Consider the following 57,671-nt stretch of genomic DNA (forward strand, 5'->3'; position numbering starts at 1 on the left):
AAGCTGGGACCGTCGGTGCAACGCTTGACCGCCTATTTCAAAATACCTTTTCAGTAGCAAAACGCATTCGAACTGAGACCGAAATTGGCAGTGCCGCAGTATCTGTAGCTTTTGCAGCTGTAAGTATGGCGAAACACATTTTTGCTGATATGCAAAAAACCAATGTATTGTTGATTGGTGCCGGTGAAACCATTGAACTTGTTGCCCGTCATTTAAAAGACAGCGGTGTTGAAGAGATGGTGGTAGCTAACCGCACACTTGAGCGCGCTAAAGGGATGTGTGAAGAATTTAATGCGAAAGCCGTGACGCTAGAAAGCATTCCTGATCACTTACCCCACGCTGATATTGTAATTTCATCGACCGCAAGCCCACTGCCTATTTTAGGTAAAGGCTTAGTCGAACGAGCACTAAAACAGCGTCGTCATCAACCTATGCTATTAGTCGATATTGCCGTACCTCGTGATATCGAATCAGAAGTTGGTGAACTGGATGATGCGTTTTTGTATACCGTCGATGACTTACACAGCATCATCGAACAAAATATTGAATCTCGAAAACAAGCGGCTGAAGAAGCTGAAATAATTGCTAATCAAGAAGCGGCTCAATTTATGGAGTGGCTGCGTTCTCTTGATAATGTTGATAGTATTCGAGCATACCGAACTCAAAGTTTAGCGGTAAAAGATGAACTTGTTGAAAAAGCCTTAAATAAGATTGCTCAAGGCGGCGATAACGAGCAAGTTCTTCTAGAATTAGCCAATAAGCTGACCAACCGACTTATCCATGCACCGACACAAGCGCTGACTAAAGCCAGTCGTCAAGGTGACATGAGTACACTAGAAACATTAAAGTCCGTACTCGGGCTTGATAAACACTAAGGTCGTATCCCAAATGAAGGAATCCGTTATTCGCAAGCTTGAAGGCTTGTTAGAACGTAATGATGAAGTTACCGCTCTATTGGGCGATGCCAGTGTGATCGCTGATCAAGATAAATTCCGTGCCCTTTCAAAAGAATTCGCACAGCTTGAAGATGTGGTAAAAAGTTTTAAAGCTTTCCAACAAGCACAGCAAGATCTAGAAACAGCAGAAGAAATGCTAGCTGAAGATGATCCAGATCTTAAAGAAATGGCACAAGAAGAGATCAAAGAAGCGAAATCCGCTTTGGAAGCATTAGAGGGTGAGTTACAAATCCTATTGCTACCTAAAGATCCTAATGATGATCACAATGCATTCATTGAAATTCGTGCGGGTGCTGGTGGTGATGAAGCAGCGATTTTTGCTGGTGATTTATTCCGAATGTACAGTCGCTTCTGTGAAGCCAACAAATGGCCTATGGAAGTCATGAACGCCAATGAGGGCGATCATGGTGGTTATAAAGAGATGATCGTGAAAGTTTCTGGTGATGGTGCTTACGGTACGCTTAAGTTCGAATCAGGTGGTCACCGTGTTCAGCGTGTACCAGAAACTGAATCACAGGGTCGTGTTCATACTTCAGCTTGTACGGTTGTTGTTATGCCTGAAATTCCAGAAGCAGAAGCCATTGAAGTTAACCCTGCCGATCTAAAAGTCGATACTTTCCGTGCTTCAGGTGCTGGTGGTCAGCACGTGAACAAAACCGATTCAGCCATTCGAATTACTCACATTCCATCAGGTATTGTCGTCGAATGTCAGGATCAACGTTCACAACATAAAAACCGTGCTCAAGCAATGAGTGTACTTTCCGCTCGCCTGCAAGCAGTTGAAGATGAAAAGCGCCGAAGTGAAGAAGAGTCAACACGCCGTAACCTTGTTGCTAGTGGTGATCGTTCTGAACGTATTCGTACCTATAACTTCCCGCAAGGCCGTGTAAGTGATCACCGTATTAACCTAACACTCTATAAGTTAGGTGATGTTATGGAAGGTGATTTGAATGCGATTTTAGAACCGATAATGCTAGAGCATCAAGCTGATCAACTTGCAGCATTAGCTGAGTAAAGCAGCTTAAGCCATATTCAAACTATGAATATGGCTTAAAATCACCTTCCCAAAAAGGACAAGGCAATGTCGTCACAGTCAACCATTTCGGCATCAATACAATGGGCTTATCAAGAATTAATGCAGACTTCTGAGTCGGCTCAACTTGATGCAGAAGTATGCTTACAGCATTGTCTAAATAAAAATCGTACCTATCTGTATACGTGGCCAGATAAAGCACTCAATCAAGAACAATGGCAGCAATTTAGCCTGATGATATCCAAACGCAAAACGGGCATTCCCGTGGCACATATTATCGGCGAACGTGAGTTTTGGTCTTTACCTTTCTTAGTGAATGACACGACATTAATCCCAAGACCTGACACTGAAATTTTAGTCGAAACTGCATTGAACTTAACCCTACCAGAAAATGCTAGAGTACTCGACTTAGGCACTGGTACTGGCGCAATCGCTCTCGCTTTGGGTTCTGAAAGGCCCAAATGGCAAATTACTGCTGTTGATAAGATTGAAGATGCGGTAGAACTGGCCAAACTCAATCGACAGAACCTAGCGCTACCTCACGTTGAAATTCTACAAAGTGATTGGTTTTCAGCCATTGCCGAACAACAATTTGACTTAATTGTATCTAACCCGCCTTATATCGATGAAGACGATCACCACTTGGGTGAGGGTGATGTTCGCTTTGAACCTCAAAGTGCACTTACTGCAGCTGATCATGGTTTTGCAGATTTATACTTTATTGCAGAACATGCATTAAACCATATAAACACTAACGGTTACTTGTTAATGGAACACGGCTACCAGCAAGGCATTCAATTAAGGAAAAAGCTTGAGAGTCTTGGTTACTGCAACGTAGGGACAGTAAGAGATTTTGGCAGTAATGAGCGCTGTACTATTGGTAAATTCAGCTAACTTTCACTTTGAAGCTTTACACTTAGCGATGTCAGCAAGTTTTCAACAACATCTGACACAAAACGATTAACGCTATCTCGATTTTTTGAGCTAATTTTTACCAGTAGTTGAATAACGCTAAACAGAGCCTAGAGGCCGTTCCCAATTAGTCATTTCGATTTTAGACGTAATCCGAAAGGCTGTTTAAATTTTCCTTTCTTCTGTATTGCCGAATGCTTATGTAGAACAACTACACCTCGCATTCGTCGTCTTGAATAAACAAAAAATCTACAACAGCAAATCGAAATCGTTAATTGGGAACGGCCTCTAATCAAAAGAATTCTTTTTTGCTATGTAGCTTTGCGTGTAAAAAATGTAGGCTTTGTAATATTTTATCATCAGCCGCACTTGAATTTATTTCTATGATTGTCACTCGCAATGCATACTTTATTAAAATAAAGAAATTTCAATGTCATTTAATCGTAGAACTCACATTACCAAAAGTATTATGAATAAGGTAAACTACTTCTTTCGTTAACCATTTATTGAGCTACCAAAAAATTATGACAAGCTTATACCCTGCGGTAAAACATCTGCACTTATTGCTAATTGCACTGAGTGTCGTTTTCTTCACCGTACGTTTTGTATTGCACCTACGTGGCAGCGCTATCTTAGAAAAAAAGTTTCTAAAAATTGCACCACATGTAATTGATACATTTTTGCTGCTTTCAGGCGTTGCTCTGTGCTTCATTATTAATCAATACCCATTTGAAAATACTTGGTTGACAGAAAAAATTGGTGCCGTTGCCGCTTATATCGTTTTAGGTATTATTGCGATGAAAATAGACCGCGGAGCCATTTTTAAAATTTTCGCCTACATTGGCGCAATTAGTTGGCTTGTTTATGCCGCGAGAATGGCCGTATTTAAACAACCCATAATGATAGTTTCATGAGTAAATATGCATTACCTGATTCAGTGAAATTACCTGAATCTCTATTAGAGCTGAGCGAACACCTCGGCTTTTCTCGTTTAGAAGACGCCAAATGGGCCTGGTTTGAATTATCAGGTTCAGTGTTAAGTCACTATCTCGTAAATCAACAAAAGCGCTTCAATGCTTTATTAAATTGGTTTTACCGAGATTTAGGCTTTCGACAGCGGGAAGATTACTTTAGCTCAGACGCAGCTGACTTAGGTACGTGCTTAATCAGTCGTCAGGGAAATAGCACTACATTAGCAACAGTATTTAAGCTGCTTGCTAAGCAACTTGATTTAGAGCTCGATCTCATCTTTTTACCTGGACATACTGTTTTACGCAGCAATGTTGAGGGAAGTAGCAAATTCATTGACCCACTCAATGGCAAAGAGCTGAACCGTAAAATGTTGCATGCTTTTGTTCGTGGCGAACTCGGTAATCATGCACCACTGAAAACCAGTTACTTCAAGCCAGCCTCTAACAAGCGCTTAATGTCTCGAATGATGCATGAACAGAAAGCCGGTTGCATCGTATCTCATCAATTTGAACAAGCATTAGAGTGCTGTAACTTGCTACTCGAATGGCACAGTGATGATGCTCATTTAAACCGTGAACGTGCTTTTGTTGCAGAGCAATTAGGCTGTATCAAGATGGCTAAAGAAGATTTAGAGCACTTTGTCGAACAAAGCCCTCACGACCCCGTGACCGAACTTGTAAAAATTCAATTGCAAGAGCTCAACGACACAACGGAAACCTATCACTAAATAGCACTCAAACCATAATGAGTGCAAATAATAATAACTGCAAAATTGCGCAAGGGAGACAAGTGACATGGCACATGATGTCTTGATTACTAACGATGCAACCGTTCTAGGTTTGCTCGCGGTCATATTAGGCTTTGTATTTTATACCAACAGTTCAAGCCACCCATTTTGGAAATCATTCTACAAGTACATACCAGCATTACTACTTTGTTACTTTTTACCGTCACTATTGAATACCTTTGGTATTGTTGATGGTCATGAATCAAAGATTTACTTTGTTGCGTCACGCTACTTATTACCAGCCTGTTTAGTACTTCTCATACTGAGTGTCGATCTAAAAGCCATTTTAAATCTTGGCCCTAAAGCATTAATCATGTTTTTAGTTGGTACTGCAGGTATCGTCATTGGAGCACCCGTTTCTTTATTAGTCGTATCGGCTATTGAGCCAAGTTTATTAGGCGGACATGGTCCTGACGCAGTATGGCGCGGCATGACAACACTTGCAGGCAGTTGGATTGGCGGTGGAGCCAACCAAGCCTCGATGAAGGAAATCTATGAAGTTGGCGGCGACATCTTCTCAGCAATGATCACCGTAGATGTTATTGTTGCGAACATATGGATGGCAGTATTGTTGTTTATGGCATCGAAACATAAACAAATTGACAAAAAGACCGGTGCCGATACCACTGCAATTGAGACCCTAAGACAGAAAGTAGAGAAATACCAAAAGGAAAATTCTCGTCAACCTAGCCTACGTGATTACATGCTCATTATCGCCATTGGTTTTGGTATCACTGGTTTAGCGCATTACATCGCCGACTTCTTAGGTCCTTTCTTTGCTGAACATTACCCTGAAACGAAGCGCTTTAGTTTAACCTCTAGCTTCTTTTGGTTGATTGTGACCGTTACAACAATTGGTATTGTACTGTCGTTCACACGAGTTAGAGAAGTTGAAGCCGCTGGTGCATCTAAAGTTGCCTCTGCATTTTTATACATTCTGGTCGCTTCTATCGGCCTGCATATGGATGTATTGAAAATTCTAGAAACACCTATTTATTTCTTATTAGGTATTAGCTGGATGATTGTTCACGCAGCCTTTATGTTAATTATCGCCAAGCTAATAAGAGCACCACTCTTTTATATGGCCGTGGGTAGCCAAGCCAACGTCGGCGGCGCAGCATCTGCACCAGTAGTTGCAGCAGCATTTCATCCTTCACTGGCGCCAGTCGGCGTATTACTAGCTGTATTTGGTTATGCCGTAGGTACTTATGCGGCTTGGTTCTGTGGTCAATTACTGCAAACCTTAACGAATTAATTATCACTTAGGCGCCTTAGGGCGCCATGTTAGAGGCACTCATAATGAGCCAAAAGAACATAAAACTTGGTAATATCGATATTGCCAATGATAAACCGTTCGTCCTTTTTGGTGGAATGAACGTACTTGAGTCACGCGATCTTGCAATGCAAATTGCAGAAACCTACGCTGAGGTTACTCAAAAACTAAACATTCCTTATGTGTTTAAAGCATCATTCGACAAGGCAAACCGTTCATCGGTTAACTCTTACCGTGGCCCTGGTATGGAGGAAGGTTTAAAGATATTTGAAGAAATCAAAAATACCTTCAACCTACCAATCATCACTGACGTTCATGAAGTTCATCAAGCGGCTCCGGTTGCTGAGGTTGTTGATATCATTCAATTGCCGGCTTTTTTAGCACGTCAAACAGATTTAGTGGTTGCCATGGCTAAAACAGGTGCAATCATTAACGTTAAAAAACCGCAGTTCTTAGCACCACATGAGATGCGCCACATAGTGAAAAAGTTTAACGAAGCAGGTAATGATGAAATCATGCTTTGTGAACGCGGCAGCAGCTTTGGTTACAACAACCTTGTCGTTGATATGCTGGGCATGGATGAAATGAAACAAACGGGTTACCCAGTCATTTTTGATGCTACGCATGCGCTTCAGCGTCCCGGAGGCCGAGCAGATTCTGCTGGAGGTCGTCGTGCACAAGCTACTGAATTAGCCCGCAGTGGAATGGCACTTGGCTTAGCGGGGTTATTCATTGAAGCACATCCAGATCCAGACAATGCCAAATGTGATGGCCCTTGCGCATTACCTCTTTCTAAGCTTGAAGGCTACTTATCTCAAATGAAATCTTTAGATGATTTAGTGAAATCCTTCCCTAAGTTGGACACGAGTATCTAAGTCAGTTTGTTAAGCCAATCGTTAAAGAATTAACGATTGGCTTAATTAGTTATATTATTTCGATCTAAACCTCAGATTACCTTTTCTTCATCTTCCTCGAATTTTCTTCATATTCCGACTATAAATTTAAAGTATAACTAGTGTTGTAGAGTAGCAATTATGTCATCAACAGCTCCCTGTTGCTCTCCGCCTAAAATCAGTTTTAAAGAAAATAATGGTTTTGAAGAAGTTGATTATCAAGGCGTAAAGTTCGACATTATAGGGCTAGGAATTATTCCTAAAACATATCGTTTAAAGCTCGACTCTCAAAGTCATGAGCTGCACCTTACTGTGTATTACTTTTTTGGTATTGTCCGTAGACGAGTAAATTTAAGTAATACACGTGTTAATAGTAATGATCATAAAGCATGGCAAGCTGTTATGAGTTGTCCGACTCTAACGCCTCTATATGCATCTAAAGCATTCATGAAAGATAAAGCCATAACCTTATTGGATAGCCTTGATTTAAATGAAAAGCGTAAGTCTCAAATTTCAGATTGGGTGCTAGTCAAAACGTGTGACTCAAAATCTGCGGATGCCGAAAAGAAAAAAAGAGTCATTCCGCCAAAAGGGATTGACAACGTCGTAGTACCGATTTCTCGCTTGAAAGCTTTATCACGCTTAATAGAGGCATCTCCAAAATCACTTGCAAACTATGTAATTTCAGAATACTCATTGAATGATGAGCATGCACTTAAGGCTAGAAAAGAATACGAATACTTTATTTGGTACTATCTTACTCATCCAGACGGCCAATACCAACATAGAATTCTTCAAGTTTGCCGTTTACTTTGCCTTCTTTCTCATGACAGTCAATTTGAGAGTAACGATCAGGTATATCAACTTATCTCTCACCTTTCTCCTGCAATTTTAAGAGATCTTATATTCAGCTGGAAAGTATTTAAATCATCTGAAGATGAATCACTATCTACTGATGAATCTCATGTTTCTACACTTTCAAATACAGAAGAGCCGTCGCCCGATATAACTCAGTCTTCATGTCCAACATCTGATAGTTTGGATGAGGAAAATAGTGAGTCACTCGAAATCATTGAAAGTATGCATTCCTCAACTTTTATTCAGGCCGTCTTATCAGGGCTACTTAACAATCGTCCAATAAAGTTTGCCGAATTTATAAACTTAATCAAAGAAGATACTGAGACCAAAGCCATACTCGACATCATGTGCCCCAAAACACCATCAAAAACAACTCAAGAGCACTTCATATTGGCTTGGAAGCTTATTCTCCATACCGAAAATTATCAAATGAATCAATGTAGAGATTATTTTCAATCTTATTGCCCTGAACATGAGCTATGTGAGTACCTTGTAAATAACTATGAATCGATGATGAGTGGTTTACTTTGTGATGACTTGAAAGCAAGGCTTCAAAATACCTTCTATCAATTCTTAAAGTTCAGCAAAGAGTCTCATCAACGAAAACTGGTTGAGTTATTTTATCGACCTCAATGCCAACATGGTAGAGAACTCATCTGCGTATATAGAGAGATCCATGGTTTATTCCCATTTGAAGCACGTGATGCTTTTGTTCTTGTTGATCCTGTTCAATCAAGCACTCAAGCCGAACCGAATGATGAATTTGAAGTAATTGAAAGTTCAGAAGCTTTAGAGCCTCGAAAACTTAGTGATATGGAGTCGGATTATGATGCAGACGAATCCGATACAGAAGATGAAATTGAAGTCATATCACTTGGAGCAGCAGTAGTTGTTCGTGTCGAAGAAACTTCAAAATCTGAAGATTCAGGTGAACTCAACCCACTTGAGGAAAATAAAGCAGAACAAGAATACGCAAGAGTTTCTCACTCCGTAACTTCGACACCCAATATCATTAGGAAACAACGAACGCTTACTTTCTAAATCACCATAAGTATATGGTTTACAAATATAATTACTCAATTTAACGAACTAAAAGCTCGTTAATACTGTATAAACATAAACACTATTTTAAATTGAAATTCATAGTTTATCTGTACTAAGTTACTTTAGTCCAAAGGGCGGGAACTTTATATTTGGGAGCAGCGCTTTCTCTCAATACAACCAGTGCCTCCAAGCATTCGTTTTTCTTTGAAGCCATAACTCCATTCTTTCTTAACTTAATTTGATGATCTAAAAATTCGACAACTTGAGTTTCAAAAGTGTGCCTCAAATTGGTTGCTCCTTTAGCTTCTGATATATATTCCTCAGCTCTCCAATCTAAAGGCTCATTTAATCGATCGATACGGCTTACAAGCTCATTAAAGGCTAGAATAGCGCCATTATAGCCCTTTACTCCCTCACTTTTATCTACATTATCAAATGCAGAACAAACTGTATCAAATGATCCTTTGATACTTTCTAACTCTTTTCTTTTAGCTTCAAGTTTTACTTTATTATCTAGAGTGACTTGCTCAATGCTAGGACGTTGCCCTGTACTATCTTCATCTGCTGCCGCTAATAAGCTTTTCACCTCTTCTTTTGTAAGAGGTTTATCTTCGATTTCAGTAGGAATGGTCGCTTTAATCACGTCTTTTAACCTATTGAGCCTATGAGTAAGCTGAACTTGCACCATTCCTTGGTACTTCTTGGACTCATCAGCTCGATAAGCAACGTTGCCATTCATAATGTCGGTAATATTTGATTGTAAGATATTCTGTAAACCTTCGTCTTTTTTTAATTCTAGGCCAGGCAAAGTTGAATGAAACCTCCTCACTACATCAGTTTCTTCTGTTCCTTCTGCACCTATTAAACTTTCAGTACACCACATACAATAAGTATAAGGGTGACCAGACTTTCGATTAATGAATATCACTTCAAAAATTTGATTAGGGTTTTGTTCCAAGGTGGTTTGTAATTTATTGAACGTTTGAATTTCAGGAGTTATTTGCTCCTCGCTCTCTGACCAATCTCTATCGAACAAACAAACAAGCTTAGATTGACTAGCTGCTACTTCAGACATAATTTGCACCCAGTTTTAGTAGGGAGCTACAGATTATCATGACTTATAACAGTTAAGAATTAAGGTTTAGTTTAAAAAAGTTAACCTTTTTAACGCAGGTTTATTGCAATGTTTTTATTTCAATATTCCTGAAACCTGATTACGATTTACATTCGCTTGTGCCATCAATGAAGTTACTTGATTTACAAATGGTGTGCTGCTCATTTGCTGTTGGAGTTGTTGCAACGCTTGCTGAATTTGAGCTTCATTATTTTGCTGGCGATTTACTTCCATCATTCGATCAATAATCGCTTGTTGACTGGCTTTAAGCTCTGCTAGCTGTTTTTCAACTTTACGTATGGTTTTAAGCACTTTCGCTTCGGTTTGTTTTATCTGCTGAATATTGGCAATTTGCCAATCACGAGGGTCTTGCCAGTTGAGTACTTCTTGAACTTTTATAGTTCGTGTTTCACCTGCAGGTAAACGCTGACCTTGACCGCTCATCACAATACCAGGCTGGACTTGTTGCCATAATTCTTTATCACAACTGTAAATCGCTTCGCCAGAATTAAGCAACCGAACCCTAACCCCCGCTTTTGCGAGACTTGAATCAACCAGTTGACTCAATCGTTCTTGCCCAACGTGCTTAGGCAAAAGCAGAGAGATCGAATTTTGCGCAATTTGCAGAGATATACGCTCATCAACGGGTTTGATACTGGTTAATTCAACAGACTTAAAGTTAAACCAATATTTAGCCGGGCTGCGGCCTTGGTTTAATAAGTTGAGTTGATGGTCAATTAACGGTTTACCTTGATAGCTAACATCTTGCAAAAACAGATATTCAATAGAGGACTGCATCTGTGAGGTAAGGTTCGGATCTCTACCACTTTGAGTATGCGCCATTTCTAGCTGCTTTTTTAATTTCAGAAGCTGCTTAAGCATCTGCGTTAATGCTTGCTCAGCAACTTGATTCGCTGAAATTAAATGCTGAGCTTGCGCTACACTCGCCCATTTAGCGTAACTTTGAAGACGGTGCTCTGGAATAGTACGAGCAACAGTCATACGCTCAGCTTGTTGTGGCTCCGCTTTTAACGGTGCTTGAACTGGCTTGGCGTCAGTACGAATTAAATTTCCAGTGTCAGTAATGGGCGTCAGCATTTAAAACTCTCAGATTGATTCAGTGTGACATTCTTGTCGGTTAATAATAACGTTATTCCTTGAACCTAAAAACATCAGAATGTTTTTAACGCATATGATCAAACAAGGTTAGCTGACTCACTTGTACGAATGTTTGCTGGGTTACCTGCAATGCCGTTAATTTCACATTAAATTCAGACATCGCTTTCGCGTAATCTAAACCTTCTGTTTCACCGATAACCTGCTCGTTAAACAATACTCGCTCAGAATGGGCTGTCTCTTGCAAACTCAAGCTATTTTGTTTGCCACCCATCACCGTAATTGCTTGTGAAATGCTGGTTAATGAATCATCTAAGCTATTCAGCATACCACTAGATACGGCATCAAATGCTGGTTGCCCCGGTGAAAGCGTGGGATCATTTAGCGTATCAATAAAAGCCTGCGTTTGATTTAAAATATCGGTGCTTGGATTTGAAAACAGAAACTCATCAGCCGTTACATTCACTGTCATCCAAGAAGATGATGATGTTTGCACTTCTCGGTGGCCATCGTTACCTTGATAAACGTAATTTCCTAATGCGTCTGTGCTGATTGGTACAGTAGATGTTTCATTTCCTGAAAATAAGAAGTTTCCACCTTCATCTTTAGCATTAACAGAGTCAACGAACGACGCTAGCAACTCTTCCAATTCAGAGGCATAGGCCGCACGATCTTCAGCTGACAAGCTACCATTATTGGCAGAAGTTGTAATCTCGCGCATACGGTGTTGTAAATCGACTAAGCTAGAAAGGTGCGTTTCTTGACGACTTAAGCCCGTCTTCAGAGCATTGATATTTTCAATAAACTGATTGGTCTCAGCAACATCACGTTCTGATGCCATGACCAGTACAGAGCCAATCGGATCATCAGAAGGTTGCAACAGCTGCTTACCTGTTGCTAATTGTTGGTTTAACTTTGCGATATCAGCCGTCGTCTGCTGAATCGTAAATACACTGTTAGTATAAATATTTTGTGTACTAATTCTTAGCATAATAAGTACCCTTGTGAATGTAATTGAAGAGTCTTAGTTTTATTTGCATGGGTACTTAAAACCTATACGTTGTTCAAAACCGTTTGAAATAGCTCATCTGCAATGGCAATAATTTTTGCGTTTGATTGATAGGCTTGCTGATAAATGATCAGATTTGCCCCCTCTTCATCAATGTTGACACCACTGGTACTTGCCCACTGAGTTTGAGCTTCATTTTGTAACTGGATTTGTGTAGTCAAACTGGTTTGAGCTTGCTTAGATTGGCTGCCTAGGCTTCCAACTTTACTGGTAAAAGCATCACTCAGTGTCGTCGTCGCACCGATTGAGCCGAAGGAAATACCTTTAGTCGCAAGCGAAATAAAATCACGCAAATTTGAGTTGTCCCCCGGCGTACCATCTTTACCAAAAGCCAACGCCTCAGCAGTAAAGTCTGCTGTTACTCTCAAACTGCCAGCAGGGTTATTAGGGTCAATGATGAATAAATCTTTCGTTGGAGTAGCACCGGCTAAATCAGTCCCAGCAGCCAACACAGTGTTAAACTCTGTGGCGAAATGAGTCGCAAGTTCATCAATAAAATCAAAAGAAGGCTTTAGCTCATTATCGCGATAATCGATCATACCACCTAAGCTACCGCCCTGGATGTTGTTGACAGGAAAACGAGTATCGCCAAACTTAATGTTTACAGTACTAAACTTTGGATCTGTCGGGTCAACTTGAGTTTCTAAGGTCGAGAACTTTGCCCCAACTAATAATGGTTGGCCGTTAGGCAAAGAGATGTTCACCATATCATTTGGTGCACTGACCACATCAACATTCAAAATTTGTGCAAGCTCGTTGATTTGAGAATCACGCGCATCTAATAGTGCACTCGGTACGTTACCACCGTTGCTGCTTGCTTGAATTTCAGCATTTAGCTCTGCAATACTCTTCAATTGCGCATTCACTTGCGTAACTGATGCCTTAATTTGCCCCTCGATTTGGTTAACTTGAGTATTAAGCCCTTGGCTTATTGAGTTAAACCTTTGAGAAATATTGTTCGCTTCATTCAGCACTCCTTGACGAAAAGCAATTTCATTTGGCTGTTGCAGTGCTGAGTTGAGAGAAGCAAATAAATCATCTAATCCCGCTGAAATATTATTGCCTTCACCTGCAAAAATTTTCTCTACTTGACCGTAATAGGTTGCTTGTGTTTTTGCATAACCAACAGCTGAACCTGTCGCCCACAGTTGCGCAACTTCATATTGATCAGAGATGCGTCTAACGCCATCAACTTGAACACCGCTACCTTCGCCATAAAAGCCACCGCCAGCTGAGCTCGTCATCACTTGCTGACGGGTGTAACCTGACACCAACGAATTAGCGATATTATTGGAAGTGGCACTGAGTGCCGCTCGGCTAGCATTTAAGCCTGATAAGCCGTTGTCAATCATGCTCATGTATTTCTACCCTAACCGATTTACTTGTGGGTAATCGGTGAAATCAATGACGCCTGCATGGCCGTGGTATTACTGACCGGCGCTGAATTTGTTTGTTGTTTTTCTAAAGCGACATTCGGTTGAACGGTCTGAAGTCCTGCTGACAATTGTTTTGTCATAACTTTAGCTAACCCAGTGCTTTGCATTTGGCTCAAACGTCCAGCAAGCTCTGCATCATGCCAATCACGGTACATGCCATCATTTTGTGAAGACAACGGACTATCATCGTCAGACAACACATCACTGGCTTGACGCATTTGTTTTAATACGGTTTGCAAAAACTGTGCTTCAAACTGTTGGCTCACTAATTCAAGTGCGCCCTTTTCGCCGTTTGTTTTGATCATGTCACCAGCACTAAGCTGGTTTAAATATCCGTGGGAGTTTTCTAATTTCATTAAATGACGACCAACTCTGCTTCTAACGCACCAGCTTCATCCAATGCCTGTAAAATTGCCATAAGATCCATCGGGGAAGCACCTAAACTGTTCACTGCTTTTACAACTTGTTCGAGTTCAATGCCTTCTTGCCAAACGAACATGCGCCCGTTGCCTAAGTCAACATCAACACTTGAATCATTGGTTACCACAGTGTCGCCTGCAGCATCACCAAAGTTACCGCCGTTAGGCTGGCTAACTTGCTGTCGCTCAACAATGGATACCGTTAAATTGCCATGACTTACTGCGGCCTTACGTACGACAACATCGCCGCCCATAACTACAGTTCCTGTACGACTGTTAAATACAACTCGAGGTGATTTTCGGCCTTGTTCAATTTGTAACTCTTCCAACATTGACATGAATGTTACGCGTTGACGATGTAATGAAGGACCTTTAACTATCACTTTGGCATTGCTGTCTGCTGCAGCGACTTCGGGGCCAAATACGCCATTAATGGCACGCTCAATATTGCGTGCCGTTTTAAAACTTGGGTTACGCAAGTTGAGCACAATATTGGCATCATCTGAAAAACTACTGGAAAGGGAATTCTCCAACAGAGCACCGCCAGGGATAGTGCCTACTGTCGGAGAATTAATCGTAATAGATGATCCGCTTTTTCCTTCAGCAGAGATCCCGCCTACAACAAGATTACCTTGAGCAACCGCATAAATTTCGCCATCAATAGCGCGAAGCGGTGCCATCAATAACGTACCACCACGTAATGACTTAGCATCACCTAGCGAAGAAACGGTCACATCGATTTTTTGCCCAGGGCTGGCTAATGGGGGCACATTTCCGTGAATAGCTACTGCGGCAACGTTTTTTAATTTGGGATCATTACGGCCATCGATTTGCACACCAAATTGTTTGAGCATATTAACGACCGACTGGCTGGTAAACCGTACTTGAGAGCGATCACCCGTCCCATTTAAGCCAACGACTAAACCATAACCCACCAGCTGGTTATCACGGATACCTTGCACATCCACAATATCCATTAAATAGCGAGTTTGTGCCGCTTGAGTGTGTAAGCTCAAAAAAGGCAGTAAAGAAAACAAACAGAATAAGAAGCTTTTTTTCATATTACTTTTGCTCATATTACTTACATACATTGCGAGTGCCTTACATCGGGAACCAAGGGCTATTAAAGAAGCGTGATGCCCAACCCATGGCGTTGCTATCGGCAACGGCACCTTGACCGCCATATACAATGCGTGCATCCGCAATTCGTTGCGAAGAAATGGTATTGTCATTATTAATATCGTCGGTACGAACTAGACCTAAAATACGAATGAACTCATCACCCTGATTTAGGCTCAGCCACTTCTCACCTCTGATATGCAATGTTCCATTTGGATACACTTTAGAAACAGTGACAGTAATCGATCCTGTCAATTGGTTTCGTTGAGAGCTTGAACCATTGCCATTGAACGATTTTCCTGAATTCACATTCGCTGAGCCGTTAAAACTGGTGTTATCACCAGAAACTTGCGCCCCTAAGTTAAGCCCTGAATCTTTGGCCGTTCGCGTACCTGCACTTTTACTTGCTTGAGTGCGTTCGTTCAACGAAACCGTGAGAATATCCCCTTGGCGAAAAGCACGTTTATCATTGAACAAGGTTAATAAAAAACCTGGACGATAAGCGCTGCCGTGTTTCGCTTCAGGTAAGCTGTAATCAATTTCCGGTGGTGACCATTCTTTACCGCCAGGTTGAGCTCTTTCATCTGGAAAGTGTGAAGCACATCCTGCCAACAACAATGGCAAAACAACAAGATATTTTTTTATCGTACTAAAACTAGAGGTAATCATGGTGTCAACCTTAATCAAATATCCAAGCACACGAAGTCGAGTAAGTCAGAATGTGGATTTCATGTGCTACGGTACTTACCATTACATCGCTTGATTCAAGAACTGCAGCATTTCGTCAGACGACGACACTACTTTGGCGTTCATTTCATAAGCGCGTTGCGTTGAAATCATTTCCACCATTTCTTCAACCACATTGACGTTTGCGCCTTCAAGCGCACCTTGTCGTAGCTGCCCGAAAGCGTCTTCACCTGCAATACCTTCAATGGCTGCACCGGAAGCCCCCGTTGCGTGGTACAAGTTATTACCTCGAGCTTCCAACCCTGCAGGGTTGGTAAAATTAACCAAGGTAATCTGTCCGAGTTCTTGTGAATCACCTTGTCCAGCAATTTGTGCTGAGACAATACCGTCAGTTGCGATAGTGATGCTTAAAGCATCTTCTGGAATTTCAATATTCGGTTGTAAAGGCAAGCCTTGAGAAGTCACAATCAAGCCGTCACTGTTACGATACAGTTGGCCATCACGGGTATAAGCGATATCGCCATTAGCTTCTTCTACTTGCAAAAAGCCTTGTCCTTCAATCGCTAAATCCAACTGCTGATTCGTTGTTTTTAAATCACCTGTCGTGAAGATTTTTTGTGTACCAGCAACACGAGTACCTGTACCGATTTGCATACCTGCAGGCAATTCGTTTTGTGCATCTACTTGACCACCTGGTTGACGTTGCATTTGATAAAACAAGTCGTTAAATGCAACACGATCACGTTTAAAACCCGTGGTATTTACGTTTGCCAAGTTGTTGGCAATGGTCGTCATCTTTTTATCTTGAGCGGCCAGACCTGTTTTGCTGACCCATAAAGCAGATTGCATGAATCCGTTCCTTATTATTCTTAGTCAACCTGCAATCGCAGGTATGATTGAAATATCAGTAATTAACTATTTCTCAGCAGCTTGTTGCCCGCTTGAGCCATCTGTTCAGCACTTTTCATTAACTTCACTTGCACTTCAAACTGACGAGTCAGATCCATTGAAGCGATGAGTTCATTAACGGCTTGCACATTACTCGACTCTAAAAAGCCACTGTCGATGGTGACTTCATCGTTCACGGCTGCTGGAGCTTGGGTATACATCATGCCGTTCAATCCTTTTTGCATCTCAGCGTATTCAGGATTGACCAATTTCAACTGCCCAATTTCTTCAGGAAAAATGTTATTGCCTGTCAACGCACTAATGCGGCCGTCATTACCAACAAACAGTTCACGAAATTCAGGAAGTACGATTGGACCGTCTACACCCACAACAGGAAAACCATTAATGGTTAACTGACCTTCCGAATCTGGCTCAATTGCACCATTACGAGTATAGGCTTCACCTTCTGGCGTTTGAACGGCTAAAAAGCCTTCACCGCGTAACGCCACGTCTAACGTGCGCCCAGTTGTGTTCACTTGACCGTATTGCTGACTGAAATCAGCAGATTGAGTTTGAGCTAACACACGAGTTGGTAAACTATCGCCTGTAGGCTGTAGCCATTTTGCTTCAACACGTTCAAGATCTGCACGAAAACCTGTTGTTTCAGCATTCGCTAAGTTATTGGCTCGAATAGATTGAGCCTCAAGGGTTCGAGTCGCACCTGCTGCTGCGGTATAAAGCATTCGATCCATCGTAAATATCCTTAGATCACGTTAAGCAGGGCTTGCTGCATCGTAGAGTTGGTATCAAGTACTTTGGCGTTTGATTGATAATTGCGCTGAGCTGTCATCAGACTGACCATCTCGGCTGTCGCATCAACGTTAGAACCTTCTAGATAACCACCTTTTAACGAACCTAGAGTCCCTGTCGAAGGTGTGCCTAGAATTGGTTGACCTGCTTCATTACTTGCCGTCCAAGCATTGTTACTGATTGGTTCCAGACCATTCGGGTTGGTAAAGTCCGCTAATACAACTTGACCTTGCAACTGTTCTTGACCATTGGTGTACGTACCGAAGAGCTGGCCGTTTTCATCCAAACGAATTCCGTTCAGTTCACCTGAGGTATAACCATTTTGACTCAAGCTAGAATTGTTATAAGCCGCTGCATATTGCGTACTGCTCTGGTAGTCGACATCAAAATTCAGTGCTGATGCACCGCCAATGATCGCAGGATTAGTGATATTCAAATTTAAGCTTGATGCCGAGGTTAAGTTACCGTCAGTATCAAATGTCATGTTGTAACCACCTGCTGGCGTAACATCTTCGCCATCCATACGGAACTGAACGTCCCAGCTATTAGAACCTGTTTTCACATAGTACTGAGTTAACGCATGCTCGCTGCCTAAAGAGTCAAATACCGAAACCGTATTTGAAGAGTGGAAAGTTGATGCGTCATCCGGATCAAACGGTGTAGCCACTGGATCAATCTCATCAACACGAGCATCAAAATTTGAAACTAAGCCGATATCAGTGGTTGCTTTGGCAGGTAGAGCACTTGTTTGTACTGTTAAGTCCGTGACATTACCGGTTTGCAGTAGGCCATTATTGGTTGCATAGCCTTGTAATTTGTTACCTGCTGGGTCAACAATGTTTCCTTCTGCATCTTGGATAAACATACCAGCACGAGCATAAACTGTATTACCGTCTTGACTGTTCAACACAAAAAAGCCATCACCTTGCAGTCCCATATCCAGCTCACGACCGGTGTAAGTCAGGTTACCGCTTAATGCAAAATTCTGTGATGTTGATAACACACCTACACCACCTGGTTGGCCGCCATTATAAATTGCTGCAAACTCGCTACGGCCTCCACGGAAACCAACCGTAGATTGGTTAGCGATGTTATTACTAATGGTGTTTAAATCTTGTGATGTTGCTTTTAAGCCACTTAACGCAATATTGTAAGACATGGATGTAATCCCTATTTATTCTTTTAAACTTCCGACGCTTATGAAACTTCTGAAATATTCAGTACCGAAGTAGATTCAAGTCCGTTACTGAGCTCAGCAATCATGGTGCCCTTAGCACTGGAGAAATGAACTCTTTCAATCTCAGCTTGTAAAAAGGTATCAGCTACTGAGGTATCTTCACCATTGAGTACAACGGCATTGATCTTATAGTCGCCCTTTGGAAGCCCGAGTGCTTGCGGATCAATATTGAAAGCAATATCACCTGCGTCTTGAGAACCAAGATTTAATGTTTGAACCACTTCACCCTGACTGTTCTTAATTTCCACAGTAAGGTTTTCAGCAGAGCTCTTAAGATAGGCTTTGCCTTGAATCGCTTCCTCGTTGAGTTCAAATGAACTCGCTGGCACCATGGCTTGTTTACCAATTAGATTGGCAGATTGCACAATGCCTAAATTCTCCAGCATGGTCATTTGAGTCGATTGGTTTTTAGTTACGTTCTCTAAGCTCTCAACTTGTGAAAACTGTGCCAACTGAGATACATACTCGTTGGGATCAAGCGGGTCAGTCGGATCTTGGTTGTTGATCTGGGCGATCATCAAGGTCATGAATTCGTTTCTGAGTGCTGACGGATCATTAGAGTTCAATCCAATATTATTGTCAGAACCTTGATTTGTACTGTTCGCAATGGCATTTGTTTGCATCTTAGTTCGTTCCTAATCTCAAGAGTCCTTGCTGCATAGAGCGAGCACGATTCATCACTTCTACATTGGTTTCAAAGCTGCGACTGGCTGCCATCATGTCTGCCATCTCTTGCACTGTGTTCACATTCGAATAGCTGACATACCCTTCTTCATTTGCAAGTGGATGATGCGGCTCGTAACGCATCTCGAGTGGCGCATCGCTTTCAACAACAGCAGCGACCTGAACGTGCGCCCCTGAAACTCGACCTTGATCGGTTTGTTGATAAATCGTAGAAAAGACAGGTTTTAATGCACGAAAAGCTTGTTCCGGGCTCTCTGCCGCCGCACCTGCATTCGCTAAGTTACTGGCCACCGTATTTAATCGAACCGTTTGTGCTTGCATGCCAGCACCCGCAATTTGGTATATATCTCCGAATGACATAACGTTCCCTATTGTCCTTCTATCGCTTTTTTCAAACCGGAAATCTTTAAATTCAGGAAAGTTAAACTGGTTTGATAATCCATCGAATTTTGTGAGAAACGAGCCTGTTCTTTATTGAGCTCAACAGTATTGTTGTCAGCTGAGGTTTGATGTGGGATGCGATACATCGCTTGGTAGTTGCGATCAACTTGAACGCCCATATCGACTTTAGTCATAATGGTTTTAAAATCTAAATCCTGTGCTTTAAAACCTGGTGTTTCAGCATTGGCTAAGTTACCAGCCAGCAACTTACTGCGTTCCACTCTGACATCCAAAGCCTGTGGATGTACCCCTAATGCTGCATCTAGATTGATAGCCATTACGACTCCTAGTATGGTATTGCAAATAATCAACGATGCAGAACAAATAACAACTATCGTGCCAATAAATAATACCCACTACATTTCAAAAGGTTACACAATAAAATCAATAAATATAGGAAGCGGAACTTCCTACTTCCTACTAGGCCTTTTATTGATGTTTCCGCTTTTGTCACAGGCAGAAAATAATAAATCTGAGGTAGAGCAGCAGCTGAAAACTCACATTTTTAAGCTCGTAGATAACTGGCAACAATTGAAAAAAATTGAGCAAATACAACCTGAGTTAACATTAAGAAGCAGCAGAGCAGTTTCAGCATTAAGTAACTGCTCGTCAGAGATTCGTTTCACCAAAAAGAGTGATAAATTGCTGGGTGTACAGCAATGGAGGGCAAGCTGTTCATCTCCCAATCGTGCAGCAATGATAAGAAGCCAACTCTCAGTCAAAGCTTTGTTGCCAGTGACCAAAGAAACACTACAACGAGGGCAAGTAATACAGCCCGACGTTTTGACAATGCAATGGGTTAAATATCCATCATCTCAAACGCAAATCATCACTCAAATGTCTCAATTACTGGGAAAACGAGTAAATCATAAACTTAGACGTTTAAAAGCAATTCAAGCAAAACAACTCATAAGTAATATTTGGATAATGGCTGGAGAACAAGTCATTATTGAAGCTAATGCCAATGGCTTTTCAGCCAATATGAAAGGCGAAGCTTTACAATCAGGTGGTGAAGGTCGAGCCATTAAAGTGAAGAACTTAAGCTCAGGCAAAGTGATACTGGCATACCCTATTGGTAAAGGAAAAGTTGAAACTCGATTTTAGTTATCACGACCAAGTAAACATTAACCAATATTCATTAAATAACCTTTATTTACAACATGTTAATTAAAATTTACTTCCTTGAAATAGCTAATCTTATTCCCTAAAATCCAAACCATTCAAATTACAGAATTTGGATTTTAGGGAGGCTAAGATGGCCACGAAACTGAATCAAGCACAAGTGTCTGACTTTTTGCAAAAAGTGAATTTTTCTGCATTAAATTCAAAACCTTCCTCTAATAAAAAACAATCTATCGAAATCACATTGCTTGATGGTTCGAAAAGGAAATTAAATGTTTGTCGGCCATCTAAAGATCATATAACTGTTGAGCCAATTAAGAGTGGAGTTGTGAGCGAGTTTATGTCCACAGTCTCTACAGACTCAAGAGACTTAGCGATAGCTCAGCAGTATAAAGTTCACCTGATGGCAAGTGATCAACTGCATAATATATCCATTAAACAATTTTTCGGTGAATTAAGAGCTTCACCCAATGAATTGACCCAATTTCTTGCTGCGACAAGAGGGGCAAAAGCTGAGGAGGCTTTACAGGAGTTAAGCAAAACCCAAATTCATTTCGATGAATCAAGGGTTGGCGATACCGCATTTTGCGACGTAGCAGTACAAGAACAATCAACAAAACTGACTGTCGACCAATTTGCTGAAATTTTTAACAATAACTTTTCTGTTGGTGCAGCTTTACTGCATCACCCGTCTACAGACAACATAACACTTAATGAACTGTGTCAATCCCTTAAATCAATTCACCAAAGTCATACAACTGCAAAGTTTTTGAATATCATCGATGAAGTAGAGAAACAAAATGCCAAAAATATTATTGATGATATGCAAGTATTTGAAGCTCTAGACAGTCACTGTACTCCGAACGCCTTGTTACATGTTTATTTTAAACTCCTCAACTTAACAAGCAGCAATACCACTCCTGAAATTCAAAACCAATTGAACAGTGGCATTATTCAGTTGTTGGAAGGAAATCCAGACATTAAATTAACGGAGAGTCAGTCGAGAGCATTATTGCAAGCTAATGGCTTTACTAATGAGCTTGAGAAGCTATGTAGTAATGATCCTGCAAAGGCGGTAAAACTAATGCAAAATTTTCATACTTCTAGCATTAGCCATTATCCTTGCCCTAGATTAAGCACAACAGAAGATACAGACACAATATGGAGGGAGCTATCTAGTATTACTGATCTAACTACACTCCTTTATCACCCTGAATTTTTAACTGAACATTTAGAACATGTTGCCCCTCCTCTCAACATAAATAAGTTACGCTTTATTGAGAATGTGGCGAGAAATATCGATGACTTACCTACAGGCAGTAAACTTCGGTGTGACCTCTACTCGACGGTGCTGAAATCAGTTACTCAAGCAGTCAAAATCCTAGAAGATAATAAAAGCAAAACCTTTGAACAATGGCCTCCATCACTCATGAATACATGCAATATTATTTTAATGAATTGCCGAAGAGATTCACCCGATGCAATCCAAAATGAAGCTGTTATTTCAGCAATTCAAGAGTTAGTAGCGTCATCACCACAGTTTGCAATGGCACTTTATGATTTGGAAGATCAAGAGTTCGGTACCGATAAGCCACGAAGAGAAGCATTTGTTGGAGCAATCATTTTAGGGCTATTAACTAACACTAAATCAGAAGCTTGTGACTCCCTAAAAAATATACTGTCAAGAGACATTTTAATGCAAGACTCCGACTATCCGGAAAAATACCTTACAATGCTGGGACTTAACCCTGAATCCATATTAGATAAAGATTATACACCTGAACAAACATTCATCCTACTTCGAACGAGAGGAATAGGAGTTGCGGCTCGTATCAGAATTCTTACCGACTCAACCTTAATGGAAGCAGTGAAAACAGGAGAGCTCAGTAAAGAACAAATACATAATCTAACTCACTGGATTTATACATTGTGTCAAGATCGCTTTATGGACAAAATTTGCGATTCATTTACGAGTGAGAAACTAGCTGATTTTATGACTGCACCATTTTGGGAGTACGGAGTCAACACCGAGGCTATAGTTGGCGCTTCACCATATCAAATGATTTCCCCTAAAGCTGTGAGACAAAGACTCTTGTACTCACTTTCACCAGAAAAAGCCATGGCAATGGTTAATTACTTATATGAAAATAAACAGGATAGTTTAGGCCAGCAATTACTTGAAGATATTCTGGATTATGATGTTTCAGATGTAATCGATAGAAATTCACCGAATCCAATATTTCCACAACATCCTTGCCAAAAAACCGAGCTATATCTACAGCATATAAATAACCCTGAATTAATTCATGTTATTTTCCGTTCTGACAAATTCCAACAAAGACTGCAAGAGTTTCACGCTAGGGTGAGAGCTCTGCAATCCCAAGTTCAAAGGCAAGTTCAAAATGGTCAGCTGCCCGCAGATACAGAAATATTACGTGGCCTAGGTATAGAATATACTCCTCAATAAAGTGATCTCAGCTATCTATTGATTTCATTCATAATGAGATTACTTTTAAAAAGCACGCCTCAAGCTTCCTGTTCAAAAGGAAAAATTAGAACTTGGTTTTAGTTTTTCAATCTTGCTGTCGCTTATTATGTGATAGAAGGTAGATATAGGAATTGATTCAGTGGAAATCAGTAAATTTAATCAAACGACATCCATTAATACAGCAAAACCAGCGGCGACTAAAAGTGCTTCTGCAGCTGAGAAACCAGTAGTAACTTCAGAGAGTAACCCTGCAAAGATCAGTCATGATTTTGAGCTGCTTTCTCAAGCTCAAGAACAGTTGGCTTCAATTGCGGAAGTTAATTTAGAAAAAATCACCGAAGTTCAGCAATCAATTAAAAATGGTTCTTTTAGTGTCGATATTGAACAAATTGCAGATGCAATGTCGAAGCAACATGGCAATAAATAAGCTGTAATTTGAGCAACCGATGACAAAAAAAGAAATAGTTAGAGCCCTCATTGAAGGCATTAATCGTGACATTAATGGCTACAATAAACTGACTAAGCTCCTTGAAACACAAAGGCAGTTGATGCTTGAGCGAGACAACGACAAACTCGGTGAGCATAATCAGCAGCAACAAGCGTTGTGCGAGCTATTAAAAAAAAATGCGGTTTATCGTAGTCAGTTGCTGAGTAATCTTGGGTTACCTGCCAATAACATTGGTATGGAGCGATTGATTAATGCCCTGCCGGCTCCAGGAAAAGGCAAAGCACTAACTCTTTGGCAAGGTTTAGTTTCTCAGATTGAACAAAGCCAACAACTAAACGACGCCAATGGTGAATTACTTGCTGATCAAATGCAGGTGATTAACAAGCTACTGAATACCACAGAACCTCCTACATACTCTAAAGATCAATAATATCATTCCTCAGTAAGCTTAATTAAAAAATTAAGCTTACTTCATAAACAATTGTATTAAGTGATGCCATTAGATAAAAGTAGATATGGTTTCTTAAGCTTATTTTTCATGGAAAGTTCATCACCTCTTCCACTTCATGTGACTTCCGATACATATCGACAAGATGCTATTTATGACTTAACCGATGAGGAACCAATTTATTTTAGTGTGGAGTTAAATGAAAAATTTCAAGTAACCATGCAAATAAAAAAACTGTCTGATACCAAAGTTAAACTGTCAGTGCACAAATTTCATGTCGAGCACGGGCATGATGTATCTGAAGAGGTAGATAACGAAACTGAAATTGAAAGAGTAATTAAATCAGATTACAAAGCAAGAGTACTGAATGATGCATTACGAAGTGGCGCAATTCAATGCACCGATCCGAAGACTCAACTTCATGCAGAAAACTGTTTAGCAGTCTTATCTCATTGCCACCCTCCAGAAACAGCTTGTCAATTAATGCATGAATTAAAAGAAGTTGGCATAAAGTATCTAGACCAGCAAGTTCCAAGTCCTTATACAGAATCAGTAGCTATACAAGGCGGCCTTACAACCCAAGATGACAAAGATAAGATCCCACCTCTAATTTTTGGAGAGAGAGGCCTCACATTCATTTCATTTCGTAATATCGACGTTGCTATGAAGTTAGCTGATCTAACAGGCTCCAAATGCAATACATTAAAAGCTAAGATATTAGCTGCTGCATTTAATTACCACTTCCAACGTGAAAGAAATAAAGACTGTTCAGAAACACCTCAATCTGACGGCATTAGTAAAAAACTTAAAACATATATTGAAAAGCTTTCTGAGTCTGAACTTAAACTTTTAGTCTCCTCAGAACAATTTCAAGATAATATGCGGCAGGCAGCCAGATCTTCACCTCAGCTTTTTCGCAATTTCACATCGGCTATGCTGGAGGCAATCCCTGAACAGGATGTAACTATGATGTTGGATTCAATTTCTTCTGCAATTTTAGATTTTTTTCAACAAAGTCATTGGAGCAATTGGGAGAACAGCCAACTTCGAGACAAAAGTGGCTTTTTTAAAGCGCTTTTTCTTGAAACAAGAAACTCTAGCGAGTTAGATTACAAGCAATTAAGTATGCTAATAAAAGCAAGCGGCTTAAACACTAAAGAGTTTATAGAAGACAAAAATCTGGAGCCTTTTTTATTAAGTGCCCTAAAAAATGACCCAATGAATACTTTGAAGTTGTTAAGGCACTTTAACCCTGAACTCAATCATGAAGTATTTTATCGGTTATTATCCCACACCATTTACGATGAAAAGATATCAGATAAACGATTAGCTTCAATAATCAGTGCTTACAGCAACGTAGGAATCATTCAAAAAATAGCATTATGGGACAAAAGTTGCAGCAGACTCTGTTATCAGAAGATATTGACTTATGGATTAATTGACGGAATCCGACTACATCGACCGAATATGGACAATTTTATCGAGGGTGTTTGCTTTTTCACTGCTCGTGACATTGAGCAACGAGCAAGGTTCACTCAAGCAAGAGAGCAGGATATCCGAGCCATATGGCTCGAAGCTCCACAAAGTGAAAGTCCAGAGGGTGTCAGACAATTGAGGGATATAGCCAAAATTCATCCCGAGTTTCTTTTTGAAACAAACAAAACATTCCAAGAGATGCAGCTGGCTTGTAAATATAATCCTCAAAAGATGTATATAGCGTTAACTGACTACCTGTCACAAGATTCTAAAACGTCAACAAATGATGTAACCCAACTACTTCATTGGGTATTTGCAATGTATTTGTCATATTGTGAAATGTCACCAGAAAACCTCTTAACAAAACCACCTAAAATTAATACCTCACAAAACATAAAAGATGAAGCAGCATTAAGAGCTGACATCTTACTTTCACTGCTTAAACACAAAAAATTTGCCGCTACAAAAGTAGATTGGGCTGAAGTGACTTGGCAAAACTACCCTAATAAGATTAAGAGCATTATAGAGAAGCAGTCTGAGTTAACGTCTTAACATAAGAGGCAACGCTTGTTTCGAAGCTAAAAGTTAATTTCAAATTGTTAAACTCAAACTATCAAATACATTAAGTTTCCTTAACTTTTATTGTTTCAATATGCTTTTTCAATAAATATTATGGTATGGCAAATCACATACATTCAATATGGCAGAGCTCGGAGCAAGATTCAGTTCAGATAGATCAGTAGATGAGTATCACTATCAAATTACCGCCGCAAATTTATCTAGTGATGGTAAAACCGTTTTCAAATACACATTTAATAACGGCTCTGTTGCCACTTTCAATGCTCACTTAACAGATGAAAGCAAGCTATCAGTAATAGTTACAGATTTTCATGAAGCTCAAGCAGCTGAGAGTGTTGAACTCCAAAGTTTAAATGACTGGTCTATAGTACAAACCTTTGAAGAACAGCTATTAATGAGTATTAGAGGGCTGAATAGCTCCATGATGGGCAGTATTAATTTCGGAACATCACTATCTTTAGCAAATAATGGAGGATACGGATATGTTATGACCTCTCCAGATCAAAGCATTTCATCTACAGGTACAGCACGCCAACTTACCCACTCTATTACATCAGCAGTTTTAGAACAGACTTCTCAAATCGCTGAATCTGACCTTGAGGACGAAGATCATGCTGACCAAAAACAATTTGAAGAATTAACAGGACTAATGAAGGTAATACTTTTTGCTGACTCAATTCATAGTAATTCAATCAATCCTGCAGCATTAATAAATCAATTGGATCCTGAAAGCTTAAAAAACTTTATTAATAAATGTACACAAAAACAACTAAGTCAACTGCTATCAAATCTCAAAGCGCTACCTGAACCTTCAGGGCTCACAAATAGACAAGCTCTAAATACAATTGAACTAGCTTATCACTTGGCCTCTCACAATCCACCAGCCGCCGCTAAACAGCTCCAGTTAATGGACGGAGTGAGCCAAGAAGACAAAGAAGCCTTATTGGTTCGTTTATTTATAGATTCAATTGATATACACAAAGGTGAGTATGAGCCTGAAGACGTTACAGTCGAGCCTTCTATAAATAAAAAACGGGCTTTAGATGATTTTTTATCTTCTCTAACGGTTGAAAACTTCTCTTGCCTTTTACGCTCTTCAGGTTTTCAAAGCCACATACAAAAACTTAAAGATAGCGAACCCGAAGAATATAATAGTTTCCTTAAGTCTCTTATAAAACACTGTGATAAAGAGGCACTGTCAGAGCTATTGCTTCCTTTCTTATTGGATCCAGAAGGTTTAGATAAATTTATTAACTCATGTACACAGGAACAATTAGGTTTATTACTTACGAACATCAAAAAGCTACCTGTATCTTCGGAACTTATAAATAAAAAAGCTCTAAACCTGATTGAGTTAACGCATTTGTTAGCATCTCATAACCCACCAGCTGCCGCTGAAAAACTCCAATCAATGGACGGTCTGAGCCCAGAAGAAAAAGAAGCAATATTGTTTCGTTCGTTTAAAGAATCAATTCATATACACAAAGGCGATTATGAAACTGAAGATTTTAGTGGTGTGCATTTGCTAAATACAGAACGAGCTTTAGATGATTTTTTATCTACCCTAACGGCTGACAGCTTCACTTGCCTTTTACGCTCGTCAGGTTTTCAAAGCTACATACAAGAGCTCAAAGTTAACGACCCCAAAGAATTTAATAAGTTTCTTATATCTCTTGTTAAGCACTACGATATTGAGGTGCCAACAAAGCTTTTATTTCCTTACTTGAGTGATGTTTTAGTCTTTATTTCTTCGGATTTAAGCAAAGCAGTTGAAGATCCTAATTTCTTTAAAGCACTTTTTGCATATCCACAATTTAGTACAGCTCTTACAGAACTAGTTAAAAGTGATTGTATGGTAGGCTTTAAATTTTGCTTTAATTGCCCAGAGCAGTATTGGAAAAAAGCACTCACAATTGCTAGTGAAGAGCATTTAGCCAGTGTACAACAGATGGCTTTAGCTGAGTTTTGTAAGACTTTAAGCGAACAACAACTTTCTATATTGATGAGCGTAATAGAGCCTTCTTTCGATTCAGATAAAAAGCCCCGCCAACCAAATGCTAAAACAGTTTATCCAGAATTTTTAGTTAAAACCCTTTTTAAACATAAAATTGAATCTGCCCCTAATCAGCTTGATGCAATTCGCACTCTATGGGCGGAAGGCTTAACTCCTCCTATAAAAGAAAACTATTTAAAGTGCTTAGTGAGCTTAGTGGCCCCTACTCACTCAAAGCAGGTACTGGAAATGTTCAAACAATCTGCACTAGACGGAACTATTAGTCTTCCACTATTAAAGACACTGAAAGGTTCAGGCACCTTTGTGCAAACTGATTTAACTATGTTTGAAGGTGATCCCCAAATAATGGAGTTTTTAATTGAATCTTTACCTCAATATACTAATGAGGCCTTACTATTCCTGCCAATAGTTGAAGTAAAATCACCTTCTACGGCAATATTGCCACTTCAGTTATTGCAAAGAGCAGTTCTCGAACCATCATTTTCAGACGAACAACTATTAGCTATTTTACAACACGACAACTGGAATGGAATTATTAGCTTACTTCCCGAAACCGAATCTTATTTTCCGTTGAGAACTTCTAGACCTCAGCATCTTCAAAGAGTATTGAGAGTAATCGAATTAAATAGACCTGAAATACACTTTCAGGCTGAGAAGCGGTTTAGAGGGGCTGGTTTTGATAAAACCCAATCTATACTTAGAAAAAATGAATCCTTCTCGGGACGAAAAATTCTTAAAGATGTAGAGAAATTACAAAGTGCAAAACTAGACAATAAAGTTTATCTAGAATTGTTATTTAGAGCTGGGCTCAATGAAGTTGGAATGAAAAATGTCTATACAAGTAATCCTGAGAAAGTAGGAGAAGCATTAAAAGAATTTGCTTCTAAGGATCAAATACTATCTAAGGAAAGAACCGTTGAATATGCCAATTGGTTAAAAATCATTTCTGAAACTGACGCAAATACAGCTTTTGATATATTACAGTCATTATCGATGAATAATCGCAGTCAAATTATTGCACACCTATTTGCTTCACCGGAAAATAAAGACTCAATCTCATCGAAAACATTACTAGGTATATTATCAGAAATACCGGCTGAAGAAGTTTTAACATTTGTAGGTGCAACATATAGGGATGAAACAAATAGGCAAGCAGGAGTTGTGCTAATGACCGCTCTTTTTGAGCACGAATTTCAACAAATGACACAACGAGCGGACGCTCGAAAACTAGGCCCTGATGATGATAAGTCTGAACTTGCCGATAGATTTATGCTCTATTTAGCGAAATGTGATGAAGAATCAAGGGAGTTAATAGATAAATCCATCTCAGACGAGTTTCTTAAAAACCTAATTAGCATTCCGTATTTGGGTGATTATGTAGCATTTTTCATAGATGAAAACCGTTTTTTAAAGATCACCTTAACTGAAGATCAAAATTAGAATTCATATTTCCGACAAGCAAACTCATCCGTTTGAGTTTGCTCTTGTTTCACTAACAACTTCTGTTTTTCCACACGAGCATTGTTTAATGCGACTTCTAACCCCAAATGACGCCCCAGCTGCCTGCGCCAAAGCTTCTCAACTCGTAGCTGCTCTTGAGTATGCAACATTTGTTGGCGAGTGAGCTGCTTTTTAATCGGCTCTAACGCCAAACTCATTTCAACGCTATTATTCAATAACATTGGGTTAGTATGCTGGTAGCGCTGCTGTGCATAGCTACTAGCAGCCTGTTGTAATGCTTGTTGCTGCATTTCCAATTGACTGAGCTTTAATTGCGATTGCTGCTTTTCATTAGCAAGAGCAGACAGCTTTTTCTGCTCCTGTTTACTCAGCAGCTTCAAAGCGCTCATCGTTGAACACCTGTCAGTTGTGTCATCAAGCCATCAAGGCTTGCTAATGTTTGCTCAATATTTGCGAGTTCATTCATTCCTTGCTGTAAAAACTCAGCCAACTTTGGATAGCTGTTTACGGCTACATCCAACTGCGGATCTTGCCCAGCTTGATAGCCACCTAATGGAATTAATGCTTTCACTTCATTATACTTACTCAGCAACAAACGCAGTAATTTTGCATGCTCTAATTGTTGCTCGGTGGAGATTTGAGTAGCCAGACGACTCACAGAGGCACACACATCAATTGCAGGAAAGTGCCCTTGTTCGGCAAGTTGACGACTCAACACAATATGACCATCTAAAATTGCTCTGGCAGAATCAGCGATCGGATCTTGCAAGTCATCGCCTTCACTTAATACGGTATAAAAAGCGGTTAACGTTCCGACAGCATGCTGACTGTTCCCCGACATTTCTACCAAACTTGGTAAGGTTGCGAATGCTGATGGCGGATAACCCTTTGTTGCAGGCGGCTCACCTAAACTCAGTGCAATTTCACGTTGTGCTTGTGCGTAACGGGTAAGCGAATCGACCAATAGTAATACTTGCTTGCCCTGCTCTCTAAAATCAGCGGCTATTTGATGACAAAGCAACATGGCACGTTTGCGCATGACAGGTGTTGTATCGGCTGGAGCGGCTACGACAACTGCACGTTGCATCCCTTCGCTACCGAGTGAATCTTCGATAAACTCTCTTACTTCACGACCACGCTCACCAATTAAACCTACAACAATCACTTCAGCTTCGGTGAACCGAGTCATCATTCCTAACAACACTGATTTACCGACACCTGAGCCAGCAAATAAACCTAAACGTTGACCGCGACCGATCGGCGTTAATGCGTTTATCGCTCTTACACCAACATCTAAAGTTTCTGTAATAGGTTTACGTTTTAATGGGTTTAGGTTTTTATGAGCACGACTGTGTTTATTGTCAATATGGGCTTCAAGTTCATCAATCGGTTGCCCTAAACCATCGATAACACGACCAAGAAGCTTATCGCCAAATGGCATTCTGCGATGATCCGAAATGGGCAATACTCTTGCACCAGGCATTAAACCATGAGGGTGCTCTACAGGCATTAAGCAAAGAGTTTCTTTATGAAAGCCAACCACCTCAGCTTCTATCCAACGACCATCACGGCATTCAATTTTGCAAGGCTCGCCAGTCGCCATTTGGCAACCCACGGCTTCAAGCAATAAGCCATTGACTCGAGTCAGTCGCCCGTAAACTTGAGCAACCGGAACGGCAGGAAAATCAAGAATTACCGCTTCAGTCGGCGACATGCGCTTCCTCTGATTGAGCTGCTTCTGTTTGAACGGTTTGGTTTTGATTGATCTCTACCAATTTATTGGCCACATGATCCATACAGGTATTTAAGCGAGTCTCTACTGAAGCATCTGCATCAGAATGTTCACTTACGACTCTGCAACCACCAGCAGAAATACCGTCATCAGGAACAAGTTTCCAATCTTTAATTTTATCAGCAGCGAGTTCTTGTAACTTGCTGACTGCGGTGGGCTCTAAATGAATTTTAACCTGCTTGGCATCATCTGGTAGTGCCGCTAAGGTTTCTTCTACAAGCGTTAATATTTGTGTTGGCTGTAGAGTTAATTCACAGCGAATCACTTGCTGAGAAACTTTACGTACAAGTTCTAGAATTAAATCCTGCTGCTGTAAAATGTGCTGGTTATGACCGTCTTCTAGCGTTTCTTTTAGTGCAGAAAGCGGAGTAATCATATCGTTTAGTTGGGATTCAAGATGTGATCGCCCTTGCGAATGCCCTTCAGCTAATCCTTGCTTGAAGCCCACATTATAACCCGCTTGTTTACCTTGTTCTTCACCTGAGCTAAAACCGGCATCATGCCCTTGCTGTAAACCTTCGTCATAACCTTTATCAAATTTGGCTTGATAGTCATCCCATGCAGCTGTGGCATCTTGCAATTCCTGTTCATGGGCCGATTGCAATAGAGGCGGAAAACGATGCAACCGAACATTACGCGGCGCTGATTTATTAAATACTAAGTTCGAAGGTTTCATATCGTCCTTACTTCCTATTCCACAACTTGTTCTTCAAATAGCTGCAGCTCAATTTCGCCGTCATCGTTCATTTGTTTCGCCAACTGCATAATCTCTTTACGAGCAGCAATCGCTTGGCTTAACGGTACAGAACCTAAAGCTTCAGATTGTGTTTCAATTGCTGATGACATTCGTTTTGGTAACGCCGTCATAATGATGGCTTTCAGTTCAAAATCGATGCCTTTAATGGCTACTGCTAATATTTCAGGTGGCACAACTGAAATAATTTCTTGTAAAACATCCGGCTTTTGACGACCAAGAATAATGAAATCAAACATATTGTCAGTAACGTCACTCGCAAGATCAGTATCATGCAACTTGATCATGGTCATCAGCTGCTCACGATCACCGTCATAACGATTCAAAATATCGGCCACTTGGCGGACACCAGATACTTTGGTGTGACTCTTTTCCATTGCGATCAGCATGCAACGCTCAACCAACTGTCTCAGTTCATCGACCGCATCTCTATCAAGCTCACTGAGCTGGGCAATACGAACTAATACTTCGTCCTGAACAGTTTCAGGTAATTCTTGTAACACTTGAGCTGCGCTTTCAGGAGGCAGTAAGGCAAGAAGAACAGCTTGAAGCTGACAATGCTCATAAGCAATTTCCTTAGCAAGAAGTTGTGGGTCAACCCATTCTAGACGTCTTACAAGCGTTTTAATCTCGTTACCGTAAATACTGTCGATCAAACTCTTAGCGACTCGATCGCCTAAGGCTAAATCTAAGGTTTTTTGCAGATAAGAACGTGATGCTCTAGCAATACCAGATTGTTCTCGATACTGACTAAAGAACCGACCTAGAACTTCGTCGGCTTCATGCTGGCTGATACTAGAAAGTCGAGCCATTTTATGACTAAGGTGCTGTACATCATGGCGATCAAGATGCGCCATCACTTGTGCCGCCCCTTTTTCGCCCATACTCAGCAGTAACATTGCCGCTTGCTCTACATTGTTCATACTACTGTTCCTTACTCTCTTCGACTTCTTTATCTTTTATCCAGTGTGAAATCACTTCTGCAACTCGTGCAGGTTCTTTCTCTGCCAATAAGCCTAAATGCTCAAGTTTGACCGTCAGTGGTGAGCCTGGCTCTGGTAGTCCATGTAAGTGCATCCACTCAGCTTCAGATAACTCAGCTTGCTCTGGTGTTTGTGCTGATTTTGGCAAGGCACCTAGAGATTCTGCTTGTTGCTCTTCTGCGCTTAACAACGGCTTAGCATCATGGTTGCTGTTGTCTTCAAATTCGTTTTCTACGGTGCGAGTTAGGTGTTTAACCAGAGGGCGCAGAACAAAAATAATCAAACCAAACCCAAGCAAACAACCAATCAAATAACGCAAATACACTTGGTACGTTTCTGACTGCCACCACGGCATTGGCTCAAATTGTGCGACAACAGTTGGGGCAAAGCTAAAGCTGTTGACACTAAATTGATCGCCACGCTCAGCGCTGTAACCAATCGCATTTCGAACCATTTGACTGATCTGTTGCTGTTGTGCGTCGGTCCAACCTGCTTCACCTGCGGCCGCACTATTGAGTAAGACTGAAACAGACAAACTTTCAAGCTGCATTTGTTGATATTTAATGTGCTTAACTGAGCGACCTACATCAAATTGGCGATTGTTTTGCTCACGTAGATTACGACGTTGATTCTTATCCGCTTCACTGCCTGTTGTTGGCGGCTGATTACTGAGTGCACCAGGAATGCCCAATGCTAAGTCTGAATTACTTTCATCACGTGATAGCTGCTCAGAACGTATCACGGTAGATGGATCTAATGATTCTTTAGTCTCTTCAATTTGATTGAAGTTAACCTTAGCCGAAACTTGCACCTTAAAATTATCTTGACCAAGTACAGGCAGTAACATGTTTGATGCACGCTCAATGAGGCTCTGCTCAAGTTCATTGGTGTATTTCAATTGGCGGTCACGTGACTGAGTCATGTCTTCGCCGATATTGATCACTGAACTTAAATGGTTACCTTCTTGATCTACAACTTGGACTCGTTCAGGCTTCATCCCCATAACGCTGCCAGAAACCAAGTTAACAATCGATTCAATCTGCTGTGGTGTTAGGCTGGCATCTGCGTATAAGTCCAACATAACTGATGCAGAAGCCAGCTCGGGTTTCTCTCGTATGAATAATGACTTCTTTGGGATCGCAAGATGCACTCGAGCATTACGAACGACCTTTAAGGCCATAATCGTACGAGCCAACTCTCCTTCGAGACTATGACGATAGCGCGCTTGCTCCAAAAACTGACTGGTGCCAATACCAGATTTATCTAACGCTTCCATACCTGATGGCACTTTGGCTTTCACACCACGTGCAGCCAGCAACATGCGGGCTGCCCCCAATTTCTCTTCAGGTACTAAAATCAATCCGGTATTAGTTTCAAGCTGGTAATTGATGCCTTCAGACTCTAGCACTTCAATGATCTTCGAAGTATCCACCTGCTCTTGCTTACCGTATAAAGCACGGTAGCCTTGACTGGCACTCCATAACGCCAGCACAATCACACAAGCTACTACAATTGCTAACACAGCTAGCACGAGTACTTGCTTATCGCTGCCATTGAAACTATGCCATTTTTGCTTCATTGATAAAAGCAAGTTGCCACTTTGCTCTTCGGTGATCACTTTCGGCTCAGGTTGGGTTAACGTCATTGTCATAGTGCGAATTTCCAAAGATAAAATTAAATAGGCATTTTCATTACGTCATCAAACGCCTGAACGAGACGATTACGTATTTGAACCATTGCAGAAAAAGATAGGCTGGCTTTTTGAGATGCGACCATAGCACCAACTAAGTCATCACTTTGTCCACTGTCAACAGCGCGCATCAATGCAGATGATGTATTTTGATCGGTATTAATCGCAGAAACTTTTTGTGCCATTAAGTCAGAAAATGATGCTTCAGTCCCACCAATTTCATCAGGATTACGACGAATGGTAATTTCACCTTTCGCTACTTCTTTATAGCGGTCAAGTTGTTGCAGTAACGATTGGTTATTTGTGTCTAAAGCATTCATTTACGATTACCTTTTATTCTTCTTTTATAAACAGCTTTTGCTTATGCGGCTTTCGCCTCTGTTAGAATCGTGTCGATATCGATACCTTGTTCACGCATTTGTGCCAATTTGTAGCGTAAGGCTCGAGTTGTCATTTCCAAAAATTCGGCTGTTTTACAACGATGACCATTGAACCGCTTCAAAGCATCGATAACGTATTGAAATTCAGCCTGCTGCTTAGATTGTTTTAAACTGGTCTCTTTCGATTCTATAAGGACGGCACTAGATTTAATTTCTAAACCTAAGTCTGCCATCTGTATCACTTGCCCACGCCTTAACACCAGCGCACGCTGAATACAATTTTCAAGTTCTCTTACATTTCCCGGCCAATCATGTGCCATCAATACTTGCTTAGCTTGATCACTAAAAAATTGAAGCTGGGCATCCATGTTGTACTTACTCAGAAAGTACTCAGCTAAGGGTAAAATATCGCTTCTGCGTTCACGTAATGGCAATGTCTTCAGTGGAAGTACATCTAAGCGGTAAAATAAATCCTCTCTAAATTCACCATTTTTAACCGCTGCACGTAAATCACGGTTAGTGGCAGCAATAATACGAATATCCAATGAAATCGATTTGTGGTCGCCTAGGCGTTCAACTTCTCTTTCTTGGAGTACTCGCAACAGTTTTGCTTGTAGCAGTAACGGCATTTCGCCAATTTCATCCAACAAAATTGTACCGCCATTAGCCAGCTCAAACTTGCCTGGTTGATCGGCTTGCGCCCCGGTAAATGCACCTTTGCTATGTCCAAACAGTAAAGACTCAAGAATACTTTCAGGGATAGCAGCGCAGTTAATTGCGATGAATGGTTGATTTGCACGAGAAGAGTTTTGATGGATATAACGCGCTAACGGCTCTTTTCCTGTTCCACTTTCACCTGTGATCAGTACTGAAGCTTCTGTCATTGCACTGCGATGAGCGAGCATCAATAGCTGACGACTCACGGGAGATGAAACAATATAATTTTGGTTTGTTCTTTCCAGCTCTTTCAAGCGAATAACCAAGGCTATCAGTTGTTCTTGTTGCAATGGCAGTAACAAATAATCTTGAACACCTAGTTTCATAGCTTGCGCTGCATTTTCACTTTGCTCAGCATTAAGAAGTGCAACTTTATTCGCTCCACTGACCTTAGCTAATTCAACTTCAATACATTCAGTAGATACATTTGATAGATTGACGAGACTCAACCAAGGCGTCTGCTGACAGCTCTTTACAAGGTTAAAGCCTTCACATTCTAATGCCTTAACTAAATCATCTGAGATTTGATGTTCAATGAGCTCAATGCAGTAGTTATTCACTGGCTTGCTCCTTGACCATATTTAACCAGCTTAACCGTAACACGACGATTAATAGAGCGACCTTTCTCTGTCGAATTCGCCACTAATGGCATCCGTTCGCCGTGATGACGCACTTCTACCATATCAATAGCAAGCCCAAGTTCGACAAGCCTCGATGCGACTTCATCAGCACGCTCTTTACTTAACACTAAGTTTGCTAGGTGATGGCCATTGCCATCAGCGTGAGCATCAATAAGAACACGTTCGATACTGCTGTCTGCTTTAACGTATTCAACGACTGCATTTAAGTCTTGCTCGTGTTGCGATATGAGCTTACTGCTTCCAGAGTGAAAAATAAGGTCGATGCGTCGAACGTAAGAATAGGGTTTCGGTAACAACTGGGCATAACAGTGACGAAATTGCTCAATGACGTTTTGAGAGTTAACAGCATTAGCAATGCCAGAGAACTTATCGCCAATCTGGTTCTTAACTGTAACTTCAATAGCATAACCTTTCGCTATGGCTTTTAAATAAAGACCGAGCTTGTTATCAGCAACTGAAGTTTGCTGTTTGTTATTTGCTTTAAATTCAAAGGTTGGAAATGATTCATTTTGTGTTTGGTGCCACGAAGGAACGACCACTTGAGCAAAGCTATGTGCCTTTTCAAAATTCAGCCATTGACTGTTTATATTCAGTTTTAATGACGCATCCGGTAGTGCAACTAAACTGATCTCGCCAAAGCGGCTTATGTCATGAGTAAGTTGACATGAGAATTTATCACCTTGATAGCGCCAACTTGATTGCTCTAATTCAGTTTGAAATGAGCCAGCCCATAAAACATTGGGCAATAATGCACACACACACCAAAGGCTTATTTTTATTATTGTAATGACCTTCATCGAATTATTTCGTCCATAAACAGTTTTAATTAAAATTCATACAGGCGGTTATAAAAACCACAAAATTAAAACTAATTGGCAATAAGAATTAACAACGTGAACAATTAAACACAAATTAATATTGATTGTAAAACAAAATAACAAATAAAAATCACATTAATTAATTAAATGCATTTATTATTGACCTAGCATTAATAAATAAGATAAATTCAAAACCGATTTGATAATATAATTAACAATTAACAAAACAGTGAATATTTAATTATAAAACAATCGACAACCAACACACTAAGTTACTGTTTTAAATAGCATTTAAAAAATAAAACTTTAGTGTCAAAAGTTTATCCAATGTCAAAAAATTATTTAAAGTAAGAATATTGACGTTTTAAATAATAAATAAGGACGTGACATTAATTTGACATCAAATATTTAGAAAACACTTATTTGACGACTGACAAATTAATATCAAAACAAAAATGAAAACGACATCTAAAGCAGTATTATTAAAAACAAACAATACAAATAGTATTAGGCCCATAGCATTAACAAATGAAAAGCTTGCACGGAGTAGATTATTTTCTCAGCTTAAGTCTAGCCAGCGTTCTATTTTAAATGTAACGAACTCTTTATTAATGCCAATTATCAGGCAAGGACACTCAGCATTAGAAACCATTAAACAAGATTCAGTACCAGAAGTATTTGATCCGAACATCAAACAGTCATGGTTTACCATGATGTACCAAGGTAATACCGTTGCCTGGTGGAGTGTCGATCGCTCTACACTAGATCAGCTTGCCAGTTGTTACTATGGCAGCCCAAGTAGTCCGGCCAAGTCTCCCTTGCTACCACCTAGTCACTCTGAGTTTCGTCTAGCAAAACGTTTTATGCTCGGTGCATTGAAAGCATTACCCGACTTATCGCTCGATCCTGATGATATCGAATTAACACTATTAACCAGTGCCAGTGAAATTAACGCCCAGGTGATTTGGACAATGAGTTTTGCCAAAGAAAGCTATATAAAACCAATGCATTTTTGTGTCAATGAGCAGCTTTTGAGTTTGCTGTCCAACCAACCTACCCATCAAGAGCCTGCATTGAATCTGGATGAAAAGCTTAAAGAAAAGAGTCGCCAAATTCCTGTACAACTCAAGGTTGAACTAGGAAAAGCTAATACCAATATGACAGAACTCAACCAGTTACGTCCTGGTGACATTTTACCATTGACGTTACACACACATTGCCCAGTAAAAGTGACTGACCATCATTTATATGATGCCAATATTTACACCGACCAAGGGCAAATGGTAGCCAAAATCACTAAGGTTCAAGATGAGGAAAAAATGATATGAGTGAACACGATTTATTAGCTGATTCGGATTTATTGCTAGATGCTGACATTTTTAATGATGATGAACCATTAGAACTGCCGAACACCAGTAAGCCTAAAAAAGATATGTCCTTTTTTCAACAGTTGCCTGTACAAGTAACACTTGAATTGGCCAGTGCTGAAGTCTCTCTTGGGGAGCTTACAGAGATGGGAGAAGGAAATGTCATTATGCTTGACCGTATGGTGGGTGAACCATTAGATGTGCGTGTTAACGGTGCTCTCTTAGGCCGTGGTGAAGTCGTTGAAGTCAGTGGCCGTTACGGTGTGCGTTTATTAGAAGTTGAATCAACCCAACTTTAAGACTAGTGATTTAAGGTTTACACACATGTGGCGAGTATTACTGATATTAGGGCTAATGTTTACACCATTAGCAAGTGCTTCTGAAGGGCTCACCCTGCTGACATTATCTGATGGCGATCAGCAGCAATCGGTGAACATTAAGCTTGAAATTTTAGCGTTAATGACCGTGTTGAGCTTATTGCCTGCAATGCTGATGATGCTCACCAGTTTTACTCGAATTATTGTCGTGCTTGCCATTCTTCGTCAAGCTATTGGTCTGCAACAAAGTCCACCCAATCGAATACTTGTTGGCATTGCGCTAGTGATCACCCTATTTATTATGCGTCCAGTTGGTAATGCCATCTATGAAGATGCTTTTGTGCCCTATGATAAAGGCTTAATTGAATTGCCTGAAGCTGTCGAACGCGCTGAACAACCCCTGCGTAAATTTATGCTAGCGCAAACACGGGAAACAGATTTAGAGCTGTTATTAAAAATTGCTGATGAACCAACAACCTTAACTCAAGACGAAGTGCCATTTCTGGTAATGATGCCAGCCTTTGTACTCAGCGAATTAAAAACAGCATTTCAAATTGGCTTTTTGTTGTACTTACCTTTCCTTGTTATTGATTTAGTGGTCGCCAGTGTGTTGATGTCTATGGGGATGATGATGCTATCGCCACTGATTATCTCATTGCCCTTTAAATTGATGGTCTTTGTACTTGTCGATGGTTGGTCAATGACGGTAAATACCTTAGTCGCCAGTTTTGGTTGACGGAGCGAGTTATGGATACTAATCAACTCACAGCCATTTTCGCTGATGCCATTTATTTGGTCGTTGCTATGGTAAGTGTACTTATTGTACCTAGCTTATTATTGGGCTTGATCATCGCAGTTTTCCAAGCGGCGACTCAGGTAAACGAACAAACACTGAGCTTCTTTCCTAAGCTCGTGTTTACATTACTAACCGTTTTGTTTACTGGCAATTGGATGTTGACTAAGTTGGGTGACTTATTTAACCAGCTGTTCTACAACATTCCACATGTCATTGGTTAAACCGTGTTAGCACTTACTACCGATCAGATTGTTAGTTTTCTTGGTTTATTCTGGTGGCCTTTCTGTCGAATTATGGGTGCTTTTGCCTTAATGCCTATGCTCGGCAGTAGTTATATTCCTGTAACCGTTCGCATTTTGCTCGCAGCCTCAATCTCTGGCATTTTAGTGCCTGTATTACCCACTATGCCAACGATTGATCCACTTTCGATACAAGGAGTATTGGTAGCTGGAGAACAAATGTTGGTGGGTGCCATGATGGCGTTATTTGTCAATATGCTAATTGTCACCATGACTATGATTGGTGCCATGATGGCGATGCAAATGGGACTTGCGATGGCAATGATGAACGACCCATCAAGCGGCAGTTCTAATCCGATTATTGGTCAATGGTTGTTGATATACGCCATTTTATTATTTCTCTCTTTAGATGGTCACCTTGTCAGTATCGGCATTATGGTCGATAGCTTTCATTTATGGCCTGTGGGCAGTGGTGTGCTCGGTCTGCCATTAATGTCATTGGTCGCTAAATTCGGTTGGATGTTTGCTTCCGCTTTTATGGTCGCTTTACCAGTAATCATCGCAATGTTATTGGTTAATATCACCTTTGGAGTGCTTAGTCGTGCAGCACCTTCCTTGAACGTTTTTGCTTTGGGCTTCCCAATGTCAATGCTCATGGGGCTGTTTTGCCTGCTGTTTTCGTTTTCCGGTTTGCCGTCGCGATACAGTGACTTTTGTATCGAAGCTCTGCAAAGCATGCAAAATTTCATCAGTGGGGGGTAATGTATGAGTGAAAATAGTGCACAAGATAAATCAGAACAGGCCACGCCCCAGAAGCTTAAAAAAGCGAAAGAAGAGGGACAAGTTCCTCGATCGAAAGATCTCGCCTCTTCGGCGCTCATCATGGTGGGTGCAGGTCTGTTGATGAATTACCAAACTGAAATTGCCTCGCAAATTGTTGAACTCACACAGTTCAATATGATGATCGACAAAAATGCATTGCGTGAAGTAGATATTTTACAGCTACATCTCGCATCATCACTCATGTCTGTGCTCACTATTCTTGCGCCAATATTGCTCATTTTAATGGTGACGACCATTATCACAGGCTCACTGCCGGGCGGCGTAGTATTAAGCGGGAAAAACTTAGGTTTTAAATATAATCGTATCGATCCAATTAAAGGCATTGGTCGTATTTTTTCAACTCGTTCTTTAGTTGAGCTTTTCAAGTCCGTGCTTAAAATCATTCTTTTAGCCGGGATTATGATTAATTTGCTGTCTAACGAGCTAACAAGCTTACTCGGCTACAGCCAGCTTGCCGTTGATGAAGCCATTTCTCAAGGGATCAATATGCTGGCCATGGGGATGCTCTACCTGTCACTTGGCTTATTAATCATTACTTTTATCGATGTGCCATACCAGTTTTGGCAACACGCTAAAGAGTTGAAGATGTCGAAACAAGAAATTAAAGAAGAGCAAAAACAACAGGAAGGTTCACCAGAGGTAAAAGGTCGCATTCGCCAATTGCAGCAAAAAATAAGTCGCTCTCGCGCTGATGTTTCCATCCCGCAAGCGGATGTTTTATTGGTAAACCCTACTCATTACTCCGTCGCTCTGAAATATGACGAACAAAAGTCTGATGCCCCATATGTTGTAACGAAAGGCACTGATGAACTTGCTTTGTATATGAAGCAAATTGCAAAAAAACATGATGTTGAAATTGTAGAAATTCCAGCGTTAACTCGTGCAGTGTACTACTCCACACAAGTTGAGCAACAGATCCCAGCAGCCTTATTTGTCGCCATTGCCCACATACTCAATTATGTAATGCAATTGCGAGCTGCTCGCCAAGGTAAGCAAAAAGCGCCTGCACCCTTACCGAACTTTTTCATTCCACCACATTTAAGACACGACTAGAGGTACTAAGCAGCATGGACACGTTTACCAAGCTATTTTCGGGTAACAAGGCATATATCGGCATTCCGGTTATGCTCTTAGCAATGCTTGCCATGGTGATTTTACCATTGCCGCCTTGGCTACTGGATATTCTGTTTACTTTCAATATCGTGCTATCAATCATGGTATTGCTGGTTGGCGTATCAATTCGTAGACCATTAGAGTTTTCAGTATTCCCAACCGTGTTGTTACTTGCCACATTGATGCGTTTGACCCTCAATGTTGCCTCAACTCGTGTGGTATTAATAGAGGGGCATAATGGTGGCGATTCCGCTGGTCGCGTGATTCAAGCCTTCGGTGAAGTGGTGATCGGTGGTAACTATGTAGTAGGTGCTGTGATCTTCCTGATCTTAATGATCATTAACTTCGTGGTGATCACCAAAGGTGGGGAACGAATTTCTGAAGTATCCGCACGTTTCACCTTGGATGCCTTACCCGGCAAGCAAATGGCGATTGATGCGGACTTAAATGCAGGTGTAATTAGTCAAGAGCAAGCTAAAGAACGCCGTCAAGATGTCGCTCGTGAAGCCGACTTTTACGGTTCAATGGATGGTGCCTCAAAGTTTGTGCGTGGGGATGCGATTGCTGGGATATTGATTTTAGCCATCAACATTATTGGCGGTATCTCTATTGGCGTCTTCATGCACGACCTGAGTGCAGCAGATGCTTTTAAGACCTATGCATTATTAACCATTGGTGACGGCTTAGTTGCGCAAATACCATCACTACTTTTGGCAACGGCAGCGGCAATTATCGTAACCCGCGTATCTGATGAAGAGGAGATGCCGCAGCAGTTAGGTAAGCAATTACTGGCAAACCCTAAAACCTTGGCTACTGCCGCTGGTGTAATGGTGGTCTTAGGTATTGTACCTGGCATGCCGGCGTTAGTTTTCTTAACCTTCGCAGCCATTTTAAGTTTTGCTGCTTGGCGCCAATACCAATTCCAACCGTCAACAGCACAAGATCTTGATATTGAAGAGGCCGCCGAAAATAGCTTGACTGAGCCTGCTGCACCAAGTTGGGACTCATTACCGTTTACTGATCTCATTGAAGTGCGTTTAGGTTACCGCTTAGTACATCTGGTTGAACGAGCAAAAGGGGCAGAACTGCAAAAGCGTCTGACGGGCATTCGCCGTACGCTATCAGAACAAGCTGGATTTTTACTAAGTGAAGTACGAGTGCGGGACAATTTATCGCTTGCGCCTAATGCTTATCAAATTAGCGTGATGGGAACACCTGTAATACTTGCAGAATTAGAGCCTGAGAAGTTAATGGCCATCAACAGTGGTGCTGTCCACGGTCAACTTAATGGTACCTTGACCAAAGATCCAGCTTACAATATGGATGCTATTTGGATTGAATCAAGCCAAAAATCGAAAGCCCTGAACTTAGGATATTCGGTGGTAGATAATGCAACCATTATTGCGACACATGTTAGTAAACTGATCCGTGAAGCGCTGCCTGAAATGCTACAACACGATGATGTGCATGCGCTGAATGATCGTCTTGCTAAGCAATCACCAAAACTCGCAGAATCGTTAAATACCGCTCTAACACCAATTCAACAACTTAAGGTTTTCCGATTATTGTTGAGAGAGCAAGTTTCGCTGCAAGATATTCGAACTATTGCCACGACATTGCTTGATTGCAGTGAAAATAGTAAAGATCCGATTCTATTGGCAGCAGATGTTCGCTGTGCATTGCGAAACAGTATCCTTCACAGCATTGTTGGTAACGCTAGCAAAGTGAATGTTATGACGCTTGCACCAGAGTTAGAGCAAACCTTGATGACGGCTCTAAATCAGGCGCAGCAACAGGGTAATACGTCTTTAGATAGTTTTCCTGTAGATCCACAGCTACTTGCTCAAATTCAGCAATATATGCCTGAACTATTAGCGAAAGCCAAAGAGCAAGGTCACACCCCAACGCTATTGGTACCACCGCAATTGCGCCCTATGTTAGCCCGTTATGCCTTAGCCTTTGCGAAAGGTCTACATGTGCTTTCATATAATGAAGTGCCAGAGTCAAAAGAGCTAATGATTGCAGGGCAATTAGGATAAAAAAACGTCTAGCGTCTCAAATATTCTCGATCTAAAGGCGCTAACCTTTACATTCTAAGTTATGATATTTAATTGAGTTATAAGGTTATAACTTAACGTTCTCGTTTCAATATTTGAGGTTTGTTTTGCCAAAGTACTTCCAGAATTTACGAACTGTCGCCATTCCGTTTCTAGCAACGTTCGTGTGTTTATTTGCAATATATTTGCAACAAGAACATTGGCAAAGTTGGCGACCAATTTTACGGGAGTTACCTTTGTGGCTATTGCCTATTTCAGCAGTGATTGCGATTCAATTTAACCGCAGTCGCTTAAGCTATTTAGCGTTGATCTTCACTTTCTACTTTGCAGTTGAACGAAGTCTATTATTCGATAATCAAGCTCTGCAACAAAACGCTTTAGTCATTTTTTCAGCCTTGAGTGCTGTGATGGCTTTTTTGGCACTAAGTAAAGACAGAGGCTTAACGTCTATTTTTACTTTCTTGAATATTGCTATCATTAGCGTGCTTTGCGTTATGGGCTATTTTTGGCATCAATATCAGGCCAGTACCTTAGCTTTACTCGAAAGTAATGCGAGTTTTCTCGCATCAAAAGGGCTTATCGAAATGCTCCCTTGGGGTATTTCAGCTCTCTTAATTTCAGTTGCCACTATAAAAAATGGCACCTTAACCTCTGCCGCCATTGCACTGAGCTTTAGCTTTTGGTCAGTGATATTTTTTAATCCTGAACTATTTCCTACTGCGATTTTATTAACGGTTTTAGCAGCACTTTACTTGATTAGTATCCTATTCGATTCATACACCCTTGCGTATCGTGATGAGCTTACATCGCTTCCCTCAAGGCGTGCTCTGTACAACTTAGTGCTATCACTAGGCCCTAAATACAGTGTTGCTATGATGGATATTGATCATTTCAAAAAGTTTAATGACACTTATGGTCATGATGTTGGTGATCAAGTATTAAAACTGGTTGCGAGTAAACTTTCTAAAGTCAGCGGAGGTGGTAGAGTTTTTCGGTATGGCGGTGAAGAATTTACGGTTGTTTTCTCTCGTAAAAACGCTACTGACACCATTGAACATTTAGAGGCCGTCCGACAGTCAATCGAGGACTACAAGATTGTTATTCGTAATGATGATCGCAAGAATGACTCGAAAAAGTCTCGTTCGAAAACTCAACAGGCGAATAAAACTGTGAGCGTAACCATATCAATTGGTGTAGCTGAGCATGGCAAAGGGGAAAACTTCGATCAGACGTTAAAACAAGCTGACTTAGCATTATATGATGCGAAGAAAAATGGCCGGAATCAGGTTTGTCTCAAATAAAGCGATGATATTCAATAATGAAAAGATACTAAAGAATAGAATAAATATGCACTTTAAACCTATAGTGGCAACCTTGAGACACTAAGATTATGAATACAATCTAATCTGTTAAAAGCGTTATTACAATACTTTTAAATAGGCTAACGAACTAAATTTATTTGAGGGAACGCCTCTGGAGTCGCCTTAAGAAAGTGTACGGTTGTTGGGCTATTTTCGGGTACATCATCTATGAGTAGTGCACAACGATCGAAACATAAAAACTGAATATAATCGGCCTTATTGACTCTTCCCAGCCTGCCTTTATTCGTCCAGTTATAAAACTTGTCTCTTTTAAGTGAGATACCAGCGTCTTTAAAAAGATCCCTAACGTCTTCATAAGCATAATCCGCATCAGTAATGACGACCATATTATGCCCATTCTTTTTCATCAATTTTACCTGTCTTAGTGCAGCTTTATCATAAAACATATATTGAGTAGTATTACTTTTTTTAAATTTAAACTTTTTATTAAACCTTCCACGTTTTTCTGAGCCGTACAGTAAAACGGTATCATCAAGGTCAAGTAATAGAGTTAACCTGGGATTGCATTCAGAAACTCCCTCTGAAGCTCTAACTATCCACTCTGAAACCGATGTTGGTGGTGATATTTCTCTAAAAATATCTATCACTCCAAATGATTTATTACGTATTTTTTTAAAATCAGTTTTATATCTCAGAGTGCTGTAGCTGTGTTGATGCTTAAGAGTTAAATACCGCTCCACTTGTTTTACAGAAGAGCATCCAAAAAAACTTTCGAAAGCATCTTTAACCGAACGATAGACCGATGATTGCTCCCTTGTACAAGAAATTGTTGTGTCATTCATACGAACATTAAATTGCTTCCATCCTTCATTTGGCAAATAGAAAAACAGATGAAAAGATTTTGGTCCATAAGTTTTATCGTAAAGCTTCTGATTCAGAACAGCCAACGATGCTGCTTCGATTCTAAATTTAGTTGAAAACATTTAAAATTGAATAACCAATAGCGATTTATTAAAAATACACATCATTAAGTAAACACGTGAACTCATAATAATCCCGTAAAACCCAGGAAATAATTTAAAGAATACGCTCAGTTTTCTTTGATTACAAAAAAACCAGCAATAAGCTGGTTTTTTTGGATATAAGCTGTAATGGTTTATTTCACTACAGTTAAATGACCGCGTTTTTTCGGAGGTTTATCATTGCCGTCATTTTCAGGTGCAGACTCTTGCTGAGCCGCAACTTCAGGCTCCGATAACTCGTCACTCTCTATCGCTTCTAAATGCGCATCATTTTCAGTCTCTTCATCGTCACTTGGCAGATAAGCATCTTCCATATCGAACACGGTACCTGCGCCATTTTCACGAGCATAAATAGCTACAATAGCAGCCATTGGTAAAACAATATGATGAGGTACGCCGCCAAAGCGGGCATTAAATTCAACAAAATGATTGTTCATCTCTAAACTTAATACCGCACTCATAGCGATATTAAGTACAATTTGACCATCTTTAACATATTGTTGAGGAACCTGTGTACCTTTAACGTACGCATCAACAACAATATGTGGTGTTAAACCATTGTCTAACAGCCAATCATAGTATGCTCGTAACAAATATGGACGATTTGGAGTCATGTATTAAATACCCATTCGCATTTCACGTTCAGCCTCAGTCAACGATGCTTTAAATGAGCTACGTTCAAAAATACGTGTCATATAAGCATGAATATGTTGACTAGATTGCATATCAAGCTCTATACCAAGTGTAGGCAATCTCCATAATAATGGACCTAAATAGCAATCAACTAAGCCAAACTCTTCACTCATGAAGTAAGGTGTTTCAGCGAAAATTGGTGCTAACGCTGTTAGGCTTTCTTTTAATTCTTTACGAGCTTGCTCTACATCATCACCGCTCTTAATTCGAGCCACGAGTGAGTACCAGTCATTTTCGATGCGGTGCATCATCAGACGGCTACTCCCCCTAGAGACAGGGTAAACAGGCATTAGCGGAGGATGAGGGAAACGCTCATCCAAGTATTCCATAATAATACGAGATTCATAAAGAACCAAGTCACGGTCTACTAGTGTTGGTACAGAGTTGTATGGGTTCAACTCCATTAAATCTTCTGGTAATTCGTTAGGGTCAACCTGTAAAACATCAACAGTGACTCCTTTCTCAGCCAAAACGATGCGCACTTGATGGCTATATAAATCATCGGCCCCTGAAAACAAGGTCATGATAGAGCGTTTGTTGGCAGCAACAGCCATTGATACCCTCCAAATTCTTATAAAAATAAAACAAACGAGGGGCTAAGCCCCTCGTCTATAGTCAGATAATGTACATTTTACCCTTTAAATGGGGTTAGTGTACATCTCTCCAGTATTCTTTCTTCAAGAAATAAGAGATGATGAAGAAAATAAACAAGAAGCCAAGTACATACCACCCCATTGATTCACGAACCGTACGTACAGGTTCTGCTGAATAAGTTAGGAAGTTTGTAATATCAAGGACTGCTTGGTCAAATTCTTCAGCAGACATACTGCCGCCTTTCGCTTCACCAGGCTTACACGTTTGAATACCGTGATCATCTGTAGTACAGGTAGCGTCTTTAACACCTTCTAATGTTTCTAACACGTTAGGCATACCCACTAATGGGAATACTGTGTTGTTAACACCAAATGGGCGAGTATCGTCTTTATAAAAGCCTTTTAGGTATGAATATACCCAATCGCTACCACGAACACGTGCAATCAAAGTTAGATCTGGCGGCGTAGCACCGAACCAAGCTGCAGCTTCTTTATGTGGCATAGCATTAGTCATCAAAGAACCAATCTTAGCGCCATCAAGAATATACTTTGCACGCATATCATCAGCAGATATACCTAAATCTTCTGCAACACGACCATAACGTTGATATTCAGTACTATGACAACCAGAACAATGTTGTTGAAATAAGTTCAAACCACGCTCTAAAGAAGCTTTATCGTGAAGATCAATATTCGCTTTCTCTAAAGGTACATTGCTGCCCGCTGCCATAACAAAAGTCGGAAGTAATGCAACTAATGCAATAAGTAATTTCTTCATTAGTGAGTCACCCTCTCTGGTACAGGCTTTGTTTTCTCATTTTTACTGTATAGCCACAAGAAGAAGAAGAAACCAAAGTAAGTCAAAGTAAAGACACGAGCTGCAATTGTTAATTCTGGTGTTGCAGGTACTGCGCCTAAATAACCTAATATTAAGAAAGAAATAGCGAACTGACCAATGTTTAACTTATGAAGCAAACTACGGTAACGAACTGACTTAACTTTACAACGGTCTAACCAAGGTAGAACGAATAGCACTACAATGGAAAGCCCCATCACTACAACACCACCTAGCTTATTAGGTACTGCACGAAGCATTGCGTAGAATGGCGTAAAGTACCAAACCGGAGCAATGTGTTCAGGTGTTTTCAGTGGGTTAGCTGGTTCAAAGTTTGGTTTTTCTAAGAAGTAACCACCACCGTCAGGCATAAAGAACAGTACATAGCAGAACAGTATTAAGAAACCCGCTACGCCCATGATGTCTTTAACCGTGTAATAAGGGTGGAATGGAATCCCATCAACTGGCCAACCATTTTCATCTTTATTTTTCTTAATTTCGATACCATCTGGATTGTTCGAACCTACTTCATGCAATGCAATTAAGTGAAGGAATACAAGAACAACAAGAACGAGTGGTAACGCAATTACGTGTAATGCGAAGAAACGGTTTAGAGTAGCACCAGAGATCACGTAGTCACCACGTATCCAAAGTGTTAAGTCATCACCGATTACAGGAATCGCACCAAACAAAGAAATAATTACCTGAGCACCCCAGAATGACATTTGTCCCCACGGAAGTAGATACCCCATGAAAGCTTCAGCCATTAATACGAGGAAAATCAGCATACCGAATAACCACAATAATTCTCGAGGCTTTTGGTAAGAACCATAAAGTACGCCACGGAACATATGCAAGTAAACTACGATAAAGAACGCAGATGCACCCGTAGAGTGCATATAACGAAGTAACCAACCATAATCAACATCACGCATGATGTATTCAACAGAAGCGAATGCACCTTCTGAAGTTGGTACATAGTTCATGGTTAACCAAATACCTGTTATTAGCTGATTGACTAATACTAGTAAGGCTAAAGAACCAAAAAAGTACCAAAAGTTAAAGTTAGTTGGTGTTGGATATTGTCCAACATGACGATTATAAGTTGCCGTCATTGGAATTCGTGCATCAATCCAATTTTGCATACTCTTTAACATTTGCATTACGCTACTCCTTTATCGAGACCGATAAGAACAGTTGCGTCATCCACATAATGATGCGGTGGAATTACTAAGTTCAATGGTGCTGGAACGCCTTGGAATACACGGCCAGCCATATCAAATTTAGAACCATGACAAGGACAAAAGAAGCCAGATCTTATACCTTCAACGTATTGCTCGAACTTATCGTGTTCATAAGTTGGTGAACAACCAAGGTGAGTACAAATACCTACAGCGATGAAGAATTCTGGTTTAATCGAGCGACCAGGATTCTTTGCATATGCTGGTTGTTGATCTTCTTCAGAGTTTGGATCACGCAATTTGTCATCATGCGTTTGAAGTTCATCCATAATGTCTTTATTACGACGAACAACCCAAACAGGTTTTCCACGCCATTCAACACGAATTAGCTGGCCTGGCTCTACTTTACTAATGTTAACTTCAACCGGTGCGCCTGCAGCTTTCGCTTTGGCACTTGGATTCCATGACTTGATGAAAGGAACCGCTACAGCGACGGCACCTGCTCCACCTACTACGGCGGTTGCGGCGGTCAGGAATCTGCGACGTCCGGTATCGACTGGCGCATTGCTCATCCACTTATCTCCCAGAGGGTGTTGGAATTTTATTTATTCAACGATATTAAAATCTTGGTACATCAAAGCTAAAGGAAAATTTTGTAACCTTTAGACAATAAAGTGTAGCACCAAAGATTGAGGCGGTGCTCATTATAGCGAAAAATTAGAAATAGATCATAGTGAAAACACATAAGTTACGTACGGATATTGGTTATTTTTTTCAATTTAAGGTGGAAAAGTGTGTGAAATGGCTAAAAAAGTGTCAATTAAACAGCAAGTGTTCAGCAAAGTTTGTGAATTAATAAATAAAAAGCCCGAACATGTTCGGGCTTTTTTACATTATCTTTGATAATTTGTCTTCAAATTAGTACGAAGTTACTTCTTTTCAGAGCCTTTCATATATTTAAAAAACTCACTGTCCGGTGAAAGTACCATAACATCAGAATTTTTTGCAAAACTTGCACGGTAGGCTTCTAAGCTACGTAAGAAACTGTAAAACTCAGGATCTTTCTTGTATGTGTCAGCATAAATCTTTGCTGCTGTTGCATCACCTTCACCTCGAGTAATTGAAGCTTTACGCTCTGCATCTGCAATCTTAATCGACACACTTGCATCAATCGTTGCTTTAATGATTTCAGACTGCTCTTTACCTTGTGCACGATGTTCTTTCGCTACAGCTTGACGCTCTGCACGCATACGCTTATAAATACTGTTACTCACGTTTTCAGGTAAGTTGATTTGCTTAACTCGCACATCAACAACCTCAATACCTAAGTCTTTAGCACTGTGAATCGCATTCATTAAAGCATCACGTTGCAGCTCATCACGACTACCTGAAACAATTTCTTTAATTGTTCGGCGACCAAACTCAGTACGTAAATCGTTATTTACTTTACGTTGTAATAATGATTCAGCAATGGCTTTAGTTCCAGTATTCGTCGATAGATAGTACTTTTCAAAGTTTTCTACACGCCACTTAACGTATGAATCTACCATCAAGTCTTTCTTTTCAGACGTAACAAAGCGATCAGCGTCACTGTCTAAAGTTTGTATACGCGCATCAATCCAACGAACTTCATCAATTAACGGGATTTTAAAATGAAGGCCAGGTGCAAATACTTTATTAGTTTGCGTACCGTCTACTTCTGTTTTTAATACCGCTTTGAATCGGGTCACAATCGCTCTTTCGCCTTCATCTACTTTAAAAATTGAAGACAAACTTAAGCCCACAAGCAGGGCAAGAATAATTAAAACTACTCTACTCATAATTATCTCCCTGACTGACGCATACGTTGTTCACGAGTCAAACGTGTTGACACCGGAGTGCCTGAGTTTGTCGAGTGACTGCCATTTGAATGCGTGGAATGTTCAGTATTTGGTACAACCTGAAATTGCATTGGCTGCGACTTATGTGTATTACCTTTTTCCATTAACTTATCTAATGGCAAATACATCAAGTTGTTACCGTTCTTGCTATCAATGAGTACTTTGCTATTACCAGCTAATACTTCTTGCATTGTATCCAGATACAAACGCTTACGAGTTACATCAGGTGCTTGACGGTATTCAGGTAGTAATTTTTCAAAGCGAGCAACTTTACCTTTAGCATCCAAGATCACATTTTGCTGGTATGCCATAGCTTGCTGCCCAATACGCTCAACTCGACCACGAGCACGTGGCTCAACTTCACGAGCATACGCTTTCGCTTCAAGAATAGAGCGCTGTTCATCTTCTTGTGCAGCAATAGCATCATCAAACGCATCTTTAACTTCTTCTGGCGGACGTGCAGGAAGTACGTTCACATCCTTTATCGCAAGACCAAGCTTATAAGGCTTAATAATACGCTCGATTTCTGCCAAAGTCGCTTTACGAATTTCTTCACGCCCAGTGGTCAGAATGTCATCCATTTTGTTGTGACCAACCACATAACGTAATGCACTGTCCGTCGCTTCACGTAAACTTGCGTTTGCATCTACAGAGCTAAATAAGTAACGATAAGGATCTGAAACCTCATATTGAACCTCTAACTCGACACGCACTACGTTCTCGTCAGCCGTTAACATGCTGCCAGAAGCAGGAAGTGAACGAATATTAGTTACGTTAACAGGGTAAACCTTATCGATAAAAGTCGCTTGCCAATGAAGGCCGGGTTCTGACACACCAATGTACTGACCAAAGCGTAATACAACACCTTTTTCAGCTTCTTTGATGGTATAAAATCCTGAAATACCCCACACAAATAGAGCTATAGCTAAGAAAATTAAAATTCCAGTTTTTCCAAAACTAGAACCATTCCCTTTTCCGCCCATGCGCTTTGACATTCCACGAAAGATATCTTCTAGATCTGGTGGTCCTTTATCATTTCCACCATTTCCTTTATTTCCCCAAGGGTCTTTGCCCTTATTTCCGGGCTCATTCCAAGCCATTCAACACTCCATAACAGAATGAAAAAATTTAAGTCCAATCACATTATATAAAAACTGCTTTTACATAGAAACGTGATCAAGCTCACTTACTAATAATTGTAGCTACTCTAACAGCGCTTTATCCGATAATAAAGCTTTCCAGCTCGCCTTGGCTCTGCTTTAACAAGCGCTTCCAATTCGATTCTGGTAGGCGAACGGACAAAATGCAATTTCCTAGCTCATCATATTCTTGCGATTGTGTCGCTTCGAGTCGATAAAACTGACCAAGATAGTGCCCAGATGCAGCAGGAATTTTTAATGTAAATTCAGCTACTTTATCTCCAACAAGTTGCTCAATAGCATCTGCTAGTAATTCAAATCCAAGTCGCTGTTGAGCAGAAACCCAAACTCTAATTGGCAAACCTTCATCGTTGTAATCTACTTTTGGCTTCACAGTCTCAAGCAAATCTATTTTGTTACAAACTATGAGCTGTGGGATGTCTTTGGCATTAATCTCTTCAAGTACATGTTGTACCTGCTCAAAATTTTCTCCCATATTTTCATCAGCGCAATCGACAACATGTAACAGCAAGTCTGCATTACGTGTTTCTTGTAATGTTGCTTTAAATGCTGCAACTAAATCATGGGGAAGGTGCCGAATAAATCCTACAGTATCAGCCAAAATTACACTGTGATCTTTAAGCTCTAACTTTCTCAACGTTGGGTCGAGTGTTGCGAACAACTGATCTGCTGCATAAACATCAGAACTAGTTAACGCATTAAAGAGTGTTGATTTTCCAGCGTTAGTGTAACCAACTAATGACACGGTAGCTAAATCACTTCGACTACGCGCACGCCTGCTTTGTTGACGCTGTTTATCTACCTTATCTAGGCGACGATTAATAGACTTAATTCTGCCTCGTAATAAACGTCTATCCGTTTCTAACTGAGTTTCACCCGGCCCACGTAAACCAATACCACCTTTTTGTCTTTCAAGGTGGGTCCAGCCTCGAACCAAACGAGTCGACATATGTCTCAATTGAGCAAGTTCAACTTGTAACTTACCCTCGTGAGTTCTTGCACGCTGCGCAAAAATATCAAGAATTAACGTAGTTCTATCAAGGACACGGCACTCACAAATCATTTCAAGATTTCGTTCTTGAGCTGGTGATAATGCGTGATTGAAAATAACGACATTAGCTTCTGTGCCTGCCACCATCGCAGCAAGCTCTTCAGCTTTACCTGAACCTACAAAAAATTTGCGGTCGGGTGCATTGCGACTACCTGTAATTGTACCAACAGCATTTGCACCCGCAGACTCAACCAACAATTGCAGTTCAGTAAGGTCTTCTCGACGCTCATCATCTGCAAAGTCAATGTGGACAAGAACAGCTTTTTCTCCTGCCTCATAACGATCAAACAAAAAGTAAACCCCTCAATAAATACCTGACCATAAGTTCTAAATCATTCTAGCGATCAGACTTAATCTAATACGAGTTATTACGTATGACGCATAACCTCAGCTAAGTAACTAAAGCTATAGCATCGAAGAATGACGAAGCTAAATTTAGATGTCAAAAATCTAACATAATTTATGGTAAGGCACTTTAATTACTCTTCGTTGCTATCCATTTCTTGTGCAGGAGCTGAACCACCTTGATTAGCGCTTACATTAAATGGTCGAGCTGGTACGACAGTCGAAATAGCATGCTTGTAAACCATTTGGCTTACTGTATTTTTTAGTAAAATTACAAACTGATCAAACGACTCTACTTGTCCTTGTAGTTTAATGCCGTTAACCAAATAAATAGAAACTGGAACGCGCTCACGACGCAATGCGTTCAAAAATGGGTCTTGTAATGATTGCCCCTTAGCCATCGTATTTTCCTTTTTTAATTTATTAAAATCAATCTACTACGTTAATAATAACAACAGTATGATACAACATGGATAAATTAGCTAATATCAAGTTAAGTAAGTTGAATCTCGCTCAAAAATTAACGGGAGGCAGCTTATCTAATGCTTCCTGTCAATATACTTACTATACCCGTGATACTTGAATAAGCCCTGATTCTTGAATATTCGAGAATCACAGGTATTTAACCTAAAGATGCTGTGTCACTTTGACTACATTCCCTTCAGCACCACTTTCTAACCAATTTAAATTTTCCCAACTACGTAACCATGTTAATTGACGTTTAGCTAATTGCCTAGTAGCAGCAACAACTTTTTCAGACATCTCATTATAGTTAAATTCGCCATCTAAGTATTGCCAACACTGACGATACCCTACACAACGCATAGATGGTAGATTAATATCTAGATCACCTCGTTGCTTTAACTTGGTTACTTCTTCTACAAATCCTTGTTCTAACATGATCTCAAAGCGCTTGGCAATCAGCTCATGCAAGGTCTTCCTTTCTGTCGGAGCAATAGCAAACTGCACGAAATCATAAGGTAAAGGTTCAGCTTTAACTTGAGTCAATTCAGTCAAACTCTTACCACTAATTCGAAAAACTTCTAATGCTCTCGATAGTCTCTGAGGGTCATTTCCATGAATACGCTCAGCTGATACTGGATCAACTTTTTTAAGTTCTTCATGTATCCATTGCCAACCATGCTGTTCTGCTTCTTTCATGATCTGTGCTCGAATTTCTGGCACAGCTTCTGGCAACGGTGATAGCCCTTCTAATAATGCTTTAAAATAAAGCATGGTTCCACCAACTAAAAGTGGGGTTTTACCATTTTTTATGATGCTTTCGATCTCATTAATTGCATCACGACGAAAATCAGCCGCCGAATAACTCTCTAATGGATCTAAAATATCAATCAAACGATGTGGAGCTCTTGTTAATTCATCTTTGCTCGGCTTCGCAGTACCAACGTTCATTTCTTTATAAACGAGTGCAGAGTCAACGGAAATAATTTCACAATTGTGTTTTTCAGCTAACTCTAGTGCTAACGCTGTCTTTCCTGATGCAGTTGGCCCCATCAGGGTTAGTACTTTTGGATTACTCACTAATTTTCTCTTGTGAACTACTTACCAAGCTCTTTTCTGTTTGCCTTTCAGCTAACCAATTCTGCCAAGGTAAATGAATGCTTCTCGTGTTTAAAATATCTTGTTGAACTATATCATCTAAAAGCTCATACGATTTCCAAGCTTGTGTTGCCGAAATGAAACCTTTTACAGATTCCTGAGCAAGCCAACTTGCCAATTCTTCATCAGAAGGCTCTTGAAACTGAAGCCACTGCATTAAAGCTGGTATTACTTTTGCAAGCTGACTGTCTCTTATATATGAGGGCACTTTTTTAATTATCAACTGTTTTAACTTAATTGATAATTCAATGCCAAGTTTGCGCAAAATTTGCTCTTTAATTTGCAGTATTTCTTGCCATTCCGGCACTACGCTTACAGAAACTGGCATAAGTAACGGCTGTGCTTGTAAACCATTTGGTAACGTTTTTAAGATCGCTTGCTTTTGGGTTATAGCCGCTGCACTCTTGATTGGTAGCAACCGAATTTGGTCATCAGATACGATAACCCAATACTCTCCATTCACTAATGGTGGCATGGTTGAAGTATGAATTTGGGTCTCATTCACTTCATTAGTTGTATTTGGCGATGTCGCCAACAACTCAGCATAACTTTTTACTGCGTTAGCATTAATTGAATCACGACTTACTGGTTGATACCCACCGTAACTTTTACTGCCGCCTGAACCAGCCAAGTTTGGTTGATAAGAACCCGAAGTATTTTGTTCAGAAAAGTTACTTTGTGAATAACCACTTGTTAAAGAACTTGATTCACCGAAATTTGCTTCATATTCATCGGCTGTATTAGCCTCTGTTGGCACTGATAAACCATGAGGTTCATTTTGTTGTGGCTTTGAACCTAAAAGATCAGCTACTGAAATTTGACTTAACGCCGACTGTAACGCCTGCAGAATAAAGTCGTGAATATAACGGCTTTGATGGAAACGAACTTCGTGTTTCGCCGGATGTACGTTTACATCGACTTGGTGAGGATCAAGCTCAAACATTAATACATAGTTTGGTTGTTCTTGAATCGATAGCTCCGCAAATGCTTGTCGTACAGCATGATTGACCAAACGATCGCGCACCAACCGCCCATTAACATAGAAATAATGAGTAACTGGCGATAAGTCTTGTTGAAGAGGAGATTGTAAATAGCCAGATAAAGACAAACCGTCATGCTGACAATCAACTTTAATCGCTTCTTCAGCAAAGGCCTTGCTGCTTACTTGTGCTAGGCGTTGAATGTACTGCGATTCAGTATTAGCCGGTCGGTAATTCCGAACCATCTTACCATTGTGTTGTAAGGTAAAGTGGATGCTCGCTCTAACCAATACAATGCGCTTGAGCCATTCATCGATATGAGTGAACTCAGTTTTGTCACTTTTTAAAAAACGTCGTCTTGCTGGCGTATTAAAAAATAAGTCAGCTACATCAATCGTCGTCCCAGTAGGGTGTGCCGCTGGAATTACTTTTACAGCCATCTGAGAACCTTCAGCATAAGCTTGCCATGCTTCCGACTGACTTTCAGGCTTTGATGTGATTGTTAAACGAGAAACAGAACTGATACTTGCTAGTGCTTCACCACGAAAACCAAAACTTAATATTGCTTCAAGATCATCTAACGTTGCCACTTTTGAGGTAGCATGCCGAGCTAAGGCTAAAGACAGGTCCGTTTTTCCGATACCGCAACCATTATCTCTAATTCGAATAAGCTTAGCGCCGCCTTTTTCGATCTCAAT

General features: G+C 40.4%; 55 protein-coding genes (2 of these 55 running past the window's edge). 22 read left to right on the top strand and 33 right to left on the bottom strand.

What is annotated here, in order from left to right; translation table 11 throughout:
- From hemA to AC1EU2_RS04100, 8 genes are all read left to right on the top strand, one after another.
- Positions 1 to 875: the 3' portion of a glutamyl-tRNA reductase gene (gene hemA / locus AC1EU2_RS04065; protein ID WP_480296714.1), read on the top strand. The gene continues 376 nt to the left of window position 1, outside the view; 875 of the gene's 1,251 nt are visible here — the last part of the coding sequence; its start codon lies beyond the left edge, outside the window; its stop codon occupies positions 873 to 875.
- A 13-nt stretch (positions 876 to 888) separates the two neighbouring features.
- Entirely contained in the window at positions 889 to 1,971 is a 1,083-nt protein-coding gene (gene prfA, locus AC1EU2_RS04070) for a peptide chain release factor 1 (RefSeq protein ID WP_480296715.1), read from the top strand.
- A 66-nt stretch (positions 1,972 to 2,037) separates the two neighbouring features.
- Positions 2,038 to 2,883, top strand: coding sequence for a peptide chain release factor N(5)-glutamine methyltransferase (gene prmC, locus AC1EU2_RS04075; RefSeq protein ID WP_480296716.1), 846 nt, complete (start codon positions 2,038 to 2,040; stop codon positions 2,881 to 2,883).
- A 542-nt stretch (positions 2,884 to 3,425) separates the two neighbouring features.
- Positions 3,426 to 3,815 (top strand): SirB2 family protein, encoded by a 390-nt coding sequence (locus AC1EU2_RS04080; RefSeq protein ID WP_480296717.1) that lies wholly within the window; start codon positions 3,426 to 3,428, stop codon positions 3,813 to 3,815.
- Positions 3,812 to 4,600 carry a transglutaminase family protein gene (locus AC1EU2_RS04085; RefSeq protein ID WP_480296718.1) on the top strand — a complete coding sequence of 263 codons (789 nt, stop codon included), beginning with the start codon at positions 3,812 to 3,814 and terminating at the stop codon, positions 4,598 to 4,600. The genes AC1EU2_RS04080 and AC1EU2_RS04085 overlap by 4 nt, the downstream gene beginning before the upstream one ends.
- A gap of 67 nt (positions 4,601 to 4,667) precedes the next feature.
- Positions 4,668 to 5,915, top strand: a complete 1,248-nt coding sequence (locus tag AC1EU2_RS04090) for a DUF819 family protein (protein WP_480296719.1) — start codon at positions 4,668 to 4,670, stop codon at positions 5,913 to 5,915.
- Positions 5,916 to 5,959: 44 nt separating this feature from the next.
- Complete coding sequence (kdsA, locus tag AC1EU2_RS04095) at positions 5,960 to 6,808, top strand: 3-deoxy-8-phosphooctulonate synthase (protein ID WP_480296720.1); 849 nt, start codon at positions 5,960 to 5,962, stop codon at positions 6,806 to 6,808.
- 159 nt (positions 6,809 to 6,967) lie between these two features.
- Positions 6,968 to 8,725, top strand: coding sequence for a hypothetical protein (locus AC1EU2_RS04100; protein ID WP_480296721.1), 1,758 nt, complete (start codon positions 6,968 to 6,970; stop codon positions 8,723 to 8,725).
- A gap of 115 nt (positions 8,726 to 8,840) precedes the next feature.
- Here the strand turns inward: AC1EU2_RS04100 and AC1EU2_RS04105 are convergent, their stop codons facing one another.
- The 13 genes from AC1EU2_RS04105 to AC1EU2_RS04165 form a co-directional block, all read right to left on the bottom strand.
- Entirely contained in the window at positions 8,841 to 9,803 is a 963-nt protein-coding gene (locus AC1EU2_RS04105; RefSeq protein ID WP_480296722.1) for a hypothetical protein, read from the bottom strand.
- Positions 9,804 to 9,917: 114 nt separating this feature from the next.
- The gene (locus AC1EU2_RS04110; RefSeq protein ID WP_480296723.1) at positions 9,918 to 10,940 is read right to left on the bottom strand and encodes a hypothetical protein; all 1,023 of its coding nucleotides are present in this window, start codon (positions 10,938 to 10,940) and stop codon (positions 9,918 to 9,920) included.
- 85 nt (positions 10,941 to 11,025) lie between these two features.
- Positions 11,026 to 11,949, bottom strand: coding sequence for a flagellar hook-associated protein FlgL (gene flgL / locus AC1EU2_RS04115; protein WP_480296724.1), 924 nt, complete (start codon positions 11,947 to 11,949; stop codon positions 11,026 to 11,028).
- Positions 11,950 to 12,011: 62 nt separating this feature from the next.
- Positions 12,012 to 13,385 (bottom strand): flagellar hook-associated protein FlgK, encoded by a 1,374-nt coding sequence (flgK, locus tag AC1EU2_RS04120; protein ID WP_480296725.1) that lies wholly within the window; start codon positions 13,383 to 13,385, stop codon positions 12,012 to 12,014.
- Between the two features lie 20 nt (positions 13,386 to 13,405).
- Positions 13,406 to 13,819 carry a rod-binding protein gene (locus tag AC1EU2_RS04125; RefSeq protein WP_480296726.1) on the bottom strand — a complete coding sequence of 138 codons (414 nt, stop codon included), beginning with the start codon at positions 13,817 to 13,819 and terminating at the stop codon, positions 13,406 to 13,408.
- Positions 13,819 to 14,943 (bottom strand): flagellar basal body P-ring protein FlgI, encoded by a 1,125-nt coding sequence (locus tag AC1EU2_RS04130; RefSeq protein ID WP_480297074.1) that lies wholly within the window; start codon positions 14,941 to 14,943, stop codon positions 13,819 to 13,821. Before AC1EU2_RS04130 ends, AC1EU2_RS04125 begins: the two co-directional genes overlap by 1 nt.
- Positions 14,944 to 14,983: 40 nt before the next feature.
- Positions 14,984 to 15,670: a flagellar basal body L-ring protein FlgH gene (gene flgH, locus AC1EU2_RS04135; protein ID WP_480296727.1), complete on the bottom strand. Its 687-nt coding sequence runs from the start codon at positions 15,668 to 15,670 to the stop codon at positions 14,984 to 14,986.
- A gap of 81 nt (positions 15,671 to 15,751) precedes the next feature.
- Complete coding sequence (gene flgG, locus AC1EU2_RS04140) at positions 15,752 to 16,537, bottom strand: flagellar basal-body rod protein FlgG (RefSeq protein WP_129948430.1); 786 nt, start codon at positions 16,535 to 16,537, stop codon at positions 15,752 to 15,754.
- A 62-nt stretch (positions 16,538 to 16,599) separates the two neighbouring features.
- Positions 16,600 to 17,328 carry a flagellar basal body rod protein FlgF gene (locus tag AC1EU2_RS04145; RefSeq protein WP_480296728.1) on the bottom strand — a complete coding sequence of 243 codons (729 nt, stop codon included), beginning with the start codon at positions 17,326 to 17,328 and terminating at the stop codon, positions 16,600 to 16,602.
- Between the two features lie 11 nt (positions 17,329 to 17,339).
- Positions 17,340 to 18,545, bottom strand: coding sequence for a flagellar hook protein FlgE (flgE, locus tag AC1EU2_RS04150; protein ID WP_480296729.1), 1,206 nt, complete (start codon positions 18,543 to 18,545; stop codon positions 17,340 to 17,342).
- A 38-nt stretch (positions 18,546 to 18,583) separates the two neighbouring features.
- Complete coding sequence (locus AC1EU2_RS04155) at positions 18,584 to 19,246, bottom strand: flagellar hook assembly protein FlgD (protein WP_480296730.1); 663 nt, start codon at positions 19,244 to 19,246, stop codon at positions 18,584 to 18,586.
- Position 19,247: 1 nt separating this feature from the next.
- A complete protein-coding gene (gene flgC / locus AC1EU2_RS04160) occupies positions 19,248 to 19,667 on the bottom strand; it encodes a flagellar basal body rod protein FlgC (RefSeq protein WP_129948434.1) in 420 nt (139 codons plus the stop codon).
- Between the two features lie 8 nt (positions 19,668 to 19,675).
- Entirely contained in the window at positions 19,676 to 20,026 is a 351-nt protein-coding gene (locus AC1EU2_RS04165; RefSeq protein ID WP_480296731.1) for a flagellar basal body rod protein FlgB, read from the bottom strand.
- Positions 20,027 to 20,183: 157 nt separating this feature from the next.
- Between AC1EU2_RS04165 and flgA the strand changes: the two genes are divergently transcribed.
- The 6 genes from flgA to AC1EU2_RS04195 all read left to right on the top strand — a co-directional run bounded on the left by flgA (position 20,184) and on the right by AC1EU2_RS04195 (position 29,763).
- Positions 20,184 to 20,852, top strand: coding sequence for a flagellar basal body P-ring formation chaperone FlgA (flgA, locus tag AC1EU2_RS04170; RefSeq protein ID WP_480296732.1), 669 nt, complete (start codon positions 20,184 to 20,186; stop codon positions 20,850 to 20,852).
- A 151-nt stretch (positions 20,853 to 21,003) separates the two neighbouring features.
- Complete coding sequence (locus AC1EU2_RS04175) at positions 21,004 to 23,337, top strand: hypothetical protein (RefSeq protein WP_480296733.1); 2,334 nt, start codon at positions 21,004 to 21,006, stop codon at positions 23,335 to 23,337.
- A gap of 160 nt (positions 23,338 to 23,497) precedes the next feature.
- Positions 23,498 to 23,785 (top strand): flagellar biosynthesis anti-sigma factor FlgM, encoded by a 288-nt coding sequence (gene flgM / locus AC1EU2_RS04180; protein WP_480296734.1) that lies wholly within the window; start codon positions 23,498 to 23,500, stop codon positions 23,783 to 23,785.
- A 19-nt stretch (positions 23,786 to 23,804) separates the two neighbouring features.
- Positions 23,805 to 24,236: a flagellar protein FlgN gene (locus AC1EU2_RS04185; RefSeq protein WP_480296735.1), complete on the top strand. Its 432-nt coding sequence runs from the start codon at positions 23,805 to 23,807 to the stop codon at positions 24,234 to 24,236.
- 108 nt (positions 24,237 to 24,344) lie between these two features.
- On the top strand, positions 24,345 to 26,282 hold the full coding sequence (locus AC1EU2_RS04190; protein WP_480296736.1) for a hypothetical protein: 1,938 nt from the start codon (positions 24,345 to 24,347) through the stop codon (positions 26,280 to 26,282).
- Between the two features lie 148 nt (positions 26,283 to 26,430).
- Positions 26,431 to 29,763 carry a hypothetical protein gene (locus tag AC1EU2_RS04195; protein ID WP_480296737.1) on the top strand — a complete coding sequence of 1,111 codons (3,333 nt, stop codon included), beginning with the start codon at positions 26,431 to 26,433 and terminating at the stop codon, positions 29,761 to 29,763.
- Here the strand turns inward: AC1EU2_RS04195 and AC1EU2_RS04200 are convergent.
- From AC1EU2_RS04200 to AC1EU2_RS04235, 8 genes are read right to left on the bottom strand one after another with little or no spacing between them, the layout of a single operon-like run.
- A complete protein-coding gene (locus tag AC1EU2_RS04200) occupies positions 29,760 to 30,173 on the bottom strand; it encodes a hypothetical protein (RefSeq protein WP_480296738.1) in 414 nt (137 codons plus the stop codon). The genes AC1EU2_RS04195 and AC1EU2_RS04200 overlap by 4 nt on opposite strands.
- Positions 30,170 to 31,498: a FliI/YscN family ATPase gene (locus AC1EU2_RS04205; RefSeq protein ID WP_480296739.1), complete on the bottom strand. Its 1,329-nt coding sequence runs from the start codon at positions 31,496 to 31,498 to the stop codon at positions 30,170 to 30,172. The genes AC1EU2_RS04200 and AC1EU2_RS04205 overlap by 4 nt, the downstream gene beginning before the upstream one ends.
- Entirely contained in the window at positions 31,485 to 32,252 is a 768-nt protein-coding gene (fliH, locus tag AC1EU2_RS04210) for a flagellar assembly protein FliH (protein ID WP_480296740.1), read from the bottom strand. The genes AC1EU2_RS04205 and fliH overlap by 14 nt, the downstream gene beginning before the upstream one ends.
- 14 nt (positions 32,253 to 32,266) lie before the next feature.
- Positions 32,267 to 33,253, bottom strand: a complete 987-nt coding sequence (locus AC1EU2_RS04215; RefSeq protein WP_480296741.1) for a flagellar motor switch protein FliG — start codon at positions 33,251 to 33,253, stop codon at positions 32,267 to 32,269.
- 1 nt (position 33,254) lies between these two features.
- Entirely contained in the window at positions 33,255 to 34,964 is a 1,710-nt protein-coding gene (gene fliF, locus AC1EU2_RS04220) for a flagellar basal-body MS-ring/collar protein FliF (RefSeq protein WP_480296742.1), read from the bottom strand.
- A 23-nt stretch (positions 34,965 to 34,987) separates the two neighbouring features.
- On the bottom strand, positions 34,988 to 35,323 hold the full coding sequence (gene fliE / locus AC1EU2_RS04225) for a flagellar hook-basal body complex protein FliE (protein WP_480296743.1): 336 nt from the start codon (positions 35,321 to 35,323) through the stop codon (positions 34,988 to 34,990).
- 41 nt (positions 35,324 to 35,364) lie between these two features.
- Positions 35,365 to 36,660, bottom strand: coding sequence for a sigma-54 interaction domain-containing protein (locus AC1EU2_RS04230; RefSeq protein WP_480296744.1), 1,296 nt, complete (start codon positions 36,658 to 36,660; stop codon positions 35,365 to 35,367).
- Entirely contained in the window at positions 36,657 to 37,538 is an 882-nt protein-coding gene (locus AC1EU2_RS04235; protein WP_480296745.1) for a MotY family protein, read from the bottom strand. The genes AC1EU2_RS04230 and AC1EU2_RS04235 overlap by 4 nt, the downstream gene beginning before the upstream one ends.
- Positions 37,539 to 38,170: 632 nt before the next feature.
- Here AC1EU2_RS04235 and AC1EU2_RS04240 point away from each other — a divergent pair.
- From AC1EU2_RS04240 to AC1EU2_RS04275, 8 genes are all read left to right on the top strand, one after another.
- Positions 38,171 to 38,887: a FliM/FliN family flagellar motor switch protein gene (locus tag AC1EU2_RS04240; protein WP_480296746.1), complete on the top strand. Its 717-nt coding sequence runs from the start codon at positions 38,171 to 38,173 to the stop codon at positions 38,885 to 38,887.
- The gene (locus tag AC1EU2_RS04245) at positions 38,884 to 39,225 is read left to right on the top strand and encodes a FliM/FliN family flagellar motor switch protein (RefSeq protein ID WP_480296747.1); all 342 of its coding nucleotides are present in this window, start codon (positions 38,884 to 38,886) and stop codon (positions 39,223 to 39,225) included. Before AC1EU2_RS04240 ends, AC1EU2_RS04245 begins: the two co-directional genes overlap by 4 nt.
- 25 nt (positions 39,226 to 39,250) lie before the next feature.
- Positions 39,251 to 39,979, top strand: a complete 729-nt coding sequence (gene fliP, locus AC1EU2_RS04250; RefSeq protein ID WP_480296748.1) for a flagellar type III secretion system pore protein FliP — start codon at positions 39,251 to 39,253, stop codon at positions 39,977 to 39,979.
- Between the two features lie 11 nt (positions 39,980 to 39,990).
- Complete coding sequence (locus tag AC1EU2_RS04255; RefSeq protein WP_129948453.1) at positions 39,991 to 40,260, top strand: flagellar biosynthetic protein FliQ; 270 nt, start codon at positions 39,991 to 39,993, stop codon at positions 40,258 to 40,260.
- Positions 40,261 to 40,263: 3 nt separating this feature from the next.
- On the top strand, positions 40,264 to 41,040 hold the full coding sequence (gene fliR, locus AC1EU2_RS04260; protein WP_480296749.1) for a flagellar biosynthetic protein FliR: 777 nt from the start codon (positions 40,264 to 40,266) through the stop codon (positions 41,038 to 41,040).
- A gap of 3 nt (positions 41,041 to 41,043) precedes the next feature.
- The gene (gene flhB / locus AC1EU2_RS04265) at positions 41,044 to 42,174 is read left to right on the top strand and encodes a flagellar biosynthesis protein FlhB (RefSeq protein ID WP_480296750.1); all 1,131 of its coding nucleotides are present in this window, start codon (positions 41,044 to 41,046) and stop codon (positions 42,172 to 42,174) included.
- Between the two features lie 14 nt (positions 42,175 to 42,188).
- Positions 42,189 to 44,273, top strand: coding sequence for a flagellar biosynthesis protein FlhA (gene flhA, locus AC1EU2_RS04270; protein WP_480296751.1), 2,085 nt, complete (start codon positions 42,189 to 42,191; stop codon positions 44,271 to 44,273).
- A 125-nt stretch (positions 44,274 to 44,398) separates the two neighbouring features.
- A complete protein-coding gene (locus AC1EU2_RS04275; RefSeq protein WP_480296752.1) occupies positions 44,399 to 45,592 on the top strand; it encodes a GGDEF domain-containing protein in 1,194 nt (397 codons plus the stop codon).
- A 140-nt stretch (positions 45,593 to 45,732) separates the two neighbouring features.
- Here AC1EU2_RS04275 and AC1EU2_RS04280 read toward each other — a convergent pair whose 3' ends face one another.
- The 12 genes from AC1EU2_RS04280 to mutL form a co-directional block, all read right to left on the bottom strand.
- Complete coding sequence (locus AC1EU2_RS04280) at positions 45,733 to 46,596, bottom strand: hypothetical protein (RefSeq protein WP_480296753.1); 864 nt, start codon at positions 46,594 to 46,596, stop codon at positions 45,733 to 45,735.
- Positions 46,597 to 46,769: 173 nt separating this feature from the next.
- Entirely contained in the window at positions 46,770 to 47,249 is a 480-nt protein-coding gene (locus tag AC1EU2_RS04285) for a ClpXP protease specificity-enhancing factor (protein WP_480296754.1), read from the bottom strand.
- A 3-nt stretch (positions 47,250 to 47,252) separates the two neighbouring features.
- Complete coding sequence (sspA, locus tag AC1EU2_RS04290) at positions 47,253 to 47,882, bottom strand: stringent starvation protein SspA (protein WP_480296755.1); 630 nt, start codon at positions 47,880 to 47,882, stop codon at positions 47,253 to 47,255.
- 94 nt (positions 47,883 to 47,976) lie between these two features.
- Positions 47,977 to 48,699, bottom strand: coding sequence for a cytochrome c1 (locus tag AC1EU2_RS04295; RefSeq protein WP_480296756.1), 723 nt, complete (start codon positions 48,697 to 48,699; stop codon positions 47,977 to 47,979).
- The gene (locus AC1EU2_RS04300) at positions 48,699 to 49,913 is read right to left on the bottom strand and encodes a cytochrome b (protein ID WP_480297075.1); all 1,215 of its coding nucleotides are present in this window, start codon (positions 49,911 to 49,913) and stop codon (positions 48,699 to 48,701) included. The genes AC1EU2_RS04295 and AC1EU2_RS04300 overlap by 1 nt, the downstream gene beginning before the upstream one ends.
- Before the next feature lie 5 nt (positions 49,914 to 49,918).
- Positions 49,919 to 50,509 carry a ubiquinol-cytochrome c reductase iron-sulfur subunit gene (gene petA / locus AC1EU2_RS04305; RefSeq protein WP_480296757.1) on the bottom strand — a complete coding sequence of 197 codons (591 nt, stop codon included), beginning with the start codon at positions 50,507 to 50,509 and terminating at the stop codon, positions 49,919 to 49,921.
- Between the two features lie 357 nt (positions 50,510 to 50,866).
- Positions 50,867 to 51,757: a protease modulator HflC gene (gene hflC / locus AC1EU2_RS04310; protein ID WP_480296758.1), complete on the bottom strand. Its 891-nt coding sequence runs from the start codon at positions 51,755 to 51,757 to the stop codon at positions 50,867 to 50,869.
- A gap of 2 nt (positions 51,758 to 51,759) precedes the next feature.
- Positions 51,760 to 52,917 carry an FtsH protease activity modulator HflK gene (hflK, locus tag AC1EU2_RS04315; RefSeq protein WP_480296759.1) on the bottom strand — a complete coding sequence of 386 codons (1,158 nt, stop codon included), beginning with the start codon at positions 52,915 to 52,917 and terminating at the stop codon, positions 51,760 to 51,762.
- A 118-nt stretch (positions 52,918 to 53,035) separates the two neighbouring features.
- The gene (hflX, locus tag AC1EU2_RS04320) at positions 53,036 to 54,319 is read right to left on the bottom strand and encodes a ribosome rescue GTPase HflX (RefSeq protein ID WP_480296760.1); all 1,284 of its coding nucleotides are present in this window, start codon (positions 54,317 to 54,319) and stop codon (positions 53,036 to 53,038) included.
- A 188-nt stretch (positions 54,320 to 54,507) separates the two neighbouring features.
- Positions 54,508 to 54,774 carry an RNA chaperone Hfq gene (gene hfq / locus AC1EU2_RS04325; protein ID WP_480296761.1) on the bottom strand — a complete coding sequence of 89 codons (267 nt, stop codon included), beginning with the start codon at positions 54,772 to 54,774 and terminating at the stop codon, positions 54,508 to 54,510.
- Between the two features lie 226 nt (positions 54,775 to 55,000).
- Positions 55,001 to 55,915, bottom strand: a complete 915-nt coding sequence (miaA, locus tag AC1EU2_RS04330) for a tRNA (adenosine(37)-N6)-dimethylallyltransferase MiaA (protein WP_480296762.1) — start codon at positions 55,913 to 55,915, stop codon at positions 55,001 to 55,003.
- Positions 55,908 to 57,671: the 3' portion of a DNA mismatch repair endonuclease MutL gene (mutL, locus tag AC1EU2_RS04335; RefSeq protein ID WP_480296763.1), read on the bottom strand. 129 nt of this gene lie beyond the right edge of the window; only the last 1,764 of its 1,893 coding nucleotides appear in the window; the start codon falls outside the window, past its right edge; the stop codon is at positions 55,908 to 55,910. The genes miaA and mutL overlap by 8 nt, the downstream gene beginning before the upstream one ends.

It is taken from the genome of Parashewanella sp. 2304DJ23-3, from assembly GCF_056591695.1.

Coding starts and splice junctions, on each gene's coding strand:
- prfA (WP_480296715.1), top strand. CDS start 889: ATGAAGGAATCCGTTATTCGCAAGCTTGAAGGCTTGTTAGAACGTAAT.
- prmC (WP_480296716.1), top strand. CDS start 2,038: ATGTCGTCACAGTCAACCATTTCGGCATCAATACAATGGGCTTATCAA.
- AC1EU2_RS04080 (WP_480296717.1), top strand. CDS start 3,426: ATGACAAGCTTATACCCTGCGGTAAAACATCTGCACTTATTGCTAATT.
- AC1EU2_RS04085 (WP_480296718.1), top strand. CDS start 3,812: ATGAGTAAATATGCATTACCTGATTCAGTGAAATTACCTGAATCTCTA.
- AC1EU2_RS04090 (WP_480296719.1), top strand. CDS start 4,668: ATGGCACATGATGTCTTGATTACTAACGATGCAACCGTTCTAGGTTTG.
- kdsA (WP_480296720.1), top strand. CDS start 5,960: ATGAGCCAAAAGAACATAAAACTTGGTAATATCGATATTGCCAATGAT.
- AC1EU2_RS04100 (WP_480296721.1), top strand. CDS start 6,968: ATGTCATCAACAGCTCCCTGTTGCTCTCCGCCTAAAATCAGTTTTAAA.
- AC1EU2_RS04105 (WP_480296722.1), bottom strand. CDS start 9,803: ATGTCTGAAGTAGCAGCTAGTCAATCTAAGCTTGTTTGTTTGTTCGAT.
- AC1EU2_RS04110 (WP_480296723.1), bottom strand. CDS start 10,940: ATGCTGACGCCCATTACTGACACTGGAAATTTAATTCGTACTGACGCC.
- flgL (WP_480296724.1), bottom strand. CDS start 11,949: ATGCTAAGAATTAGTACACAAAATATTTATACTAACAGTGTATTTACG.
- flgK (WP_480296725.1), bottom strand. CDS start 13,385: ATGAGCATGATTGACAACGGCTTATCAGGCTTAAATGCTAGCCGAGCG.
- AC1EU2_RS04125 (WP_480296726.1), bottom strand. CDS start 13,819: ATGAAATTAGAAAACTCCCACGGATATTTAAACCAGCTTAGTGCTGGT.
- AC1EU2_RS04130 (WP_480297074.1), bottom strand. CDS start 14,943: ATGAAAAAAAGCTTCTTATTCTGTTTGTTTTCTTTACTGCCTTTTTTG.
- flgH (WP_480296727.1), bottom strand. CDS start 15,670: ATGATTACCTCTAGTTTTAGTACGATAAAAAAATATCTTGTTGTTTTG.
- flgG (WP_129948430.1), bottom strand. CDS start 16,537: ATGCAATCTGCTTTATGGGTCAGCAAAACAGGTCTGGCCGCTCAAGAT.
- AC1EU2_RS04145 (WP_480296728.1), bottom strand. CDS start 17,328: ATGGATCGAATGCTTTATACCGCAGCAGCAGGTGCGACTCGAACCCTT.
- flgE (WP_480296729.1), bottom strand. CDS start 18,545: ATGTCTTACAATATTGCGTTAAGTGGCTTAAAAGCAACATCACAAGAT.
- AC1EU2_RS04155 (WP_480296730.1), bottom strand. CDS start 19,246: ATGCAAACAAATGCCATTGCGAACAGTACAAATCAAGGTTCTGACAAT.
- flgC (WP_129948434.1), bottom strand. CDS start 19,667: ATGTCATTCGGAGATATATACCAAATTGCGGGTGCTGGCATGCAAGCA.
- AC1EU2_RS04165 (WP_480296731.1), bottom strand. CDS start 20,026: ATGGCTATCAATCTAGATGCAGCATTAGGGGTACATCCACAGGCTTTG.
- flgA (WP_480296732.1), top strand. CDS start 20,184: ATGTTTCCGCTTTTGTCACAGGCAGAAAATAATAAATCTGAGGTAGAG.
- AC1EU2_RS04175 (WP_480296733.1), top strand. CDS start 21,004: ATGGCCACGAAACTGAATCAAGCACAAGTGTCTGACTTTTTGCAAAAA.
- AC1EU2_RS04185 (WP_480296735.1), top strand. CDS start 23,805: ATGACAAAAAAAGAAATAGTTAGAGCCCTCATTGAAGGCATTAATCGT.
- AC1EU2_RS04190 (WP_480296736.1), top strand. CDS start 24,345: ATGGAAAGTTCATCACCTCTTCCACTTCATGTGACTTCCGATACATAT.
- AC1EU2_RS04195 (WP_480296737.1), top strand. CDS start 26,431: ATGGCAGAGCTCGGAGCAAGATTCAGTTCAGATAGATCAGTAGATGAG.
- AC1EU2_RS04200 (WP_480296738.1), bottom strand. CDS start 30,173: ATGAGCGCTTTGAAGCTGCTGAGTAAACAGGAGCAGAAAAAGCTGTCT.
- AC1EU2_RS04205 (WP_480296739.1), bottom strand. CDS start 31,498: ATGTCGCCGACTGAAGCGGTAATTCTTGATTTTCCTGCCGTTCCGGTT.
- fliH (WP_480296740.1), bottom strand. CDS start 32,252: ATGAAACCTTCGAACTTAGTATTTAATAAATCAGCGCCGCGTAATGTT.
- AC1EU2_RS04215 (WP_480296741.1), bottom strand. CDS start 33,253: ATGAACAATGTAGAGCAAGCGGCAATGTTACTGCTGAGTATGGGCGAA.
- fliF (WP_480296742.1), bottom strand. CDS start 34,964: ATGACAATGACGTTAACCCAACCTGAGCCGAAAGTGATCACCGAAGAG.
- fliE (WP_480296743.1), bottom strand. CDS start 35,323: ATGAATGCTTTAGACACAAATAACCAATCGTTACTGCAACAACTTGAC.
- AC1EU2_RS04235 (WP_480296745.1), bottom strand. CDS start 37,538: ATGAAGGTCATTACAATAATAAAAATAAGCCTTTGGTGTGTGTGTGCA.
- AC1EU2_RS04240 (WP_480296746.1), top strand. CDS start 38,171: ATGCCAATTATCAGGCAAGGACACTCAGCATTAGAAACCATTAAACAA.
- AC1EU2_RS04245 (WP_480296747.1), top strand. CDS start 38,884: ATGAGTGAACACGATTTATTAGCTGATTCGGATTTATTGCTAGATGCT.
- fliP (WP_480296748.1), top strand. CDS start 39,251: ATGTGGCGAGTATTACTGATATTAGGGCTAATGTTTACACCATTAGCA.
- AC1EU2_RS04255 (WP_129948453.1), top strand. CDS start 39,991: ATGGATACTAATCAACTCACAGCCATTTTCGCTGATGCCATTTATTTG.
- flhB (WP_480296750.1), top strand. CDS start 41,044: ATGAGTGAAAATAGTGCACAAGATAAATCAGAACAGGCCACGCCCCAG.
- flhA (WP_480296751.1), top strand. CDS start 42,189: ATGGACACGTTTACCAAGCTATTTTCGGGTAACAAGGCATATATCGGC.
- AC1EU2_RS04280 (WP_480296753.1), bottom strand. CDS start 46,596: ATGTTTTCAACTAAATTTAGAATCGAAGCAGCATCGTTGGCTGTTCTG.
- AC1EU2_RS04285 (WP_480296754.1), bottom strand. CDS start 47,249: ATGACTCCAAATCGTCCATATTTGTTACGAGCATACTATGATTGGCTG.
- sspA (WP_480296755.1), bottom strand. CDS start 47,882: ATGGCTGTTGCTGCCAACAAACGCTCTATCATGACCTTGTTTTCAGGG.
- AC1EU2_RS04295 (WP_480296756.1), bottom strand. CDS start 48,699: ATGAAGAAATTACTTATTGCATTAGTTGCATTACTTCCGACTTTTGTT.
- AC1EU2_RS04300 (WP_480297075.1), bottom strand. CDS start 49,913: ATGTTAAAGAGTATGCAAAATTGGATTGATGCACGAATTCCAATGACG.
- petA (WP_480296757.1), bottom strand. CDS start 50,509: ATGAGCAATGCGCCAGTCGATACCGGACGTCGCAGATTCCTGACCGCC.
- hflC (WP_480296758.1), bottom strand. CDS start 51,757: ATGAGTAGAGTAGTTTTAATTATTCTTGCCCTGCTTGTGGGCTTAAGT.
- hflK (WP_480296759.1), bottom strand. CDS start 52,917: ATGGCTTGGAATGAGCCCGGAAATAAGGGCAAAGACCCTTGGGGAAAT.
- hfq (WP_480296761.1), bottom strand. CDS start 54,774: ATGGCTAAGGGGCAATCATTACAAGACCCATTTTTGAACGCATTGCGT.